Below are 56,406 nucleotides of genomic sequence, written 5' to 3'. Positions count from 1 at the left end.
GCGGGACAAACTCGGGTACGTGTTCGGCCCGCCGGGCTGGCAGCCCAAGGAGGCGCTAAGCGCTCCTGCGCAAGGCGGGTGAGTTCTCCGGGCGGATCTCCGGCGGAAGGCTCTCCAGCGGCGGCCGCTGCGTGAGGGCCACGTCGGTGAGCACGAGTTCCCGCTCGACGCCCTCCCCCGCTCCGCGCCGGAATTGGGCGAGCGACGTCGACGGCGGCGCCGCGGAGATCACCCGGCCCCCGCGCTCCAGCCGGTCCATCAGGGTCAGCATGATCTGCGCGGCCATCCGGCCGAGTGCCTGGGTGCCCTGGTGCCGGTGGGTCCGATGGCCGAGGTCGACCTGCGCGAGCGCGTCGAGCCCGTGCAGTTCGAGCAGGTCGATCAGGTGGCCGACCTCGACGCCGTAGTGCGTGACGAACGGGATGCCTTCGAGCACTTCGCGCCGTCCCGCGTACTCACCGGCGAGCGGCTGGACGAACCCGGCGAGTTCCGGCCAGTACATGTTGAGCAGCGGACGGGCGACGAGTTCGGTGACCCGGCCGCCGCCGTCGGGTTCGACGCCCGCCGTCCCGGCGAGCGGACGGTGGTAAAACCCTTTGACGTAGGCGATCCCCGGGTCGGTCAGCAGTGGCCCGAGCAGCCCGGTCACGTAGTCCGCGGTGAAATCGCGGAGATCGCCGTCGACGAAGACGACGAGGTCCCCGCTGGTCTCGGCGACCCCCTTCCAGAGCGCTTCTCCCTTGCCCGTCAGGCCTCCCAGCTCCGGGAACACCGCGTCCTGCGCGACGACGTCCGCCCCGGCCGCCCTGGCGACCTCGGCGGTCGCGTCCGTGGAATGGCTGTCCACCACCAGGATCTCGTCCACCAGGGGGAAACGTTCGACGAGTTCGCGCCGGATGGTGCCGACGATCGTGCCGACGGTCTCCTCCTCGTCGCGGGCCGGGATCACCACCGAAACCCGCGTCCCGCGTTTGGCGGCGACCAGCTCCGCCGCCCACCAGTCACCGGCCCGGCTGCTGCGCCGCGCGAGCCACGTGCCGACCTCCGCCGATACCCGCATGGCTTCCCCTTCCTTCGAAGATCACCTCAGCGGTGAGCTTCGAGGGAGGCTGTTTCCATCCGTCGTCGCCACGGAAACCGCCGCGTTACGCCTGCCCGCCGCAGGTTAACGACCGGGAGAGGACCTCACCGGTACGGCGCTTGGCGAGGTAGAAGGCGGCCTCGTGCGGCTTCGCCCCGTTGTCGACCGTGTAGCCGCTGTCCAAGACGCCGTCGGCGCCGGGGAACAGCCCGCTGAGATCCGGCCGGGCGGCGACGAGATCGTCCCGGTCGGCCAGGTTCACCCAGCTCGCGACGCCGGGCGGGACGGACGGCGGCTGCGGGCGCGTCCGTTCGTAGACGACCGTGCGCAGGCCCAGCGGTGAGCCGAGGGTGAGCAGCAGCGGCAGCGGACGGCCGTGCAGATGGGCGGCCTCATAGGCGACTACGGAACCGAGGGAATGCCCGATGATCGCCTCGGTCTCCGGTCCGATGTGCTCGGCGACCCGGTCTTGCACGCGTTGCCGGATCGTCTCGTCGGTGAGGTACAGCGTCACCTGCTTGAGTGCCTTGACCACCACGCGTTCGGCGAACGCCACCCCGAGCCTCGCGAACGGCTTCAGCCGCACGAGCGCGTTCAGCACCGGGCGGGCGGCCGCGCGCACGCCTTGGGTCTCCCCCGCCTGGCCGCCGAGCAGGTCCAATTCGGCCTTCGCCCGGTTCCGGTCCGTCTCGCGGGACGCCGAAGAGGCCGCGTTCCGGAGCCATTCCGCCGCCAGCGCCTCGGCGAGCCCCCACTCGTCCTCGGTGAGTTCGTCCGCGCCGCCTTGCTGGCCGTCCTTCCGGAAAAGGTCACCGTAGAAGGCCATCCGCGCGTCGCCGGGCCGGGCGTCGCGCCACAGGGTGTCGGCCAGCGCGGCGTCCCCGGCGAGCCGGACGCCGCCCGCCAGACTCGGCAGCCATTCCGCCTCGAGGGTGTCCGCGGACTTCTGCTCCTGGGCGATGCCGTGCACCAGAACGATCCGAGCCATGGCGCACAGTATCGCGGCCGCCCTTGCCGGTGACCGTCCGATGAGACAAAGTGATCTCCGTGGGAGAGCGGAGGTCGTTGGTGGTCGCGTCGCAATGCGACTCACTGAACCTTCTCTCGTTCCTCCCCGACGCGGGCCACCAGGTCTCGACGGCCCTGCTCGACCCCGAGATCGGCGGCTGCGTCCCCGCGCTCGAAGACGGTCGCGGCCTGCTCGTCGACCCGACGATGGTCGAGCTGGACGACGCGCTGGTGGAAGCCTTCGAGCGCGCGTCGGAAGACGAGGCGACGCTCTTCCTCTCGCTCGTCGGGCACGGCGAATACGCCGACGACGACTTCTACTTCCTCACCAAGGACACCGGTTTGCCGGTGGACAGCAGGCGCTCCTTCCTCTTCGCCCAGCGGATCAAGGAACTCCTCGGCCGCTACTCGATGCTGGACGGGCTGGTGATCCTGCTCGACACCTGCCACGCCGGGATCGGGGCGAGACAGGCGGGCCAACGCTGGCTGCGGATCGTCGGCGAGGCGGGCAAACGGTTCGACCTGCTCACCGCCTCGGACGACCGCGTCGCCGCGAACGGGTGTTTCAGCCGGTCACTGGTCTCGGTCCTGCGGTCGGGGCACGCGGAGTTCGGCGAGCGGGTCCGGTGCGCGGATCTCAAACGGGTGATCACCGGCCTGTGCCCGGCGCAGACCGCCGTCCACCTGGGTTTCGACGGCACGCGCGAGGTGGCCGAGGCCGATCAGGGGCTGTGGCTCGCGCTGAACTCCTCCCCCGCCTGGCGGCGTTCGCCGCTGGCCGGCAACCCGGCCGCGCCGCGGGTCGAACGGCTGACCGCGGACTACCGGCCGGATCCGAAACTCGGCGAAACCGTCGGGCATCTGCTGACCGGCACCCGGCTGGTGGTGCTCGAAGGCAGGGCCGGATCGGGGAAGTCGGCCATGCTCGCCGCGCTGGCCCGGCCTTCGGTGGCCGGATCCTATGTGCCGCCCGACTTCCTGCACGCCGTGCTGTTCGCCAGTCCTGGTGACACCGCGGAACAGATCGCCCGCGAGCTGGCCCGCCAGTTGCGGCGCACCGTCCCCGGATTCGCCGAGGCCGAGCGGGCGCACCGAGCCGGGCTCGACGACGCCGGTCTCAGCGGGGCGAGCGCGTTCGATCTGGCCCTGCTCGGTCCTCTCCGGGCCCTCGCTCCACAGTGGACGGGTGGCCCGGTACGGATCGCGATCGACGGGCTGGACGATCTCGACCCCGGACTCCGGCGACGGATGCGCCTGGTTCTCCGCGATCTGTCGCGGGAACCCGCGCTGGACTGGGTCAAAACCGTGGTGGCGACCCGAAAGCCGGATTTCCTGCCCTCCGCGTTCGTGATCCGGATCGACCGGTCGTCCGGCGTTCCGAATCTGAGCCGCGAACCGGAGGACGTCTACGCGGGCGACCCCGTTTCGGAACCTGACACCGGCTCGCCCACTTCGCCGAGGATCACTCCCGCAACGCTGATCATCGACGTGCCCGGTCAGCCGCCCGCGCACCACGAGCTGTCCTTCGGGCTCACGACGCTCGGCCGCAGCAGGAACGCCGCGATCCGCCTCGGCGACTCGCGGGTGTCCCGGCTCCACTGCAAGATCCGCTGGAACGGAACGAACGCGTGGCTGACGGACCTGGAGTCCGCCAACGGCACCTTCGTCAACGGGCAGCGGATGCCGAGCGTCGAGTTGACGCACGGCGACGTGCTCCGGCTCGGGGACTCGACTGTCACCTTCATCAGCGTCGCGCAGGTGGACGACGAAGCGGCCGAAGAGGCCGACATCGAGCAGGGCACCGGTGCGGTGGCCTCGCCGCGGCCGGGTCACGCGGTCCTGCTCGAGTTGCTGGGTCTCGCCGCCACCCGTGGGCCTGTCCCGATCTCGATCCTCACCGCGGCGAGCGCGGCGGCCGGCGGCCCGGACCGGCGGGTACGCGTCCGCGACTTCCTGGCCGGGCTCGGTGATTCGGTCAGCCGGACGCGGGCGGGCCTGGCCGACGAAACCGTCCTGTGGACCGGAGAACCACCCGCTCTCTCCCCCGACGCGGCGACCCGGCTGCGCGCCCGGCTGGCGGCGGCGACCTCGGAGGTGGCACTCGTGACCGGAGACGACGAGCCGACGCTGGAACAGAGCTACGCGGCGGCCAACGAGGCCGAGCACTTCTGGCTCGCCGGTCTCCGCGAGGACGCCCTCGCCGCGTTGGAGCGGCGGGCGTCCCATATCCCGGTCGAAAACCGGGAACGCTGGGCCGCCTGGGCGAATCGCGCGGCACGGGAACTCGGCGACACCGACCGGATCACGTTGCGCTGCAAGGCTCGGCACGCGACCTGGACCGGCAAGGCGGGCGACGCGGCGGGAGCGCTCGCCCGGTTCGAAGAGCTGTTGCCGATCGCCACGGCCGCTCTCTCCGATGGCGACGAAGACGTCTTGAGCATCCGCAACAACATCGGGCACCTGCTCGCCGAACTCGGCCGTTTCGAAGAATCCCGGGCCGAGTTCGAAGCCCTCGTCCGCGACGCCACCCACGCTCTCGGAGCCGATCATCGCGAGACGCTGCACGCCCGGCACTTCCTCGCGGTGGCGACCGGCAAGACGGGGAACGGGGAGGAGGCCCTCCGCCTCTCCCGGGAACTGCTGCCGCAGGCGAAACAGGCCTTGGGCGACGACGAGATCGTCAGCCATGTCCGGCACAACATCGCGTTCTGGAGCGCCGAAATCGAGCACCCCCCCCCCGTCGTTTCGGAGTATCGACGGCTCCTCGACGAAGCGACGGGACGGCTGAATGAACGGCATCCCGACGTCCTCGACCTCCGGTTCGGCCTCGCGCTCGCTCTCGCCAAGGCGGGCCGGGTCACCGAAGCGCTCTCGACCTGGACCCTGCTGCTCGACGATTCGATCGAGGTCCGCGGCGAACGGCACGGCGAAACCCGGAAGATCCGCGAGCAGCTCGATCACTGGGGTACGCGGGAGTGAGCGGTGAGCGCACTGCGGATCGCGCTCCTGACCTACCGCGGGAACCCGCGCAGTGGCGGTCAGGGCGTCTACGTCCGGCATCTGAGCCGCGAACTCGCCGGGCTAGGGCATCGCGTCGAGGTGCTGTCCGGGCCTCCCTATCCGGAGGTCGATGACGGCGTGCGGTTGACGAAGATCCCGGGCCTCGACCTGTTCGCGGAGCCGAATCCCTTCCGGACGCCGCGGCCGAGGGAGCTGCGCGATCTGCCGTCGTGGGTGGAGTTCCTCGGCATGCGCCGCGGCGGTTTCCCCGAACCCCTCGCGTTCTCCCTGCGTGCCGCGCGCCATCTCGCGAAACGCCGGGGCGAATTCGACATCGTCCACGACAACCAGGGACTCGGCTACGGCATGCTCCACTGTGGACTGCCGACGGTCGCCACGATCCACCATCCCATCGCGGTGGACCGGGCGCTGAAGCTCGCCACCGTCACCGGACGGGAAGCGGCGCGGGTCGAGCGGTGGTACGGATTCGTCGACATGCAGCACCGCGTCGCACGGCGGTTGCCCGCGCTGACGGTGTCGCGGGCTTCCCGGGCGGCCATCGGCCGGGAAATGGGCGTGCCGGAGGACCGGATCCACGTCGTCCCGCTCGCCGCGGACACCAGGTTCTTCCTGCCCCGGCCCGAAATCCCGCGGGTCCCCGGGCGCGTCGTGGCGACCGCCAGCGCGGACGAACCGTTGAAGGGGCTCGAACATCTCCTGGCGGCGTGGGAACGGATCGAGGGTGAACTGGTGATCGTCGGCAAACCGAAACCGGACGGCCCGGCGGCGCGAGCGCTCGCCCGGCTCGGCCCCGGCGCCGGCGTCCGCTTCGTCAGCGGGCTGACCGACGACGAACTCGCGCGGCTACTCTGCTCGGCCGAAATCGCTTGCATACCTTCACTGTTCGAAGGCTTCTCGCTGCCGGCGGCCGAGGCCATGGCCTGCGGGACGCCGATCGTGGCGACGACCGGCGGGGCGCTGCCCGAAGTCGTGGGTGACGCGGGGATCCTGGTGCCGCCGGGCGATGTCCCGGCGCTCGCGGAAGCGCTCACCAAGGTCCTCGGCGACGAACACCTGCGCGCCGACCTCGCGGCCCGCGGTCTGGCGACGGCGGAGACGCTGAGCTGGCGGCGCACCGCCGAGGAGACCGCCGCGCACTACCGGCGCGTCCTCGGCCGGGAGCGTGCCGGGTGCTGACCGTCGATTTCGACCGGTTCCCCGTCGGCCCCGGGGACCGGGTGCTCGATCTCGGCTGCGGGGACGGGCGTCATGCCTATGAGGCGTACAAACGCGGCGCGGACGTGGTCGCCGCCGACCTCGACGACACCGCGCTCAAACACGTGCGGGACATGTTCGCCAACCTGGCGGAGGCGGGCGAGGCTCCCGCCACGGCTTCGGCGCTGGCCGTCCGCGCGGACGCCCTCCGGCTGCCGTTCCCGAGCGGTTCCTTCACCCGGGTGATCGTCGCCGAGACACTGGAACACATCCACGCCGACCGGACGGTGCTCGCGGAGGCGAGCCGTGTGCTGGCACCGGGTGGACGGCTGGTGGCGACCGTGCCGCGTTGGTGGCCGGAGCGGATCTGCTGGCTGCTCTCGGACGCCTACCACGAGGTCGAAGGCGGGCACATCCGGATCTACCGGCGCCGCGAACTGCTCGGCAAGCTCACCGAAGCCGGGCTGCGGCCGGCAGGCGGCCATCACGCGCACGCCCTGCACTCGCCCTACTGGTGGCTGAAATGCGCGGTCGGTCCCGACGAGGAGCACCGGCTCTGCGCGCTGTACCACCGGTTCCTGGTCTGGGACATCATGCGGAGTCCCCGGCCGGTGCGGTTCGCCGAGTGGGCGCTGAATCCGGTGCTCGGCAAAAGCCTCGTCGTCTACGCGAGCAAACCGTGAAGGCCACCGCCGCCACCATCGCGGCAGTGCAGCGGCCGGACGGCGGGATCCCCTGGGAGCCCGGCGGCCATCTCGATCCGTGGAACCACCTCGAAGCCGCCATGGGACTGGACGTGGCCGGGTTCGGAGCCGAGGCCGAAGGCGCGTACGACTGGCTGGCGCGGAACCAGCGCCCCGACGGGTCCTGGGCGGCCCGGTACCGCGACGGCGAAGCCGAACTGTCCACTATGGACACGAACTTCACCGCCTACGTCGCGGTCGGGACGCGGCACCATTTCCTGCTGACCGGCGACGACGCCTGGCTGGACCGGATGTGGCCGGTCGTGGACGGTGCCGTCGACGCCGTCCTGCGGCGGCAGCAGCCGTCGGGCGCCGTCTCCTGGCGGGACGACCCGGAGGTCCGGCTCGTCGCCGGCTGCAGCAGCATCCACCACGCGCTGACCCAGGCGCTGGCGCTCGCGTCCGTGAAGGGGCTGGACCGTCCACAATGGCAGGACGCGGCGCGGCGACTCCGTGTGGCGCTGCTCGACCAGCCTCGGCTGTTCGGCGCGAAACCGCATGCGATGGACTGGTATTACCCGGTTCTGGGCTCCGTCGTGACCGGCGCCGACGCCACGGCACGGCTGGCGGCGGACTGGGACCGGTTCGTCGAGCCCGGGCTGGGGGTGCGCTGCGTGCACGACGAACCCTGGGTCACCGGCGGGGAAACCGCCGAACTGGCGCTGACCCTCGCCGCCCGCGGCGATCGTGCCCGCGCGGGTGAACTCCTCGCCTGCCTGACCCGGCTCCGGCTCGACGACGGCTCGTACTGGACCGGATATCAGTACGAGGACGAGGAGTTCTGGCCGGACGAGCGCACCACGTGGACCTCGGGCGCGGTCCTCCTCGCCACCGCCGCGCTCGACGGCGACCCGGCGACCTGCGCGGTCTTCGGCGAACACCGCGTTTAGTCCTCTGGATGCGGTCCTTGCGTGTGCAAGTACCGCATCCAGAGGACTAAACGCGGGCTCGTCAGGCCTCGTCTTCTTCGAGCATGTCCGGCGTGACCGCGGATTCGGTGTCCGGAATGCCTTGTTCCTTCGCCTTCTTGTCGGCCATCGCCAGCAGACGGCGGATCCGGCCGGCGACGGCGTCCTTGGTCATCTGCGGATCCGACAGCTGGCCCAGTTCCTCGAGTGAGGCCTGCCGGTTCGACAGCCGCAGCTTGCCCGCGGCCAGCAGGTGCTCCGGAGCGGACTCGCCGAGGATGTCCAGCGCGCGTTCCACCCTGGCCGCCGCCGCGACGGCCGCGCGGGCCGAACGCCGCAGGTTGGCGTCGTCGAAGTTCGCGAGCCGGTTCGCGGTGGCGCGCACCTCGCGGCGCATCCGCCGCTCTTCCCACGCGAGCACGCTGGTGTGCGCGCCGAGCCGGGTCAGCAGGGCACCGATGGCGTCACCGTCACGCACGACGACACGGTCCGCGCCGCGGACCTCGCGCGACTTGGCCTGGATGCCCATCCGCCGGGCGGCGCCGACGAGCGCCAGCGCGGCCTCAGGGCCGGGGCAGGTGACTTCGAGCGACGACGAGCGGCCGGGTTCGGTGAGCGAACCGTGCGCCAGGAACGCCCCGCGCCAGGCGGCTTCCGCGTCGGCGACGCCACCGGACACGACCGCGGCGGGCAGCCCGCGCACCGGGCGGCCGCGCTGGTCGATCAGGCCGGTCTGCCGGGCGAGACCCTCGCCGTCCTTGACCACCCGGACGACGTACCGCGTGCCCTTGCGCAATCCGCTGGAGGAAATGACGTGCACGTCGGACTGGTGTCCGTACAGTTCGTGGATCTCCTTGCGCAGCCGCCTCGCCACCGAACCGGTGTCGAGTTCGGCCTCCACCACGACGCGGCCGGCCACGATGTGCAGCCCTCCCGCGAATCGCAGCATCGACGCGACCTCCGCGCGGCGCGGGCCGATCTTGGTGATCTCCAGCCGGCTCAGCTCGTCCTTCACGGCGGCGGTCATCGCCATCGCTGCCCCTCCATACCTTCAGCTCCTCCCCCGGTGAGACTCCAGAGCGTCTCGCATACAGCCCGCGAGCGCATCAGGATCATGCCGCCCCGTCACGACCGGGTCAGCCACCGCCCCCAGCAACGCCCGCGCGCCCAGTCTCCCGGCCGCGTCCCGCAACCGGGCTGGTGAGGGCACCGAGTCCCGATCCGCGATGACCGCGTCCACCCGCAATTCCGGGGCGTGTTCGAAGAGTACGTCCAAATGCTTCTCCGGCGAGAACCCCGCTGTCTCCCCCGGTTGGGGGATCAGGTTGAGGATCACGACCTTCGTGGCGTCCGTTCGGAGCAACGCGTCGTGCAGATCCGGCACCAGCAGATGGGGCAGCACACTCGTGAACCACGATCCCGGACCGAGGAACACCACGTCCGCGTTGAGCACCGCCTCGATCGCCTCGGGACATCCGCGCGGCGGCCGGTCGGCCTGCCCGGTCGGGTGCAGGCTGATCCGGTGCACCTGCCCCGGCGTCGTCGCCACCGCCACCTGACCGCGGATCCGGCGGAGCGCCTCGGGATTCTCGGCGTCCAGCCCCGAAACCTCACCCTGGATCTCCAGCGGTTCGGGTGACATCGGCAGGACACGGCCGGAGATGCCCATCAGCCTGCTCGCCTCGTCGAGCGCGGCGACCGGGTCGCCGAGCACCTCGAACAACCCGGCCAGCAACAGGTTCCCGACCGCGTGCCCGGCGAGCGCGCCGTCGCCGCCGAAGCGGTGCTGGAACACCTCCGCCCACAAGGTTCCGCCGTCTTCGGCGGCGAACGCGGCGAAGGCCTGCCGCAGGTCGCCCGGCGGCAGCAGCCCGAGCTCCCGGCGCAGCCTGCCGGACGAGCCCCCGTCGTCCGCGACGGTGACCACGGCGGTGACCTGCGAGGTCACCCGGCGCAACGCGGTGAGGGTGGCGTGCAGGCCGTGCCCGCCCCCCAGTGCGACCGCGCGCGGATCACTCGCGGCCAAGGTCGCGGTGCACCACCTTCACGGCCATACCGTCCTCATTGGACAGACGCTGGGCGAGCTCCTCGGAAATGGCGACACTGCGGTGCTTTCCACCGGTGCAGCCGACGGCCAGCGTCAGGTACCGCTTGCCCTCGCGTTTGTAGCCCGCGCCGATGAGGCGCAGCAGCTGGTGGTAGCGGTCGAGGAACTCGTCCGCGCCTTCCTGGCTGAGCACGTAGTTGCGGACCTCGCCCTCGAGACCGGTGTGGTCGCGCAGTTCCGGGATCCAGAACGGGTTCGGCAGGAACCGGACGTCCATCACCAGGTCGGCGTCCATCGGCAGGCCGTACTTGTAGCCGAACGACAGCACGGTGACCCTGGTCTGAGTGCTCGCCTCGGAGCCGAAGGCGTCCTCGATCTTGGCGCGCAGGTCGTGCACCGAAAGCGACGACGTGTCGAGCACGAGGTCGGCCTCTTCCCGCAGCGGCTCCAGCAGCGTGCGCTCGGCGGTGATGCCGTCGGCGAGCCTGCCGTCGCCCTGCATCGGGTGGCCGCGGCGGACGGCCTCGAACCGGCGCACCAGCACCGCGTCGGTGGCCTCCAGGAACAGGACGCGCGGCTTGTACCCGCGGGCGTCGAGGTCCTTGATGACCGAGGCCAGGTCGTCGGTGAACGCGCGCGAGCGCACGTCCATCACCACGGCGACCTTGGTGATCGCGCCCCGCGCCTGCGCGCCGAGCTCGACCATGGTGGCGATCAGCTCGGGCGGCAGGTTGTCCACCACGAACCAGCCCAGGTCCTCCAGGCATTTCGCGGCGGTGCTGCGGCCCGCGCCGGACAGACCGGAAACGACCGCGACCTCCATCCCGGAACCGCGGCCTTCTTCTTGCGCACTCACAATGGTCCCTTCACCGATCACGTACTGGACTCCCCCGCCGCCTGCGACGTCTCCCCTGCGAGTGCCGCGACGACCGCTTCGGCGGTGCGCCTGCCGAAGCCGGGCACCGCCTCGATCTCCTCTATCCGCGCTTCGCGGAGTTTCTTCACCGAGCCGAAGTGCTTGATCAGCGCGGTACGACGAGCCTGCCCCAGCCCCGGCACACCGTCCAATGCGGACACCTGCATCCGCTTGGACCGCTTCTCCCGGTGGTATCGGATGGCGAAGCGGTGCGCCTCGTCACGCAGCCGCTGCAACAGATACAACGCGTCGGAGGTGCGCGGCAGGATCACCGGATCGGGATCGCCCGGCAGCCACACCTCCTCCAGCCGCTTCGCCAGGCCGACCACGGCGACGTCGGTGACGCCCAGCTCGGAGAGCACGTCCGCGGCGGCGGTGGCCTGCGGGCCCGCGCCGTCGACGACGAGCAGGTTCGGCGCGTACGCGAACTTGCGCGGTTTGCCGGTCTCCGGGTCGATGCCCGGACGATCCGGGTCGACCCCTTCGGCGTTTTCCTTGAGATACCGGGAAAACCGGCGGCGGACGACCTCCGCGATCGACGCGACGTCGCCTTCCTCCGCGGCCTCACGCAAGGCGAAGCGCCGGTACTCGGACTTGCGCGGGATCCCGTCCTCGAACACGACGAGCGAGGCGACCACGTCGCTGCCCTGGATATGGCTGATGTCCACACATTCGATGCGCAGCGGCGCGGTTTCCAGCGCCAGGTAGTCCTGGAGTTCCGCCAGCGCCGCCGACCGGGCGGTGAGGTCGCCCGCGCGGCGCAGTTTGTGCTGGGTGAACGCCTCTCCGGCGTTCCGTGTGACGGTCTCCGCGAGCGCGCGTTTGTCGCCGCGCTGCGGCACCCGCAGGCTCACCCTCGACCCGCGCAGCCCGGACAGCCATTCGCCGAGCGCTTCCGCGTCGGCCGGCAGCTCGGGAACGAGCACCTCACGCGGCACCGGCGGGCCGCCGTCGGGGTCGTCCGCGCGTTCGGCCTGTTCGCCGTAGAACTGCGTGATGAAGTGGTCGACGAGGTCTTTGACGTCCATCTCTTCGGCCTTGTCGATCACCCAGCCGCGCTGCCCGCGGACCCGGCCACCGCGCACGTGGAAGACCTGGACGGCGGCTTCGAGATCGTCGTGGGCGAAGGCGACCACGTCCGCGTCGGTACCGTCGCCGAGCACGACCGCCTGCTTCTCCATCGCGCGCCGCAGGGCGCCGAGGTCGTCGCGCAATCGCGCCGCGCGCTCGAACTCCAGCTCTTCGGACGCTGCCGCCATTTCCTGTTCCAGACGGCGGATCAGCGCGTCGGTGCGGCCGGCGAGGAAGTCGCAGAAGTCCTCGACGATCTCTCGATGCTCGTCGGCGGAGACCTTGCCGACGCACGGCGCGGAGCATTTGCCGATGTAGCCGAGCAGGCACGGCCTGCCGATCTGGCCGTGCCGTTTGAAGACGCCCGCCGAGCAGGTGCGCGCCGGGAAGACCCGGAGCAGCAGGTCGAGCGTTTCGCGGATGGCCCAGGCGTGCGCGTACGGCCCGAAGTACCGCACGCCCTTCTTGCGCGCGCCGCGATAGACGTGCAGGCGCGGGTACTCCTCGTTCATCGTGACGGCGAGGACCGGGTAGCTCTTGTCGTCGCGGTACCGGACGTTGAACCGCGGATCGAACTCCTTGATCCAGTTGTACTCGAGCTGGAGCGCCTCGACTTCGGTGCCCACGACGGTCCACTCGACGCTCGCCGCCGTGGTCACCATCTGGCGCGTGCGCGGATGCAGGCCCGTGATGTCGGCGAAGTACGAGTTCAGCCTGCTTCGGAGGCTTTTCGCCTTGCCGACATAGATGACCCTCTTCGTGGCGTCACGAAATTTGTACACGCCAGGGGCGTCCGGGATGCTCCCCGGCGAGGGACGGTAGGTGGTCGGGTCAGCCACGCCACCAAGCCTATGGGGCACCACCGACAGTCTTACGAGGCCCCGTCCTTACGCGCGGCGCCGTCAACCCTTCGGGTGGCCGTTCCCACCATCCGGTCCGTATTTCACTACGTATACCGACCTAAGTCGGGTCTTCGGCCGGAACCGACGTTCGTTGGTTCCTGGCGGGTGAATCGGTTGATTACTTTCCGTCCCAGTTCCACTTCATTCGGTTCTTCGTCAGATGACGCTCGAAAGGACTCCTGCACCGTGAGCCGTCTTCGCACGCTGGGCGCCGCCACCCTCGCCGCCGCAGCCCTCACCATGACCGCGGGCGCGGTCGCCTCCGCGGGCACCCCCACCGGTGTCCAGCCCAACATCGTGGGCGGCGGCACCGCCCCCACCGTGAGCTGGGGCGCCCAGGTCTACGTCAACACCCCGGGCCGTCAGTGGGACGGGTTCAACTGCTCCGGCAGCGTCATCGCCCAGCGCTGGGTCCTGACCGCCAAGCACTGCCTCGACTCCGACGGCACCGGCATGCGCGTCCGCGTGGGCAGCAACCAGCTGCAGGGCGGCCGTGAGATCGCCGTCGACCGCAAGGTGTCCTCGCCCGCCGGCTCCGACATCTCGCTGCTGCACCTGGCCTCCGACGCGGGCGTCACGCCGATCACCCTGGCGAGCTCGAACCCGTCGGTCGGCAGCACCAACCAGCTCTACGGCTGGGGCCGCGAGACCCCGACCGGCCCACCCGCCTCGGCGCTGAAGGTCGCCAACGTCCGCGTCAGCGGCAGCTCGAGCGACGCCTACGGCGGCCCGGCCATCCAGAGCGTCGGCATCAACGGTTCGGCGTGGAAGGGCGACTCGGGCGGCCCCCAGGTCTCCAACGGCGTCCAGGTCGGGGTCGCTTCGACCGTGCAGAACCAGAGCGGCTCGAACATCCGCGGCACCAACAACTACGGCAGCGTCGCTTCGGCCCGCTCCTGGATCCGTTCGACCACCGGGGTCTGACCTCCACCCCGGTGAAAGGGCCCTCCGAGACGCGACCCGTCTCGGAGGGCCCTTTCGCGTCGGCCTGTCGGTGGGGTGTGGGACGCTCGCGGGCATGCGGATCGCGACCTGGAACGTGAACTCGATCGGGCCCCGGCTGCCGAGGGTGCTGGACTGGCTCGGCACGGTACAGCCGGATGTGCTGTGCCTGCAGGAACTCAAATGCGGCACCGATGCCTTCCCCTTCGACGCCGTGAAGGAACTGGGCTACGAGACGGCCGCGTACGGCATCGGGCGCTGGAACGGCGTCGCGATCGTGTCCCGTGTCGGGCTGGAAGACGTGACACGCGGCCTGACCGGCGAGCCCACCTTCGAGGACAAGGCCGACGCGCGGGCCATCGGCGCCACCTGCGGCGGGCTTCGGCTGTGGTCGGTGTACGTGCCCAACGGGCGCGACCTGGAGAACCCGCACTACGGCTACAAACTCGCCTGGCTCTCGGCGCTGGAGGCGACCGTGCGGGAGGAGCAGGCGCGCGGACTGCCGTTCGCGGTGCTCGGCGACTTCAACATCGCGCCGACCGACGCGGACGTGTGGGACATCGGCGTGTTCGCCGAATCGACGCACGTGACCGAGCCGGAGCGGAAGGCGCTCGCGGCGCTACGCGATCTCGGGCTGTCGGACGTGTTCCCGCGGCCGCTGAAGTACGACCACCCGTTCACGTACTGGGACTACCGGGCCGGGAACTTCCCGAACAACAAGGGAATGCGGATCGACCTCGTGTACGCCGACGCGACGGTGGCCGGCGCGGTGACGGATTCCTATGTGGACCGTGAGGCGCGGAAGGGGAAGGGTCCCTCGGACCACGCGCCGATCGTGGTGGATCTTTCGCTCTGAGCGCGCGTTTCGTCCTCTGAATGCGGTCCTTGCGTGTGCAAGTACCGCATTCAGAGGACGAAACGCGGTCGGCCGGAGCGGGACGTCAGCCTTCCCAGGCCGCCTTATGCAGCCGCCGCAGCGCCCACACCGCCGCCACCGCGCGTTCCCGGTCCACCGCCTGCACGGCCATGACCGAGTAGTACTCGTCCTCCGGCAGCTCCAGCCGGGCCCACGAGGCCCCGTCCGGGAAGCTCACCGAGAGGACCTCGCTCCACGCGAACTTCTTGGTCATCAGCACGTTCCGGACCTCGATACCGTCCGCGTCGGCCTTCACGCGCGCCATCGCGAACAGCATGGTGCCCGCGGCGAGCAGGACCCCGATGCCGATCATCGCCGCCTGGTCGGACGGCTGGAAGATCACGCCGGTGTCCGAGCCGCGCAGCAGCACCGCGACGACCACGAACGTCGCCAGCAGGATCACCGCCAGCACGGAACACATCACCAGCGCGCGGCGGGGCCGCACCACCACGACCTCGGACTCCGTCATCACATCCGCCTCGACGCTCACACGAATCCCCGCTCGGTCCACGGCTGGCGCAGGTTGCGCAGCGCGTGCGCGGCGTCCAGCGCGGCGACCGTCGCTTCGTAGCCCTTGTCCTCGACGGAGCCGGGCAGGCCCGACCGGTCGAGGGCCTGCTGCTCGGTGTCGCAGGTGAGGACGCCGTTGCCGACCGGGGTGCTCTCGTCGAGCGCGACCCTGGTCAGGCCCGCGGTGACCGCGTCGCAGACGTACTCGAAATGCGGTGTCCCGCCCCGGATGACCACGCCCAGCGCGACGACCGCGTCGTGTGTGCGGGCCAGGGCCTGCGCGGCGACGGGCAGCTCGACGGCGCCCGCGACGCGCACGACCGTCGGCTCCTCCTCCAGGTCGGCCGCCTTGGCCGCCTCGAGGGCGCGGTCCAGCAGGGCGCTCGTGATCTTCGTGTGCCAGCGCGTGGCCACGATCCCGAGCCGGATGTTCTTACAGTCGGACAGGTCGAGTTCGACGTCCGGACGGCCTTCGCCGCTCACCGCGTGCCACCTCCGTTGCCCTGGTCGACCTCGGCGCCGACCTGGTCGAAATGCTCCAGCTGGGACAGGTCGTGCCCCATCCGGTCCCGTTTGGTCTTGAGGTAGCGCAGGTTCTCCGGGTTCGGCGAGATGGGCAGCGACACCCGCCCGCTGACCCGCAGGCCGTAGCCCTCCAGCCCGACGCGCTTGGCCGGGTTGTTCGTCAGCAGCCGCATCGAGCGGACACCGAGGTCGCACAGGATCTGCGCGCCGGTGCCGTAGTCCCGCGCGTCGGCGGGGACGCCGAGCTGCAGGTTCGCGTCGACGGTGTCCGCGCCGGCGTCCTGCAGCTGGTAGGCCTGCAGTTTGTGCAGCAGCCCGATGCCGCGGCCTTCGTGGCCGCGGATGTAGAGCACGACGCCCCGGCCTTCCTTGGCCACCGCTTCCAGGGCGGCCTCCAGCTGCGGGCCGCAGTCGCAGCGCAGCGAGCCGAAGACGTCACCGGTCAGGCACTCGGAGTGCACGCGGACCAGGATGTCCTCGCCGTCGCCGATCTCGCCGTAGACGAACGCGATGTGCTCGATGCCGTCGAGCAGGCTGTCGTAGCCGACCGCCCGGAACGTGCCCGCGTTCAGCGGGATCCGCGCCTCGGCGACCCGCTCGACCTGCTTCTCGGTGCGCCGCCGGTACGCGATCAGGTCGGCGATGGTGATCATCTTGAGGTCGTGGTCCGCGGCGAAGACCTCGAGTTCGTCGCGGCGGGCCATGTCGCCCTCGTCCTTCTGCGACACGATCTCGCAGAGCACCCCGGACGGCGAAAGGCCGGCCAGCCGGGCCAGGTCGACGGACGCTTCGGTGTGCCCCGGGCGCCGCAGGACACCGCCCTGCTTGGCGCGCAGCGGGACCACGTGGCCGGGCCGCCGGAAGTCCGACGCCTTGGACGCCGGGTCGGCGAGCAGCCGGACGGTGTGCGACCGGTCGGCCGCGGAGATACCGGTGGTGATGCCCTCGGCGGCGTCGACCGTGACGCTGTACGCGGTGCCGCGCTGGTCCTGGTTCGTGTGGTACATCGGCGGCAGGTCGAGCCTGTCCGCCTCGGCCTCGGTCAGCGCCACGCAGACGTAACCCGAGGTGTAGCGCACCATGAAGGCCATCAGTTCCGGCGTGGCCTTCTCCGCCGCGAAGATCAGGTCACCCTCGTTCTCGCGGTCCTCGTCGTCCACCACGACGACCGGACGGCCGGCCTTGATGTCGGCGATGGCCGCCTCGATGGCATCGGCGTTCACGGCCACCCCGCCTCCACAGGGGGTCAGACCGGCCGACCCCGGAATCGCACTCGTCTCGCTCACGCCCGCTCCTCCGTGCCGCCATTGTCCCCCTGCGCGCGCAGGTGCGGCATGGCCAGCTTTTCGACGTACTTGGCGACCACGTCCACCTCGAGATTCACCAGGTCACCCGGGGTGTTCCGGCCGAGCGTGGTCAATTCGAGGGTGGTCGGGATCAAGGCGACGGAGAACTCCTCGTCGGTCACCGAAGCGACCGTGAGAGAGACGCCGTCGACCGCGATCGACCCCTTCTCGACGACGTACCGGGACAGCTTCTTCGGCAGCGCGAACGTGGTGAGTCCCTGCTCGTCGCGTTTGAGGAAGACGCCGGTGCCGTCGACATGGCCCTGCATGATGTGCCCGCCGAGCCTGCCGCCCGCCGGCGTCGCGCGTTCGAGGTTGACGACGTCGCCGACCTGCACCTTCGCGAGGCTGGAGCGCTGCAGGGTTTCGTGCACGACATCGACGGTAAACTCACCGCCCGCCACCGCGACCACGGTGAGGCACACGCCACTCACCGCGATGGAGTCGCCGTGCCCGGCGTCGCCGGTCACCAGCGGCCCCCGCACGGTCAGTCTCGCGGCGTTCGGGACCTGCTCGACCGCGGTGACCTCGCCGAGTTCCTCGACAATGCCGGTGAACACTCCTGCTGCCCTCCTCCTGGGTACACCGTCGCCGGGGACGGTGCTTCCCTCATCCAACACCCATCCGGGCCGATTCCTTCTCCTGACCCGACGGCGGATCAAGTGGCGGGATCAGCCGCGGGCGCGGGCCGCCTGTTCGCGAAGCGCCGCGACGGCCTTACCAGGGTCTTCGGCGCCGTAGACGGCGGAACCGGCGACGAAGCAGTCCACACCGGCTTCGGCGGCCTGCTCGATGGTGTCGGCGTTGATCCCGCCGTCGATCTCGACGACGAGCTTGAGGTGGCCGGTGTCGACCAGGCGCCGAGCGGTACGCACCTTGTCGAGGACACCCTCGATGAACGACTGGCCGCCGAAACCGGGCTCGACCGACATCACCAGGAGCGTGTCGTAGTGCTTGAGGGTCTCGAGGTGGTCCTCGATCGGCGTGTTCGGTTTGATCGACAGACCGGCCTTCGCCCCGGCGGCGCGCAGGTTCTTCGCCAGCGCGATCGGGTCGTGCGCGGCCTCGACGTGCACGGTGACGTTGTAGGCGCCGGCCTCGGCGTACCCGATGGCCCACTTGTCGGGGTTCTCGATCATCAGGTGGCAGTCGATCGGGACGTCGGTGGCCTTGAGCAGCGACCGCACCACCGGCAGGCCCAGGGTCAGGTTCGGCACGAAGTGCGCGTCCATGACGTCGACGTGGACCCAGTCCGCGCGGACTGAAGTATTGCCCCCACCCTTCCCCTCCCCCGCGACGGCGCGGATCTCGTCGCCGAGCCGGGCGAAGTCCGCGGAGAGGATGCTGGGTGCGATCAAAGGTCGGTGAGCCACGCGCCCGAGTGTAAGAGGGCGTCGCTAACGCCCGCTAACCGGCTGTGACCGCCCGGCCGGTCTTGAGGATGACGCGAAATGGCACCGCAGTGGGAGGTGCGCGCACGTCCGGGGCGAATAGCGTTCCGGCCATGGTCAACCCACTCAAGCCCCTGGTCCGGATCGGTAGTTACCGGAGCGTGCCGTTCGGGCTCCTCGGCATGGTGATGACGGCGATCCCGTTCCCGATCGCGCTCGTCACCGCCATCCTCGTCCCGGGCGATGTGCGGGTGAAGATGGCCTACGGCGTGCTCGCCGTAGGCGTGCTGGTCGCGCTGGCCGGGCTGCCGGGCCCGATGCGCCGGGTGAGTGTGTGGTTCGCGAACCAGATGCTGGGCACCCGGATCGCCCAGCCCCCGCCGCGGACGAAGATCGCGTGGGCGGAGCGCTGGCGCTCGGCGGCCTGGTTGCTCGTGCACACCACGCTCGGCTGGGTGCTGTTCGGCCTCGGCTGTTTCCTGATGCTCGGCTTCGTGTTCGCCTTGGTGTGGGTGGGAGGCGGCGGCAGCCCCATCGAGTTCTTCGGGGAACGGGTGACGGTCGAACCCGGCACCGGCGGGCTGTGGACGCTGCCGCTCGCGCTGGTCACGTTCGTCGTCATCGCCTACGTCCTCGTCGGTTTCACCAGGCTGTTCCAGTACTGCGCGGTCGCCCTGCTGGGCCCGTCCGCCGCCGAACGCGTCGCCGCCGCCGAAGTCCGGGCGAACCACTTCGAGCAGCGCAACCGGCTGGCCCGCGAGCTGCACGACTCCATCGGGCACACGCTGACGACGTCCACCATCCAGGCCGCCGCGGCCGCCGAACTGGTCGATTCCGAACCGCAGCTGGTGCGCCGGGCGCTGGGCACCATCGAGGAGTCTTCGAGGGCGGCGCTCGAAGACCTCGACCACGTGCTCGGCCTGCTGCGGGAGGACCGGTCGTCCCGCGAACCCGAGCGGCGGCTCATCGAGGCCGGGACGCTGGCCGAACGGGCCCGCGCGGGCGGCGCGGTGATCGACTACGAGCTGACCGGCCCCGCCGCCGAACTGCCCGCGACCCTTTCGCGGGAGGCGTACCGGATCGTCCAAGAAGGACTGACGAACGCGTTGCGGCACGCCCATCCCGGCCCGGTGTCCGTGCGGGTCGCGGTGCTCGCCGACGCGTTGCGGATCGAGATCGTGAACCCGCTCGTGGCGCACGCGGCCGTCTCCGGCGGTGGCGGCAACGGGCTGCCGGGCCTCACCGAACGCGTCGAAGCCTTGCGCGGGGAACTCGTCGCGGGGCCGGCCATCGACGGGGAACCGCTGTGGCGGCTGGTGACCACGATCCCGCTACGGTCGCGCTCATGACACTGCGCGTCCTGATCGTCGACGACGAACCCTTGCTGCGCGCCGGATTGCGCTCGCTGCTGGACAACCAGCCGGATCTGACGGTGGTCGGTGAGGCAGGCGACGGCGGCGAGGTGGTCGGCCTGGTGCGGCGGACGCGGCCCGACGTGGTCCTGATGGACGTGCGCATGCCCGGCATGGACGGGATCGAGGCGACCCGGCGGGTACTGGCCGAGATCCCCGAGCCGCCGAAGGTCCTCGTGATCACGACGTTCGACAACGACGACTACGTCTACGACGCGCTGCTGGCGGGCGCCAACGGATTCCTGCTGAAGCGGGCGCGCAAGGAGGAGTTCGCGCACGCCATCCGGACGATCGCCGCCGGGGAGACACTGCTGTTCCCCGACGCGATCCGCCGGATGGTCACCGCGCGCCCGGCGCCGTCCGGCCTCGCTCCCCGGCCGTCGTCGCTGACGAAACGGGAGACCGAGGTGCTGCGGCTCATCGCCACCGGGATGTCCAATGTGGACATAGCGGCCGAGCTGGTCATCAGTCTCGAAACCGTGAAGACCCATGTGGGCAACATCTTCGGGAAACTGGGCGCGGCCAACCGCAGCCAGGCGGTGGTGTTCGCCTACGAGACCGGCGTCGTCGCGCCCGGGCACAGCCTGCGCTGACCTCTCGGGTGCGGACACCCGCACCCCGGAAAGTGGGGTACACCCCACGTCCACTGTGGGGCTTACCCCATGGCCGCCGCAGCCGGGCACCCCTAGCTTGGGTTCATGCGAAAATCCTTGCCAGGCAAGAAGATCATCGCCGTCGGTTCCCTGGTCGCGCTGCTCGCCGCGACGACCGCCGCCCCCGCGCTCGCCGCGGGCAAACCACATGACGAGGTCGACAAGGCGCTGAAAACGCTGGTTCAGGACGGTGTTCCCGGCGCGCAGGCGACCGTGACGAACCCGTCCGGGCGGACGTGGTCGGAGCGCGAAGGCGTCGGGAACGTCAAGACCAAGGCACCATTCCCGCACGGCTCGAAGTTCCGGGCGGCGAGCGTCACCAAGACCTTCGTCGCCGTCGTGGTCCTGCAGCTCGTCGCCGAGGGGAAGGTGCGGCTGGACACGCCGATCGACCGGTATCTGCCGGGGCTCGTCCGCGGGAACGGCAACGACGGCACCAAGATCACCGTGCGGCAGCTGCTGCAGCACACCAGCGGGCTGTACAACTACGTCCGCGATCTCGACATCGACGAGTGGCGGCATCGCGGCGCCGAACCCGAAGAGCTGGTGGCGATCGGCCTGGCGCATCCGCCGGACTTCGAACCGGGCGCGAAGTGGGCGTACTCCAACACGAACTACGTCATCGCGGGCATGCTCATCGAGAAGCTCACCAGCCGCTCGGTCGCCACCGAGATCCGGAACAGGATCGCCAGGCCGCTCGGCCTGCGCGACACCTATCTGCCGCAGCGGGGTGACGAAAGCCTGCCGTCACCGCATCCGCGCGGATACGCACCGCACGAGACGGGGCTCGTCGACTTCACTGACCTCGACCCGTCGGCCGCCGGCGCCTCCGGCGGGCTCGTTTCGACCGGGGAAGACCTGAACCGCTTCTTCGGCACGCTCATCGACGGCCGTCTCCTGCCGAGGCCGCAGCTGGCGGAGATGCAGCGCACCGTTCCGGCGCCCGTCGGCCTTCCCGGCGCGGAGTACGGCCTCGGTATCGCGTCCGTCCCGCTGTCCTGTGGTGGCGAGTTCTGGGGGCACGGCGGCAACATCCGCGGCTTCGCGAACCTGTCGGGCGCGGTGCCGCACGGCAGGCGGGTGAACGTCGTGGTGAACCAGGATCCGTTGCCGGACAAGGCGTCGGACGACCTCGCCAAGGCGCTGGATACCGGGTTCTGTGCCCGCTAAACGACCGGGAGCAGGTCCAGTACGGAGGTCCACGAGGTCTCCGGGGTGAGTCTCGTGGTGGTGACACCGGCGGAGACGAGCGTGTCGAGATGGCGCTGCCAGGCCGGATGGTGCATCCGCGTGTCCTGGATCTGGTAGCCCAGCACGATCGTGATGCCCGGGGTGCCGAGGACGTCGCCGAGCACGGTCAGCGCCTGGTTGTCGGCGATGCCGAGCGCCAGCTTCGCCACGGAGTTCGCGGACGCGGGCGCGAACAGGAACACCTCGGGATCCGGATGCGGCCGGGGTTCGCCCGGCAGCCGGGAGGTACTGCGGACCGGCAGCCCGGTGCACTTCTCCAGGTCACCGAGCCCGCCGGTCTCCTCGAGCCAGCGGGCCGCGGTGGGGGTCAGCGTGATCGCGAGCTCCCAGCCGCGGTCCGCGGCCGGTTTCGCGAGCTGCGCGGCGAACCGGGTGTCCAGTCCGCCGCACGAGCTCGCGACCAGGCCGAGGACCCTGCTCACCCGGCGGAGTCCGGCTTCCGCAGGACGGCGCAGAACATCGCGTCCGTGCCGTGGCGGTGCGGCCACAGCTGGACGTACGGGCCGTTGCCGAGCTGCGGGACGTCCGGGAAGAACTCCCGCGCGTCGACGATCTGGGCACCGGCACGGCGCGCGGTCTCCCCCACGACGCCTTCGGTCTCGGCCAGATGCGGCGAGCAGACGACGTAGGTGACGACGCCGCCGGGCCGGACCAGGTCCAGCGCCGCGGTGATCAGCTGGCCCTGCAGTTTCGTCAGGTCCGAGATGTCGCTGGGCTGACGGCGCCAGCGCGCTTCGGGGCGGCGGCGCAGCGAGCCGAGACCGCTGCACGGCGCGTCGACGAGGACGCGGTCGTAGCCCGGTTCGAGACCGGTCTCGCGGCCGTCGGCGACGTGCACGGTCACCGGCAGGTCCTGGACTGCGTTCTCGATCAGCTTCGCACGGTGCGGAGCCTTCTCGACGGCGTCGACGGTGGCGCCGTAGGCCACCGCCAGCGCGCCGAGCAGCGCCGCCTTGCCACCCGGACCGGCGCACAGATCCAGCCAGCGCACGTCGGAGCCGGTGAGCGGGACCCTCGTGACGGCGACGGCGCACAGCTGGCTGCCTTCGTCCTGTACCGCGGCCAGCTTTTCCTTGATCGGCTCGATGTCGCCGGGGTCACCGGAGCCCGCGGGCATCCGGACGCCGTAGGGCGAGTACGGGGCGACGTCGCCACCGGTGATCGCGGCCAGTTCGTCGGCGCTGATCTCGCCGGGCCGGGCGACCAGGTGGACGTCGGGGCGGTCGTCGTCGGCCTCCAGGGCCGCCTTCAGCTCCGCTCCCTTGTCCCCCAAGGCTTCCGCGAACGACCTTGCGACCCAGCGCGGATGCGCCGTCCGCAGGGCGTAGGCGCCGATCGGGTCGACGGCCTCGTCCGGCGCCAGTTCGTTCAGCCAGGTCTCTTCGTCCTTTTCGGACACCGAGCGCAGTACCGCGTTCACGAAACCCGCGATCCAGGAACCGACTTCGGCGCGGACGAGGTCCACAGTGGACCCGACGGCGGCGTGCTGGGGGATGCGGGTGCGCAGCAGCTGGTACGCGCCGAGCCGCAGCCCGTCCAGCACGATGGCGTCCACCTTGGCCAGCGGCCGGTCGAGGCAGGCCTCGATGACGGCGTCCAGCATGCCGACCGCGCGGCAGGTGCCGTAGGTCAGTTCGGTGGCCAGTGCCGCGTCGCGGCCGGAGATCCGGCGGTTGCGCAGCAGTTGCGGCAGCACCAAGTTCGCGTACGCGTCGTCTTCCCGGACCGCGCGAAGGACGTCGAAAGCGACCTGCCGGGCCGGATCGATCTGCGGCGGGCGGCTGGGCCCCTCTTTACGCGGGCCCGGTCGGCCTCGCTCCGGCCTCGACGGCCGGCGTTCCCTACGCTCGTTCACTGCAGGCGCTCTCCTTGTTCGATCCTCGTACCGCGCGCCCAGTCGGTGGCCGCCATCCGCTTCTTCCCCTGCGCCTGCACCTCGCCCAGCCGCACCGGCTTCGACGCCGTGCCGACCAGGACCCGCTTGCGCTCCACGACCAGCTCGCCGGGCGGGGGACCCGGCTCGTCGACGATCGTCACCGGGCCGAGTTTCAGCCGCTCGCCCCGGAATTCCGCCCACGCGCCCGGTTCCGGCGTGACCGCGCGGATCTGCCGGTCGACCGCGGCGGCCGGGTCGGCGAACGACACACGCGCGTCGTCGACGGTCACCTTGGGCGCGTAGCTCACGCCGTCGCCGGTCTGCTCGACCGCGCGCAGCGAGCCGTCGGCGACTCCGTCCATCGTGGACACGAGCAGCTTCGCCCCGGACTCCGCCAGCCTGGCGAGCAGTTCCCCGGCGGTGTCGGTGCCGGCGATCTGCTCGGTGACCACGCCGTAGACCGGGCCCGCGTCGAGTTCCTTGACGATGCGGAACGTCGAGGCGCCGGTGATCTCGTCCCCGGCGCGGATCGCGGCCTGGACCGGCGCGGCGCCACGCCACGCGGGCAGCAGCGAGAAGTGCAGGTTGACCCAGCCGTGCAGCGGGATGTCCAGCGCGGCCTGGGGCAGCAACGCCCCGTACGCGACCACCGGGCACGCGTCGGGCGCGATCTCCGCGAGCCGGGCGAGGAACGCGGGGTCGCTCGCCTTCGGCGGGGTCAGCACCTCGATCCCGTGCTCGTCGGCCAGCGCGCCGATCGGCGACCGGACGACCCGGCGGCCACGGCCTGCCTGCGCGTCCGGACGGGTCACGACGGCGACGACCTCGTGCTGCTCGGACGCGAGAAGCGCGCGCAGCGACGGGACGGCGGGTTCGGGGGTGCCGGCGAAGACGAGGCGCATCAACGCACCTCCGCCGGGGGGACGGGTACCTCTGACAGGGCGAACATCGCTCTGCAGTCTAGAAGGACCTCACCACCCCGGCGCGCCCGCGCTCCCCTGGCACTCCGCTGAAGCGCGTGAAAGCCCCCTTCCCTCTGCTGAGCCGAGGGAAGGGGGCCTTCACGCGCAGTGGTCCTAGCGGGGCGGCCAGGGCAGGACGACGGCCGCCGAGCCGCCACCCCGGCGCGTGGGTTCGGCGGCGGCGAGCCACCGGCCGTCCCTCAGCCGTTCGACGCCGGTCGCGGCCCCGATCTCCGCGGGCGCCGTCGAGAAGCCCTGTCCCTTGGCCTTCAGCGCGGCGAGCACCTCGGTCTGGTCCAGGAAAGCCTGCTCCACCTGCGCGGCCGCCGAGTTCCGCTGTGAGGCGCGCGGTTCGGCGATGGCGTCGACCAGTTTCAGCCCGCGATCGATGCGGCCGGTGAGGATCTGCAGCACCGTGGTGATGATCGACGCGCCACCGGGCGAGCCGACGGCGAGGAACGGCTTGCCGTGGTCCAACACGATGGTCGGCGCCATCGACGAACGCGGGCGCTTGGCCGGCCCCGGCAGGTTCGGGTCGGGCACGCCCGGCGTCACCGGGGTGAAGGAGAAGTCGGTCAATTCGTTGTTGAGCAGGAACCCGCGGCCCGGCACGACGATGCCGCTCCCGCCCTCCTGCTCGATGGTCAGCGTGTAGGCGACGACGTTGCCCCATCGGTCGGCGACCGTGAGATGCGTGGTGTTCTCGCCCTCGTACGGCGTCGGCGCGGCGTTCGTCCCGGCCACGCACGGCGTGGGATCGCGCGGATCCGCCGGCGCGACCGGGCTCGTCCCGGCCTTCGCGGGGTCGATCAGGCACGCGCGGCTGTCGGCGAACTTCTGGCTGATCAGTTCCTTCGCCGGGACGTCGACGAAGGCCGGGTCGCCGATCCACCGGTTGCGGTCGGCGAATGCGTATCGGGTCGACTCCAGGAAGTAGTGCAGGTAGTCGGCCTTCTCCAGCTTCGAGAGCTTCGTGTTCTCGAGGATGTTCAGCGCCTCGCCGACGGTCAGCCCGCCGGACGACGGCGCGGGCATGCCGTAGACGTCGAGACCCCGGTACTGGGTCTTGGTCGGCTTCCGCTCGACGACGCGGTACTTCGCGAGGTCGGCCGCGGTCAGGTCACCGGGACGCACCTTCAGCGTCGAGGCGGGGTCGACCGGCGGCTTCCGCACGGTGTCGACGACGTCCGCGCCGATCGGGCCGCGGTACAGCACGTCGGTGCCCTTCGCGGCGAGCTGCGCGTACGTGCCCGCGAGGTCCGGGTTCTTGAACGTCGTGCCGACCGCGGGCGGCGCGCCGCCGGGCAGGTACAGCGACCGGGTGGACGGGAACGCCGAGAAGCGGGCGGCGTTGTTGGAGATCTGGGTGTTGAAGGTCTGGTCGACGGTGAAGCCCTTGCGGGCGAGTTCTTCGGCGGGTTCGACCGCCTTCGCCAGCGACTTGGTCCCCCACTTGCGCAGGGCTTCCTGCCAGGTGGCGGGCGTGCCGGGCACACCGACGCTCAATCCACTGGTGACGGCTTCGGAGAACGGGATCGCCTTGCCGTTCTCGACGAAGAGGTTCTCGTTCGCCGTCGACGGGGCGGTCTCGCGGCCGTCGAGGGTGTGCACCTTGCCGGTGCGCGCGTCGTAGTAGACGAAGAAGCCGCCACCGCCGACCCCGGCGGAGAACGGGTCGGTGACGCCGAGCGCGGCGGCCGTCGCGACGGCGGCATCGACGGCGTTGCCGCCCTCGCGCAGGATCTTCGTGCCGATCGCGGTCGCGTCCGCGTCGATACTCGACACCGCGCCCAGATAGCCGACGGCGGTCGGAGATTTGGGTGTCGGTGGCGCGGCCGCCGCCATCCCCGGCGCGGCGGTGCCGATCAGGGCGGCGATCGCGGTGACTGCGGTGATACGTACCGGAGTGCTTCTGTGCGCGGCCATGGCGCGAGTCTGCCCCGCCTGTCCACCCCGGACAAGACCCGGCCGGACCTGCGAACGTCGGTGGTGCCGCCCGGCCCGGATGAGAAGAATGCGCTCCATGAAGACTCCCGGCAGGCGATGGGGCGTGTTCCTTCCGCTGCTCATCGCCGTCCCCGTCCTCGCGGTCCCCGGCGTCGCGCGAGCCGAAGGCGCGCGTGCCTGCTTCGACGACTCCGCGGCGATCACCGTCGAGGAGAAGCGGCTCACCGCGACGATGCCTTCCGGCGGTCCCGCGGTCGGCCCGGAACTCGTCCGGCTCGCCGGATTCGACAAGCTCGTCTCCGACTTCACGACGCGCCTCTGCGCGGCGAAGACCGCTTTGCGTGCCGAAAAGCTCGCCGAGACCGCCGGTGACGGGCTCTGGCGGACCGCGGTCGACCGCGCGCAGGGCCGCCGTCCCGATCTCGGCAGCATCGACAAGGCCGACGACCGCCCGCTCTACTGGGCGCGTCTGCGAATGAGCAAGGCGTTGCGGCAGTGGACGCCGCGTTTCCCGCTGTCCGCGCCCGCCCGGGCTGAGCTGCTGAAGACGTTCGACTTCGGCGCGCGAGGACTCGACGACTCCCGCTTCCCGTCCGGCCCGAAGCTGCGGCGCGTACTGGTGAGCGGGTTCGACCCGTTCACCCTCAACGGCGCGGGCGTCCGCATCGCGAACCCGTCGGGCGCGGCCGCGCTGCATCTCGACGGCAAGGTGATCCAGACCCCGACGGGGCCCGCGCAGGTCCAGGCCGTGTCGTTCCCGGTGGTGTGGAGCTACTTCGACGCCGGCATCGTCGAGGCGGCCTACGGCCAGGCGTTCAAGGACCGTTTCCGGCGCCCGGAGCTGATCATGACGATCAGCCAGGGCCGTCCCGGCCGCTTCGACATCGAGCGCTGGGCGGGTGCCTGGCGCGGTGGTTCGCCGGACAACCTCGACGAGCCCGTCCGCGGCCCGGTCCCGCCCGCCGACGGCTGGCCGCAGCCGGCCGCCCAGTTCATCGAAACCACGCTGCCGTACGAAAAGATGCTCGCCGCGCCCGCCGGGGCGTACCAGGTGCTGTACAACCAGGCGTTCTGCGTCTGGCCGGACAGCGGTAACCCCGGAACCGGGACGGCGGTCTGCCGGACGGACGCGCCGAAGCCCGGCGAGATCGCCGCTTCCGGTGGCGGCGGCAACTATCTCAGCAATGAATCGATGTACCGAAGCAATCGGCTGCGGACGGGCCTCGGCCTGACCGGGATCGCGGGCGGGCATCTGCACACTCCCGTCCTCGGCACGCCCACCGATCCTTCGGCGCTGACCGACGCCGATTTCGAGGCGCGGCGGGCGGCGATCTCTTCGCAGATCGTCACTCTGCTCACCTCCGCTCTGGGCGGCTCCGCCACGAAGCCCGCTTCGCCTGCTCCGGACGCTTCGGCTCGCGCCGACGTCCTCGCGACCCCCGGCACGACCCTCTGACCCCACGCATTCAGTCCTCTGGATGCGGTAGTTCGAAGCCGAACTACCGCATCCAGAGGACGAAACGCGGAGGTTAGATGAGCTCCAGGGGGTCCAGCTGGATCCGGATGGGTTCGGACGCCTTGCGCGCGTCCCGGCGCGCGGCTGCGGCGTGGACGGCGGCGGCGAGCGCCTTCCCGTCCGGCCGCGCGACGCGCACCAGGGCGCGTTCGCGTTCGGCGTTGCCGTCCTCGTCGACGTCGCCGAGCGGCACCGGGCCTAGCACCTCGCCGGTCTCCGGGAGGGCCAGGTCGTCGAGCAGTCCGGCGACCGCGTCCGGCGTGCCTTCGATACTCGCCATCCGCATCGCGGGCGGGAAACCGAGTTCGCGCCGCTCGGCCAGTTCGAGGCTCGCGTGCCAGCCCGGGTCCCAGCGCACCAGAGCCTGCACCACCGCGAGTCCCGCTTCCGCGCCGACGAACACGCGCCCGCCTTCGGTTCCCGGCCGCACCAGGGCCGCGGCGGCCATCCAGCGGCGCAGGGTCTCCTCCCCCGCGCGCAGGTCCTGCCGCCCCAGCAGCGCCCAGCCGTCCAGCAGCAGCGCCGCGCCGTAGCCGCCTTCCGCGACCGGCTCGGCGCCCGGCGTGCACACCACCAGCGCCGGTTTCCCCGGCACTGAAGCCAAAACCTCCGACGCGCCCGAGGTCCGCACCGGGAATCCGGAGAACGCGCGGCCCAATTCCTCCGCGGTGCGCTTCGACCCGACGACGACCGCCCGCAATCGCACGGAACCGCAAGCGGCGCAATGGAAGTTCGTCTCGGGGACGCCGCACCACCGGCAGGCTGGCGGCCTCGGCGCGCCGTCGATCAGTCCGCCCGGCAAGGAGAGCGGGCCCGCGCACCGGCGGCAGTGCGCCGACGTCCGGCAGTTGCCGCAGGCGAGCCCCGGGACGTACCCACGGCGCGGAACCTGCACCAGCACAGGGAATCCACCGGCCAGCGACTGCCGGGCCGCCTCGAAGGCGACCGACGGGAGCCGCGCGGCCTTCGCCGCTTCGTCTCGGGCGACGTCGAAGTCCTCGCCGACCGGGGTGACCCGCGGCGCGGCCGCCCGCAGCTCGGGCCGGGCCGCCACGAGAGGCTGCGCCCAGCCCGATTCGACCAGGAACTGCGCCTCGGCGGTGCGTGCGAAACCGGCGACGAGCATGGAGCCCTTCGCGGCGTGCGCGCGGTCCATCAGCACGTCGCGGACGTGCGGGTACGGCGCGTGCTGGTCGAGGTGGACGTCGTCGCCGTCGTCCCACACCACGAACAGACCGGGATCGGCGACCGGCGCGAACATCGCCGCGCGCGTGCCGACGACCACGCGCACCGCGCCACGCAACACCGCGAGCCAGCGGCGGTAGCGTTCGGCGGGGCCGAGCCCGGCGATCAGCGCGACGACGGAATCGTTACCTAGCAAGGAAACGCACGCGTCGTGCAGCCGGGTCAGGTCACGGTGGTCGGGGACGACCATGACCACCCCGCGTCCGGCCGCGGCCGCGACGGCGGCCGCTTCCGCGAGCCGGTGCGGCCAGTCCTCCCCCGGCAACGCCTGCCAGACCGCGTTGGCCGGACGCCGTTCCGCGATGGCCTCCAAGAAGGCGGGACCGTTCTGGTACCTCTCCCAAGCCGTGGTTTCGGGCGGTTCCGGCGTCGGCGCGGGCTCGGCGGGCGGTTCGCCTTCGACCTTCGCGTGCCGTGACGGGATCGCGAGCCGCAGGACGTCGCTGAGCGTGCCGCCGTAGCGGTCCGCGACGGACCGGCAGAGCGTGAGCAGCGCCGGGGGCAGGACGGGCTCACTGGAGGTCACCCTGTCGATGTACGCGAGCTTTCCGGTGAACTCCGTGGTGTCGGCGCGCTCGACGAGGTACCCGTCGACGAGCTGCCCCGCGAACCGGACACGCACCCGGCAGCCGGGCACGGCGGCTTCGTGCAGCTTCTCGGGGATCCGGTAGTCGAAGGTGCGGTCGAGGTGCGTGAGCGGGATGTCCACGACGATCCGCGCGACCGGGTTCTCGGGCGCGGGGTTCTGCGCTCCGCGGCGGCTGGCGGGTTTCGCGCGGGACGGTTTGGCCTTCCGCGCCGGCTCGGCTTTCGGAGGCTCCGGAAGGTCCCACAACGGGGTCGGTTCGGGACTGCTGCTCACCCGGTGATCTCTACCAGACTCCCCCGCCACCGGCCGTACCGCGTGGCCGGCGTGACCGAACCCGGAACTCGCGTGATTGAAGCCGTAACTCGCGTGTTTGGAGGCCGCACACGTGAGTTACGGCCCTGAGCACGCGAGTTACGTCTCCAAGCACGCGAATCACGCCCTGCGGCACAGCCCGGATGTCGTGAAGGCCTCCTTCCCTACCCTCAAGGTAGGCAAGGAGGCCTTCACGGACAGACGGATCAGGCGCCCGCGGCCGACTTCAGGTCCGCGGCCCGCGCCGTGCTCTCCCACGGGAGGTTCAGCTCGGGACGGCCGAAGTGGCCATACGCGGCCGTCGGCGCGTAGATCGGGCGAAGCAGGTCGAGGTCGCGGATGATCGCGGCCGGACGCAGGTCGAAGACCTCCGTGATGGCGGCCTGGATCTTCGACGGGTCGACCGTCTCGGTGCCGAAGGTCTCGACGAAGAGGCCCACCGGGGCCGCCTTGCCGATCGCGTACGCGACCTGGACCTCGGCGCGGGCGGCGAGCCCGGCGGCGATGACGTTCTTCGCCACCCAGCGCATCGCGTACGCGGCCGAACGGTCCACCTTGGAGGGGTCCTTGCCGGAGAACGCGCCGCCACCGTGCCGGGCCATGCCGCCGTAGGTGTCGACGATGATCTTGCGGCCGGTCAGGCCCGCGTCACCCATCGGGCCGCCGATGACGAAGCGGCCGGTCGGGTTGACGAGCAGCCGGACGTTGGAGGTGTCGAGGCCGAGCTCGGCGATCTCCGGGGCGACCACGTGCTCGCGGACGTCGACGCCGAGCATCTGCTCCAGGTCGATGCCGTCCGCGTGCTGGGTGGACACGACCACCGTGTCGAGCCGCACCGGCTGGTCACCGGCGTACTCGATGGTGACCTGGGTCTTGCCGTCCGGGCGCAGGTACGGCAGCACGCCGTCCTTGCGGACCCGGGTCAGCCGCTGCGAGAGCCGGTGCGCCAGCGCGATCGGCAGCGGCATCAGCTCGGGGGTGTCCGAACAGGCGTAGCCGAACATCAGGCCCTGGTCGCCGGCGCCCTGGCGGTTGATCTCGTCCTCGTCCGACTCCACGCGGGACTCGTACGCGGTGTCGACACCCTGCGCGATGTCCGGCGACTGGGAGCCGATCGCCACGTTGACGCCGCACGAGTTGCCGTCGAAACCCTTGGCCGAAGAGTCGTAGCCGATCTTCAGGATCACGTCGCGGACGATGGTCGGGATGTCCGCGTAGGCCTCAGTGGTCACCTCACCGGCGACGTGCACCTGCCCGGTGGTGATGAGGGTTTCGACCGCCACCCGGCTACGCGGGTCCTTGGCCAGCAGACCGTCCAGGATCGAGTCGCTGATGGCATCGCAAATTTTGTCGGGATGACCTTCAGTCACCGATTCCGATGTGAACAGTCTGCTCGTGGACGCGGTCACGGTGCCCGTCACTCCCTCACCTAGACGTCTGATGCCTAGAAAGTTAGGCACCCCTCAGCTTGAACTCAAGCCTACTGACTATCGCTTTGGGGGCTCTCAACGCTTCATCAAGGTCACAACAGCATCCCACAATGTGGAAGCCAGTTCAGCCTTGGCGCCGAGGGGGATCGGGATTTCGGTGCCGTCGGCCCCGAGCAGCCAGCCCGAGTTGTCCTCGGTCCCGAAGGCCTTCCCTTCACCGACGGCGTTCACCACCAGCAGGTCCGCGCCCTTGCGCTTCAGCTTGACCCTGGCGTGGTCGAGGACGCCGCCCTTGTCGTCCCCGGTTTCGGCGGCGAAGCCGACGACCACCTGACCCTGCATCCGATTCCGCACCAGCTCGGCCAGGATGTCCGCGTTGCGGGCGAGCTCGACGACAGGATCCGGTGCGTCGTCGGATTTCTTGATCTTGTGGTCGGCCCGGTTCGAAGGCCGGAAATCGGCGACGGCGGCGGCCATCACGAGGACGTCGGCGGAGGCGGCCTCGGCGTGCATGGCCTGGCGCATCTCCTCGGCGGTCGACACGTGGACGACCTTCGCGCCCGCGGGCTCCGGCAGCGCGACGGTGTGCGCGGCGACCAGCGTGACCTCGGCGCCGCGCTGGGCGGCGACGCGGGCCAGCGCGTAACCCTGTTTGCCGGAAGAGCGGTTGCCCAGATACCGGACCGGGTCCAGCGGCTCACGGGTGCCACCGGCCGAAATCGCCACGCGCACGCCTTCGAGGTCACGCGGGAGGGCCTTCGGCACGGCCAGGAGGAGCCGGGCGAGGTCGACGATCTCGGCGGGGTCGGCGAGCCGTCCCTTGCCGGTGTCGGTGCCGGTGAGCCTGCCGGCGGCGGGTTCGGCGACGACCAGGCCGCGTGAGCGCAGCAGCGCCACGTTGTCGCGGGTGGCCGGGTGCTCCCACATCTCGGTGTGCATGGCCGGGAAGAACGCGACCGGGCACCGGGCGGTGAGCAGGGTGTTCGTCAGCAGATCGTCCGCGATGCCGTGCGCGGCCTTGGCGAGCAGGTTCGCCGTGGCGGGCACGACGATCACCAGATCGGCTTCCTTGCCGACACGGACGTGCTGGACCTCGGGCACTTCGGTGAACACGCCGGTGTGCACCGGGTTCCCGGAGAGTGCCTCGAAGGTGGCCGCGCCGACGAAGTTCAGCGCGGCTTCGGTGGGGACCACGCGGACGTCGTGACCGGATTCGGTCAGCCCGCGCAGGACCTCACAGGCCTTGTAAGCGGCGATCCCGCCGCCTACGCCCAGAACGACTTTGGGTTTATTCACCCTCGGTGTGCTCGAGCAGGCCACCGTGGATCTCGCGCAGGGCGATGGACAGCGGCTTCTCGCGCGGTCCCGGCTCGACCAGCGGGCCGACGTACTCCAGCAGACCCTCGCCCAGCTGGGCGTAGTAGTCGTTGATCTGGCGAGCGCGCTTGGCCGAGTAGATCACCAGCGCGTACTTCGAGCTGACCTTCTCGAGAAGGTCGTCGATGGGCGGGTTGGTGATGCCTTCGAGCTCTTCGTGCAGCGTGGCCTGAGTCGTCACTCGTGGTGCTCCGAATCTTCGGTAGAGATGTCGCCGGTTATCAAGTTTAGCAACTGCTCGGCGGCCTCTCGCACGTCGGCGTTGACGACGCGCTCGTCGAACTCGCCGGCGGCGGCGAGTTCGCGCTCTGCCTCGGCCAGCCTGGCCTTCACCGCGGCTTCGTTCTCGGTGCCGCGGCCGGTCAGCCTGCCGACCAGTTCTTCCCACGACGGCGGCATCAGCATCACCAGCCGGGCCTCCGGCATCGCCTTGCGGACCTGCCGCGCGCCCTGGAGTTCGATCTCCAGGATCGCGTTGCGCCCTTCGGCCAGCACCCGCTCCACGGGCCCGCGCGGGGTGCCGTAGCAGTTGCCCGCGAACTCGGCGTGCTCCAGCAGTTCGCCGTCGGCGACCATGCGGTCGAACTCGGGCCGGTCGATGAAGTGGTAGTGCTCGCCGTCCACCTCACCCGGCCTCGGCTTCCTGGTGGTCACCGAGACGCTGAAATAGATCTCCGGATCCAGCTTGCGCAGCTCCCCCGCCACGCTCGACTTCCCGACCCCCGAAGGCCCTGATACGACCGTGAGCCGGTGCCGGGATGCAACTCCCGCCACCGGCTCACCGCCGCGGTCAGCGCCCGGGTTCACCGGGTGGTCCTGACCGGTGCCGCTCACTCGCCGCTGAATTCGGCCAGCAGCGCCTTGCGCTGCCGGTCGCCGAGGCCGCGAAGACGACGGCTGGGTGCGATCTCCAGTCGTTCCATGGTCTGCTGGGCACGGACCTTGCCGACGCCCGGAAGAGCCTCGAGCAGAGCCGAGACCTTCATCTTGCCGAGGACTTCGTTCTCCTCAGCCTGCTTCAACACGTCGACCAGAGTGGTACCGCCCCGCTTCAGCCGCTCCTTCAGCTCAGCACGGATGCGGCGGGCGGCGGCGGCCTTCTCCAGCGCCGCAGCGCGCTGTTCCTCTGTCAGCTGGGGAAGTGCCACGTTTTCCTCCGGTAGTTCTCAAATCTGGGTGGGTGTGGCGACGGTACCCACCCGTTACCTCGGCCCACAATGCGGGGGTGGCTGGTCATGACGGATTCCCGGGCCTGCTATTGGCCTTTTTCCAGGGGACCGAGGGAATCCCGGGTCCGCCGAACGGCCGCACGCAACGCTTCGGGGTCCGGCCCGTGCTTGAGGACGTCGCGGGACGACGCGGGGAGCACACCCGGGAGTCCCGCCCCGAAAAGGGCCCGCAAATCGGCCGGAGTGGCCCCCTGTGCCCCGAAACCGGGGGCCAGGACGGGACCGTTCAGCTTGCTCAGATCGAGCTCTCCCGGCGCGATGGTGGCGCCGACGACGACACCGATGTCACCCAGAGGGCTTTGGTCGGCATTAAAGCCGGCCGCCGTGTCGACGATGTCCTGCGCGACGGTCTTTCCGTTGGGCAGCAAGGCATTCTGCAATCCCTGCGCCTCCGGGTTGGACGTGCGCGCGAGGACGAACAGCCCCTTGCCTTGCGCCTGCGCAACGTCGATCGCGGGGGCCAGCGAGCCGAACCCGAGGTACGGCGACACCGTGATCGCGTCGGCCTCGAGTTCCGCGCCGGCGGGCAGGAACGCCGCCGTGTACGCCGCCATCGTGGAGCCGATGTCGCCGCGTTTGACGTCCAGCAGGACGAGCGCGCCCGCCTCCCGGCACACCTTCATCGTCTTGGCCAGAACGGCGACCCCAGGAGGCCCGTAGGCCTCGAAAAAGGCCGACTGGGGCTTGATCACCGCGACCTCGGGCGCGATCGTCTCAGCGGCCGTGAGGGCGAACTTCTCCAAACCGCCCGCGTCCGCCGGGAGTCCCCACGCCTGGAGCAACCCGGGATGGGGGTCGATGCCGGCGCAGAGCGGTCCCTTTTCCGCGACCGCCCGCGCCAGCCTCGCCCCGAACCGCTCGCTCATGCCTTGGCCTTCAGCGCCGCCTGCAGGCTCTGCAGCGACCGCACGCCGATGTCGCCCTTGATGACGGCCTCTATCCCGTGCACGGCCGCCGCGGCGCCCTGCACCGTGGTGATGCAGGGGATGTCCCGCGACACCGCGGCGGTGCGGATCTCGTAGCCGTCGATACGGGGACCGCTGTTGCCGTACGGGGTGTTGATCACCATCTGCACCTCGCCGTTGAGGATGACGTCCACGACGTTCTGCTCCCCTTCGGCCGAACCCTCGTAGTGCTTGCGCACAACGGTGCAGGCGATTCCGTTGCGCCGCAACACTTCCGCGGTTCCCGACGTGGCGAGGATCTCGAAGCCGAGATCCGCCAGCCGCTTCACCGGGAACACCAGCGAACGCTTGTCGCGGTTGGCGACGGAGACGAACACCTTGCCCGAAGTCGGCAGCGAACCGTAGGCACCGGCCTGCGATTTGGCGAACGCCTTGCCGAAGGAGACGTCCACGCCCATGACCTCGCCCGTGGACTTCATCTCCGGGCCGAGCAGCGAGTCGACGCCGTGGCCCTCGGGGGTGCGGAAGCGGTGGAACGGCAGGACCGCCTCCTTGACCGCGACCGGCGAATCGGCGGGCATGTGGCCGCCGTCACCCTCGGCGGGAAGGACGCCGGACTCGCGCAGATCCTTGATCGACGAGCCGGTCATGATCAGCGCCGCGGCCTTCGCCAGCGGCACCGCGGTCGCCTTCGACACGAACGGCACCGTCCGCGACGCGCGCGGGTTGGCCTCCAGGACGTACAGGACGTCGTCCTTGAGCGCGTACTGGACGTTCAGGAGCCCGCGGACGCCGACGCCGCGCGCGATGGCCTCGGTCGAGCGGCGCACCGTCTCGATGTCGGTCCGGCCCAGCGTGATCGGCGGCAGCGCGCACGAGGAGTCGCCGGAGTGGATCCCGGCCTCCTCGATGTGCTCCATGACCCCGCCGAGGAAGAGTTCGTCGCCGTCGAACAGCGCGTCGACGTCGATCTCGATGGCGTCGTCGAGGAACCGGTCCACCAGCACCGGGTGCTCGGGGGTGACCTCGGTGGCGCGGTGGATGTAGCCGGCGAGGGATTCCTCGTCGTACACGATCTCCATGCCGCGCCCGCCGAGCACGTACGACGGCCGCACGAGGACCGGGTAGCCGATCTGGTCGGCGATCCGCTTCGCGCCCTCGAACGAGGTCGCCGTGCCGTACTTCGGCGCGGGCAGCCCGGCGTCGGTGAGGACCTCGCCGAACGCGCCGCGGTCCTCGGCGAGGTGGATCGCGTCCGGGGAGGTGCCGATCACCGGGACACCGGCGTCCGCGAGGCGCTTCGCGAGCGAGAGCGGGGTCTGGCCGCCCAGCTGCACGATGACCCCGGCGACGGTGCCCGACTCCTGCTCGGCGTTGACCACTTCGAGGACGTCCTCGAACGACAGCGGCTCGAAGTAGAGCCGGTCCGAGGTGTCGTAGTCGGTGGAGACGGTCTCGGGGTTGCAGTTGACCATGACGGCCTCGAAACCGGCCTCGCGCAACGCGATCGCGGCGTGCACGCACGAGTAGTCGAACTCGATGCCCTGCCCGATGCGGTTCGGCCCCGAGCCGAGGATCAGGACCTTCGGCTTCTCGGTCTGCGCGGTGATCTCAGACTGCGCCGCGGGATCGGTCTCGTAGGCCGAGTAGTGGTACGGCGTCTTGGCGGCGAACTCGGCCGCGCAGGTGTCGACGGTCTTGTACACCGGCCGCACGCCGAGACGGCGGCGCAGCGCGCGGACACCGTCCTCGCCTGCCAGTTCCGGCCGCAGCGAGGCGATCTGACGGTCGGAGAGGCCGGTGCGCTTGGCCCGCCGCAACAGCGGCTCGTCGAGCACCTGGGCGTCGCGAACCTCAGCGCCGACCTCGCCGATGAGGGCGATCTGGTCGATGAACCACGGGTCGATGCCCGAGGCCTCGTGCACCTGCTGGACCGTGGCGCCGAACCGCAGCGCCCGCTCGACCTCGTAGAGACGTCCGTCGTGCGGGGTGCGCAAAGCCTCCAGAACGGATTCCAGCGTCGCGCCCTCGGGGTCGGGCCGGGTCCAGAAGCCGGTGGCCTTGGTGTCGATGGACCGCAGTGCCTTGCCGAGCGCCTCGGGGAAGCTGCGGCCGAACGACATCGCCTCGCCGACGCTCTTCATCGTCGTGGTCAGCGTCGGGTCCGCGCCGGGGAACTTCTCGAAGGCGAACCGCGGCACCTTCACCACGACGTAGTCCAGCGTCGGCTCGAAGGCCGCCGGGGTCTCACCGGTGATGTCGTTGCGGATCTCGTCGAGGGTGTAGCCGATGGCGAGCTTCGCGGCGATCTTGGCGATCGGGAAGCCGGTCGCCTTCGACGCCAGCGCGCTCGACCGCGACACGCGCGGGTTCATCTCGATGACGACCATGCGGCCGTCCTCGGGGTTGATCGCGAACTGGATGTTGCAGCCGCCGGTGTCGACGCCGACCTCGCGCAGAACGGCGATGCCGACGTCGCGCATGTGCTGGTACTCGCGGTCGGTCAGGGTCATCGCGGGCGCGACGGTGACCGAGTCGCCGGTGTGCACGCCCATCGCGTCGATGTTCTCGATCGAGCAGACGACCACCACGTTGTCGTGCCGGTCGCGCATGAGCTCGAGTTCGAACTCCTTCCAGCCGAGGACGCTTTCCTCGATGAGCACCTCGGTGACCGGCGACTCGTCGAGTCCGGTGGAGGCGAGGCGGTTCAGCTCCTCGTCGGTGTGCGCCATGCCCGAACCGAGCCCGCCCATGGTGAACGACGGCCGGATGACCACCGGGAGGCCGACCTCGGCGACGGTCGCGCGGACCTCGTCCATGTCGTGGCAGACCCGCGACCGCGGCACCTCGGCGCCGATCGTGCGGACGATGTCCTTGAACTTCTGCCGGTCCTCGCCGCGCTGGATGGCTTCGACGTCGGCGCCGATCAGCTCGACGCCGTACTTCTCCAGGACACCGCGGTCGTGCAGGGCGACCGCGCAGTTCAGCGCCGTCTGCCCACCGAGGGTCGCGAGGATCGCGTCGGGGCGTTCCTCAGCGATGACCTTCTCGACGAATTCCGGGGTGACCGGCTCGATGTAGGTGGAGTCGGCGAACTCGGGGTCGGTCATGATGGTCGCCGGGTTCGAGTTCACCAGCGAGACGCGCAGTCCCTCTTCGCGGAGTACGCGGCAGGCCTGGGTGCCGGAGTAGTCGAACTCCGCCGCCTGGCCGATCACGATCGGCCCGGAGCCGATCACCAGCACGTGCTGGATGTCTGTCCTCTTCGGCATTACTTGGCCTTCTCCGTGTTGATCATGGCGCGCGGTCGACGAACGCGTAGCCGGGCCGTGAGTTCTTGAATTCCGTTGCAGTCCGCGCCGAAGGCGGCCCGCCTCCACGTTCGCGAGGCCTTCGGCCGATGCGCGCCGTCGTGGCCGGTCACCTGGTCAGCCATTTCCCCGCCCCGCGCTCTTGCTCATCAAACCCACGAACTCATCGAACAGGGGGGCCGCGTCGTGCGGGCCGGCGGCGGCCTCGGGGTGGTACTGCACCGAGAACGCGGGGACGTCGAACGCGCGGACACCTTCGACGGTGTCGTCGTTCGGGCAGTAGTGCGAGATCTGCGCGGCGCCGAACGGCGTCTCGAACCGCTGACCCGGCTCGCCTTCGAGGGCGAAACCGTGGTTCTGCGCGGTGATCGCGACGCGTTTGGTGGCCACGTCGATCACCGGGATGTTGATCCCGCGGTGGCCGTAGCGCATCTTGTAGGTGCCCAGTCCCAGCGCGCGGCCGAGGATCTGGTTGCCGAAGCAGATGCCGAACAGCGGGATCTCCCGCTGCAGCACCGATTTCGTCAGCTCGGTCGCGTGCGCGGTGGTCGCCGGGTCGCCGGGACCGTTGGACAGGAACACGCCGTCCGCCTCGACCGCGAGCAGTTCGTCCACAGTGGACGACGAGGGCAGCACGTGCACCTCGATACCGCGCGCGGCCATCAGGCGCGGGGTGTTGGACTTGATGCCCAGGTCCAGCGCGGCCACGCGGAACCGGGTCTCCCCTTGCGCCTTGACCACGTACGGCTGCTTCGTGGTGACCTCGCCGGCGAGGTCTGCGCCCTTCATCTGCGGGCTGGCCTTCACCTCGGCGAGCATCTCCTCGTCGGTGCCCAGCGCGTCACCGGAGAACACGCCGGATCGCATGGCGCCCTGCTCCCGCAGGTGCCGGGTCAGCGTGCGGGTGTCCACCTCGGAGATCCCGACGACACCCTGGCGCTCCAGTTCCTCGTCCAGCGTGCGCTTCGAGCGCCAGTTGGACGGGGTGCGCGCCGGGTCGCGGACGACGTAGCCCGAGACCCAGATGCGGGCGGACTCGTCGTCCTCGTCGTTCCAGCCGGTGTTGCCGATCTGCGGCGCGGTCTGGACCACGATCTGCCGGTGGTACGAGGGGTCGGTCAGCGTCTCCTGGTAGCCGGTCATACCGGTGCAGAACACCGCCTCGCCCAGGCTACGGCCACGGGCGCCGTACGCGGAGCCGCGGAAAACCCTGCCGTCTTCGAGGACCAACGCGGCGGGGGTCCTGGAACCGTTCGCGGTGCTCATCAGGCACCTCCCTTGATGTCGTTGCGGGTGTCTTGCAAAGCTTCGATCCACTGTGGATAGTCGTCGACGTCGTCGCCGCGGAATCCGGTGTCCAGTTCGACGTCACCGGCCAGCCAGGTGACGACGAGCAGCGCGTCGATGCCCATCACCTTCCCGGCCATCCCCTTGTCCTTGCGGACGCCGGTGACCGAGGCGCGCGGGATCCAGAAGTCCGGGGCGCCGCCGCGCTCGATGGCGATGCCGTCTTCGTGCAGGCGCCAGACCGCTCCGGTGCGCAGGCCGGCGCCGCGCGTGACGACGCGGTCCTGCCAGTGCCCGGCGGTCGTCGTGCTGACGTAGAGACCGGTCGACTCGATCAGCGCCTCGCCGGGTTCGGCGGGGATCTCGGCGAACGGCGGGACCTGGACGCTCTGCGCCCGTGACTTCCGCCGCCAGCCGCGCCACATCAGGAACACGCACAGGAGGAAGAAGGCGAAGACCGCCAGGGTCAGCAGAATCCGGTCGCTCATGGCGTGATCTTCCCTTCCCGCGCGGTGATCCGCCCGCGCAGCAACGTCGCCGTCACCACGCCGGGGAGCCGCATTCCTTCGTACGGGGTGTTCGCCGCGATGCTCGCGAACTCGGCGCCTCGCACGGTCCATTCGCTGTCCGGGTCCACCAGCGTCAGGTTGGCGGGTTCGCCGACCTCGATCGGACGGCCGTGGTCGGTCAGGTTGCCGATCTCGGCCGGCCGCTCGCTCATCACCCGCGCGACGCCCCGCCAGTCCAGCAGGCCGGTGCGGACCATGGTCTCGACCACGATCGACAGCGCGGTCTGCAGGCCGAGCATGCCCGGCCGGGCCGAGTTCCACTCGCAGTCCTTGTCCTGGACCGCGTGCGGCGCGTGGTCCGTGGCGACGCAGTCGATGACGCCCTCGGCGAGCGCGGCGCGCAGCTTCTCGGCGTCGGATTCGGTGCGCAGCGGCGGGTTGACCTTGTTGACCGGGTCGTAGGTCGCGAGCCGCTCGTCGGTCAGCAGCAGGTGGTGCGGGGTGACCTCGGCCGAGACCTTGGTGCCGCGGTCCTTGGCCCATTTGAGGATGTCCGCGGTGCCCGAGGTCGAAACATGGCAGACGTGCAGCCGCGCGTTCGCGTGCTCGGCCAGCAGGCAGTCACGGGCGACGATCGACTCCTCCGCCGAGGCGGGCCAGCCGGTGTAGCCCAAGCGTGCGGCCTGCTCGCCTTCGTGCGCCTGGGCGCCGACGGTCAGCCGCGGCTCTTCGGCGTGCTGGGCGATGACGACGCCGAGCGCCGTCGAGTACTCCAGCGCGCGGCGCATGAGCAGCGGGTCCGCGACGCAGAGGCCGTCGTCGGAGAAGACCTTCACCCGCGCTTCGGACTTCGCCATGGTGCCCAGTTCGGCGAGCTTCTCGCCCTTGAGGCCCACGGTGACCGCGCCGACCGGGTGCACGTCGACCAGCCCGGCCTCCTGGCCGCGGCGCCACACGTGGTCGACGATCACCGCGTTGTCGGCCACCGGGTCGGTGTTGGCCATGGCGAACACCGCGGTGTAGCCGCCGAGCGCGGCCGCGGCCGAACCGGTCGCGATCGTCTCGGTGTCCTCGCGGCCGGGTTCGCGCAGGTGGGTGTGCAGGTCGACGAAACCGGGGAGCAGCACCTGGCCGCCCGCGTCGATCACTTCGGCGTCGTCCGGCGTGTCGATCGAACCGATGTCGGTGATGACCCCGTCCTCGACGAGCACGTCGACCGGATCGCCCTCGCCGTAGGGTCGGGCGCCCTTGATCAGGACGATGGTCACGCGGTGGCTCCTTCGCTCGCGAGCAGGTGGTAGAGGACCGCCATGCGCACGTGGACGCCGTTGCGGACCTGTTCGGTGATGGCCGAGGCCGGGGAGTCGGCGACCGCCGAGGCGATCTCCATCCCGCGCAGCATCGGGCCGGGGTGCAGGACGACGGCGTGCTCGGGCAGGAGCTTCATCCGTCGTTCGTTGAGGCCGTACGCGATCGAGTACTCGCGCGCCGACGGGAAAAAGCTCCCGTGCATCCGCTCCGCCTGGACTCGCAACATCATGACCGCGTCGAGCGCGGGCAGCTCGGCGTCGAGTTCGTGCGACACCGTGACCGGCAGGCTCTCCACCCCGGCGGGCAGCAGCGTCGGCGGCGCGACGAGCACCACCTCGGCACCGAGCGCCGACAGCAGGTGGATGTTCGACCGCGCGACCCGGCTGTGCAGGACGTCGCCGACGATCCCGATGCGACGTCCCTCGAACGAACCGAGGCGCTCCCGCAGTGTCGCCGCGTCGAGCAGCGCCTGCGTCGGATGTTCGTGGGTACCGTCCCCGGCGTTGACGACCGCCGTCCCCGCTTCGGCGAGCCAGCCCGAAAGCCGCTGCGCCGCACCGGAGGCGGGGTGCCGGATGATCACACAGTCGGCGCCGGCCGCGGCCAGCGTCAGTGCGGTGTCCCGCAGCGATTCGCCCTTGTTCACCGAAGAGCTGGACGCGGAGACGTTGATCACGTCGGCGCTCATCCACTTCCCCGCGATCTCGAACGAGACGCGGGTGCGGGTGGAGTTCTCGTAGAACAGCGTGATGACGGTGCGGCCGCGCAACGTCGGCAGTTTGCGGACCTCGCGGCCCAGCAAGGTGTGCTTGAGCTCTTCGGCGGTGTCCAGCACGGCTGTCGCGAGCGCCGGGTCGAGCCCGTCGGTGGCGAGCAGGTGCTTCACGATCGATCTCCTTCTGGTGGAGCGCCCTCAGTCAACGACCTCAGCAGAACCGTGTCCCGTCCGTCCACTTCGGACAGCAGGACCTCGATCCCCTCGGCGCGCGAGGTGGGCACGTTCTTGCCCACGTAGTCGGCGCGGATCGGCAGTTCGCGGTGGCCGCGGTCGACCAGCACGGCCAGCTGGACCGCGCGCGGGCGGCCGTGGTCGCGCAGGGCGTCGAGGGCGGCGCGGATGGTGCGGCCGGAGAACAGCACGTCGTCGACCAGGATCACCACCGCGTCGTCGATACCGGTCGGCGGAAGCTGCGAATGTTCGAGCGCGCGGGGCGGGCGGCGGCGGAGATCATCACGGTAGAGCGTGATGTCCAAGGCGCCGGTCGGCGGACGGATGCCGGAGAACTCGGCGATCTTGTCCGCGAGCCGCAGGGCGAGCGGAGTACCCCGGGTGGGGATGCCCAGCAACACGGGCGGAGTCGAGCCACCGGCACCGAGAGCGGTCTTCTCGATGACCTGGTGGGCCATTCGGGCGATCGTGCGCGCGACATCGCCGGACGAGAGCAGCTCGCGCTCTCCCGCCGGTTCCGCCGCGCCACGCGGACGTGACGACAAGGCGGACCTCCTTCCCCGCCTCTCTGGACGGGTCCTTAAAGGACGTCGACTTCCTGCTTGGCGAGGAAATCGAATCGACACTAGCAGGAGCGGGAGCTCAGTCTTATGGGTGGCGCGCCCCAGGTGACGAACGCCTCTCGAAAGCACCCGCTTGACCTGGTGACAACTATGCGTAACCATTACTCTGAGTATTCGACTCTAGGAGTCCCCTGGATCGGTCACCCTCGACCGGTTGGGGGTGAGGAAACGGAGAACCACCAGATGGGCGATTACGCCAAGGCGCTCGGGGCCAAGCTCCGCGGGATCCGCCAGCAGCAGGGCCTGTCCCTGCACGGGGTCGAGCAGAAGTCCGGAGGCCGCTGGAAGGCCGTCGTCGTCGGTTCGTACGAGCGCGGAGACCGCGCCGTCACCGTGCAGAAGCTCGCCGAACTGGCCGATTTCTACGGCGTGCCGGTGGTCGAGCTGCTGCCGGAGGGCCGGGTGCCGTCGGGCGCCGAACCCGCCACGAAGATCGTCATCAACCTGGAGCGTCTCCAGCAGCTCCCGGCGGAGAAGGTCGGGCCGCTCGCCCGCTACGCCGCCACCATCCAGAGCCAGCGCGGCGACTACAACGGCAAGGTGCTCTCCATCCGCACCGAGGACCTGCGTTCGCTGGCGATCATCTACGACATGACCCCCGGCGAGCTCACCGAGCAGCTGATCGACTGGGGTGTGCTGCCGCCCGAGGCTCGACCGTCCAAAGAGGACTAGAGATGGCGACGTTTTCGGTCCGGGGGGACCGGAAACGCCAACCGGCACCACCGAGCACGAGAACGGGCCGTGCCCTCGGAAGAGGACACGGCCCGTCGCAGTACGTCTTCTAGAGAACCGCGCGCAGGCGGTCGGCGATGGTCCCGATCCGGCCGAGCACGCCGTTCACGAACCGCGGCGAATCGTCGGTCGACAGCTCCTTCGCCAGCCCGACGGCCTCGTCGATGGCGACCGGATCCGGCACGTCCTCGGCCCACAGCAGCTCATAGACGCCGACCCGCAGCACCGCCAGGTCCACCGGCGGCATCCGGTCCAGCGTCCAGCCCTGAGCGTGCTCCGAAAGCAGCTCGTCGATCTGGGTCTTGCGGCCGGTGACGCCCTCGACCAGCGAAATCGTGTAGTCCGCGATCGGGTCGACCTCGACCGAACCGACCCGGTCCGCCAGCAGCGTCACCGCGTCGGCACCGCGCTGGGCGGCTTCGTACATCATCTCGACGGCACGCTTGCGGGCCTGACGACGGCTGATCGGCCCGCCGCGGTTCGGCGACTTGCCGGATTTACCTGAGTCGGCCATCAGCTGGAGACGCGGCCCAGGTAGCGGCCGTCACGGGTGTCGACCTTGATCTTCTCGCCGGTGGTGAGGAACAGCGGCACCTGGATCTCGGCGCCGGTCTCCAGGGTGGCCGGCTTGGTGCCACCGGTGGAGCGGTCGCCCTGCAGGCCGGGGTCGGTGTGCTGGACGATCAGCTCGACCGAGGTCGGCAGCTCGATGTACAGCGGGACACCCTCGTGCACCGCGACCTGGACCTCGAAGTTCTCGAGCAGGTAGTTCGCGTTGTCGCCGACGGTCTCGGCCAGCACGGTGATCTGGTCGTAGGTCTCCGCGTCCATGAACACGAAGTCCGCGCCGTCCTTGTACAGGTAGGTCATGTTGCGGCGGTCGACGGTGGCCGTGTCGACCTTCGTCCCCGCGTTGAAGGTCTTGTCGACGACCTTGCCGGTCAGCACGTGCTTGAGCGTGGTGCGGACGAACGCGCCGCCCTTACCCGGCTTGACGTGCTGGAACGCGGTGACGGTCCAGAGCTGGCCGTCGAGGTTGAGGACGAGCCCGTTCTTCAGGTCGTTGGTGGTGGCCACGAGTGTGCAGTCTCCTGTGTCGATCTTCCGGGCCGCCGTCAGACGACCACGAGTTCCTTGGTGCTCAGCGTGAGGAGTTCGGGCGTACCTTCCCGCACGACCAGCGTGTCCTCGATGCGCACGCCTCCGCGTCCGGGCAGATACACACCAGGCTCGACGGTGACGGCCATACCGGCGGACAGTGTACCGACGCCGGTGGTGGCGAGGCTGGGCGCCTCGTGCACCTGCAGTCCGACGCCGTGGCCGAGGCCGTGGCCGAACTCCTCGCCGCGCCCCGCGCCGACGATCACGCCACGGGCCGCTTTGTCCACTTCGGACACTTCGGCACCGGGGAGGACGGCGTCGCAGCCCGCCGCCTGCGCGCGCTGGACCAGCTCGTAGATCTCCTCCTGCCACGCCGCCGGCTTGCCGAGGACGAACGTGCGGGTCATGTCGGAGTGGTAGCCGTCGACCGTGGCGCCGAAGTCGATCTTGACGAAGTCGCCGTTCGCGAGCAGGGCCGAGGTGGGCCGGTGGTGCGGGATCGCGGAGTTGGCGCCCGCCGCGACGATCGTGTCGAACGAAGGCCCGGTCGACCCGTGGCCGAGCATGCGATTCTCGAGGTCACGGGCGACGTCGAGCTCGGTGCGGCCCGGCCGGAGCCCACCGGCGGACACCAGATCCTCCAGCGCCCTGTCGGCCGCCGCGCACGCCTGGCGCAGCGCCTCGATCTCCTGCTCGTCCTTGACCAGCCGCAGCTGCTCGACGAGCCCAGGCGTCCGGACCAGCTCGACACGGTCGAAGCGGACCTTGAGGTCCTCGTGCTGCTCGACACTGACGTGCTGGCTCTCGAAGCCGGTCTTGCCGAGCTTCTTTTCGGCCGCCAGATCGGCCAGCTTCGCCGCGCTCGCGCGGTCCAGCACCCGTTCGAGATCGGGCACCTCCGTCGCCGACTGGACCTGGTAGCGGCCGTCGGTGCAGAAGATCGTCTTGTCGTCGCCGCTCCCGTGGACGAGGAGAGCGGCGTTGGACCCGGTGAAGCCGGTCAGGTACCTGATGTTGAGCAGGTCCGTGACCAGCAGCGCGTCCACCCCGGAGTCGGCCAGCAGGGAACGCAGCGCCGCGCGGCGGCGAGAGAAGTATTCACGCACTGTCGTATTATGTCGCGCGCTTACGGAAACGTCTCGCAGGGCGCTGGACCGATCGGAACCCACGTGGTCGTGAAGGGCGCCCTGCAATCCGTTTCCGTGGGCCTCCGGCCCGAAAGAGGGCGCGCGACGGTGAAGTCTTCTCGTCGCGCTGGCGCGCTTCCGAGAAGACAGTCCGCCGGTCCCTTCGTCGGCCCCGTTGGCAGGTGGCCAAAGCATCACCATCGGCGTGCGACGCGGCCGTCGCTACTGGCGAGTTAAGCTTCTCCAATGGCACCGTGGCTGACTCGTGGACTCGTGATGGCGCTGCTGCACGGCGCGGCCGTCACCGTGCTGGCCAAGTACGAGGTCTTCAACCCCACCGACAAGACGCTCGTCACCTCGCTCGCCCTCGCCGTCCTGGTCGGGGCGGCGGCGGGCTGGAGCGCCGTGGACGCCTGGCAGGGCAAACCCGAACGCGGCAAGAACTGGTTCATCGCGGCGCTGATCGCGGGCCCGGTCTCGGGCGTGCTGTACGTGATCGGCCGCGCGGTGTTCGTCGACCAGACCGGCGCTTCGGAGCTCGGCGGCGCGCTCACCGGCGGCGCCGCCTTCTCGGCACTGCTGGTGCTCATCCCGGCCGGGCTCGGCCTGTTCGTCGGTGGCCGCATCACCAAGACCGGCGACGACGAAGATCAGCCCGCGAGCGAGAAACCGGCAGGGAAGCCGTCCCAGGCCTGATCGCTGATCTCTTCGACGGTCGAGTCGTTCAGCGCCGCCGTCCCCGCGTCCGGCAGCGCGAACAGTTTGCCGTCGAGCACCACGCCGAAGCCGCGACCGGGCGCGTGCACCGTCTTCGCCCCGGCGCTCAGCCGCGCGGCCTGCGGGAACTTGTCCACGACCTGGAGCCGCCGATCCAGCACCTCGCCCGCGAGCGCCGCCGCCACCGAGCGCCGGTCGACCCGGACCAGCGTGCCGCCGGCCACCAGGTCGATGGTCCGCTGCGGCGACGGCATCGCGACACCTTCGAACGAGGTCCGGACGCGGGCGTCACCGTCACACGCCCTCGAACCGCGGACGTCCAGGCCGAAATGCTTCAGGTCGGTCGGCGCCCCCGCGCCGCCGACGACCGTGGCCCGCACGACGTCGAAGGGCACTCGATCGCAGACGTCGCCCGACGAGAGCGGCGCGTGCCCGTCGGGCCGCCGGACCAGGCCGGGGCCTTCCTTCCAGGCGCCGGGGATGATCGCCGGCCGGTACGGCTGCGCGGAGAAGTCCCTGGTCCAGAAGGTGAGTGTGGTGCCGGCGTCGGTCTCGTGCGCGATCACGAAGGCGTCGAGCGAACCGACCCACATGAGGTCGGTGCTGAACCCGTCGACCAGCGAGCGAGGGCGCGGCGAGATCGTGCTCGGCTTGGCGACGAAACCCTGCTCCTCCAGCACCTCCACGCCTTGGGTGAACGCCGCGTCCTTGGCGCGGAGCAGGAACTGCCCGGCGCCGTTCCACCCGGCGCCCTTCGCCGTCGTGTCGGTGAAGAGCACGTAGAACCAGCCGTCGAGGTACACCGCCGAGGGCTGGCCGGCGCCGTAGACGTTGGCACGGTGGACGTCGTGCGCCGGTCCGATGATCGGCTGCCCGCCCGCCGCACGGGTCCAGTTGAGCCCGTCGGGGCTGGTCGCGAGGCCGATCGAGTTGCCGAGCGCGTGGTCGCCCGCCGCGCCGGTGTAATACATGTAGTAGGTCGAGCCGACCTTGATCACCGACGGGTCGCAGGTGTGCATCCCGTCGAAGCCGCCGGGCGCGCCGGAGAACACCGCCGCCGGGCCGCCGCCGGACGGGCCGGTGAAGGGCCCGTCGAGCGAGGACGACTGCGCGTAGAGGACGTCGTCACCGGGCGGCTGGGCACTGCCGTACTGGCTGCACCACCACATCTTCAGTTTGCCGCCGTCCCGCATCACGGTCGGGCTGTAGTTGTAGACCGCGTCCTGATCGCCCGCGGCGACCACGCCGCCACTGGCCCGGGGATCGCTCGTCGCGAGCTCGACGTCCATCGGCCGCGGCTTTTCCTTGGGCGCCTGCTGGGCTCCGCCGATCCCGCCGCCCTTGCCGTCGGCCTGGGACTGCACGGTGGCGTCGCTGCACGCCGCGAGGACCGCGCCCGCCGCGACGACGGCCACCACGGCACGGGCGGGTCGTCGACCCCCACGAAAAAGGCGCATGATGGCCGAGTGTAGCGAGGCTTAACCCTGCCGGGTGACGTCAGTACCCGGCAGGGCTACCAGCTCCACTTCGAAGCCGTCGGCGTTTTCGAGGTAGGCGGCGTAGTGATCGTCACCGCCCGCATTCGGATACTTGTCCGCGAAGAGCGGCGACCAGCCGTGTTCGACGGCCTTCGAAGCCAGTTCGTCCACCCGATCGCGTGACTCGATGTGCAGGGCGAGATGGTTCAGGCCCGGGGCGGTGCGCTCGTGCTTCTCCCCGCTGAGCGCGGGAGACCGCTCGACGACGAGATAGGTCGCGCCGTGTTTCCAGCTGACCCCGGCGGGCCAGCGCTGGAACTCACGCCAGCCCAGTTCGCCGAGCAGCCAGCCCCAGCTCTCTTCTGCACGGGCGAGATCGGGCACCCACAGCTCGATGTGGTGTGCGCGGCCGTGGTCCGACGGCAGCGCGACGAACACGCGATGCGGTCCGCTGCCGTAGTGGTCGCCGCCGCCGACGTCGAGGAAACCCAAGCGCCGCACCAGGTTCTGACTGGACACATTGGACTCGCCGACCAGCGCCCACACCGAGGACAGGCCGAGACCGACGAGTCCGTGCGCCAGGAGCGCTTTCGCGGCCTCGGTCGCCAAGCCCTGCCCGCCGTGCGCCCGCGACAGGTAGTACCCGAGCTCCGGTACGTCGCCGGGAAGTTCCTGCGACGGCCGCAGATGCGCGAGGCCGATCACCTCGCCGTCGCGTTCGATCGACCAGTGCCCCATGCCCGCCGGGCCGTCGTAGGCCAGCCTGCGGCCGACCATTTCGCGGACCTGGTCCGGCTCGGTCAACGGAACCGCGAAATGCGCGCTCATCGCCGGATCGGCGAAGAGCTTGATGATCGCGTCGGTGTCGGCTTCCGTCAGCGCGCGCAGCCGCAGCCGCGCGGTCTCGATCTCGGGAGGGTTGTTCACGCCGAGTTCGCGGCCATCCAGCGCAGGGCCAGCGGGTAACCGTCGACCCCGAGCCCGGCGATGACCGCGGTCGCGATGTCCGACAGCACGCTGTGGTGCCGGAACTGCTCGCGTTTGTGCACGTTGGAGATGTGCAGCTCGATCAGCGGCGCCTTGAGCTGCGCGGCGGCGTCGCGGACGGCGATCGAGTAGTGCGTCCACGCGGCGGCGTTGAGCACCACCGGCCATCCCGCGTCGGCGGCCTCGTGCAGCCAGCCGACCATCTCGCCCTCGTGGTCGGTCTGCCGGACCTCGACGTCGATCCCCAGCTCCTTGCCGGTTTCGACGCAGGTGGAGACCAGGTCCGCGTGCGTGGCCGAACCGTAGATCCCGGGTTCGCGCAGGCCGAGCCTGCCGAGGTTGGGGCCGTTGAGGACGAGCACCTTCACAGCAGCACGCTCCCGCCGGGCTTGGGGGCGTCGCCCGCCACCACCGAGTACGCCGCGGCGAGCAGCGACGGGTCCGGGCCTTCCAGCCTGCCGGGTTTGGCGAGCCCGTCGAGGACGACGAAGCGCAGCACGCCCGAACGGGTCTTCTTGTCGCCCTTCATCGTCTCCAGCAGGTGCGGGAGCGCGTCCGGGTCGTATGTGGTCGGCAGGCCCAGCAGCTTGAGGACGGCGGCGTGGCGGTCGGCGGTGGCGTCGTCGAGACGGCCCGCCAGACGCGCGAGCTCGGCGGCGAAGACCAGTCCGACGCTGACCGCGGCACCATGGCGCCACCGGTACTTTTCGCGGCGTTCGATCGCGTGGCCGAGGGTGTGGCCGTAGTTGAGGATCTCGCGCAGGTTCGACTCGCGCAGATCCGCGGCGACGACGTCGGCCTTGACCTGGATCGAGCGGCGGACCAGTTCGCCGAGGACCTCGCCGGTGGTGTCCAGCGCCGCGGCGGGATCCTGCTCGACGAGTTCGAGAATACGCGGATCCGCGATGAACCCGGCCTTGACCACCTCGGCCATTCCGGCGACGAGTTCGTTGGGGGGCAACGTTTCCAGCGTCGCGAGGTCGACCAGGACCGCGCTCGGCTCGTGGAAGACACCGACCAGGTTCTTGCCGGCTTCGGTGTTGATGCCGGTCTTCCCGCCGACGGCGGCGTCGACCATGCCCAGCAGCGTGGTGGGCACGTTGACCAGCCGCACGCCGCGCATCCAGGTCGCGGCGACGAATCCGGCCAGGTCGGTCACGGCGCCACCGCCGAGCCCGACGACCACGCCCTGGCGGTCGAGGCCGATGCGGCCGAGGACCTCCCAGCAGAAGCTGGCGACGGTGAGCGCCTTGCCGTCCTCGGCGTCGGGGATCTCGACCCGGTGCGCGTCGATCCCGGCCTCGGCCAGCTCGTCGCGGATGGCCTCGGCGGTGGTCGTCAGCGTCGGCGGGTGGATCAGCGCGACCTTGGAGGCGTCGGCGAGCTGCTCGGTGAGCTCGCCCAGCAGGCCGCGGCCGATGACGACGTCGTACGGCTTGGCGGTGTTGACGGTGATGCGGACCGGCTCGGTCATCGTTCCCCTCACTTCGGCGGAAGCCGCTTGGCCCGCGCGACCTCGCAGGTGATCTTGCCCTTGACCGGGGTGTCCCCCGGGATCTCTTCGGTCACCTTCTGGCCGGGCGTCATCCGGTTCTTCGCGAACAGCGCCTCACCGGAGGCCTTGCCGTCGGCGTCCTTGATCGCGATGGTGACGGCGTAGCGCGCGTCCTCGCCGGTGCTGTTGGTGACCTCGATGGTGACCTTCGGGGTGTAGCTGGAGCTGTCGCATTTGGTGACCTTGACGTCGGCGGCGACGTCTTCCGCCGGAGCGGCCGACGCGGGTGCCTCGGTCGTGGCCGCGCCGGTCTGGATGACGTCCGCCCCTGCGGGCTGCTTCTCCTCACCGCACGCGGTCAGGGTCAAGGCGACGACGGCGAGGAGAACGCCGACGGTGGTGCGCTTCATACTCGGTCCTTGCTGATTTCGGTCAGTCCGATGACGGCGGCCTCGACGACCTCGTCGGCGGTCAGCTGGTCGGTCTCGATCTCGAACGTGGCCACCTCGCGGTACACCGGCAGGCGCGCGTCGAGGAGCGACTTGTAGGTGGCTCGGGGGTTCACCCCGGCCAGCAGCGGGCGCGCGGTCGAGAGCCCGGCGCGCTGGACGCCCGCGGCCATCCCGACGTTGAGGAAGATCACGGTGTGCCCGGCCAGCCGTTCCCGGGTGCCCGGCGTGATCGGCGCTCCCCCGCCCAGCGAGAGGACGCCGTCGTGTTCGGCCAGCGCCTTCGCGACCATCTCCTCCTCCAGCGCGCGGAAGGCGGGCTCGCCCTCCTCGGCGAAGATGTCGGTGATGGGCTTGCCGACGCTCGCGACGATGTCGTCGTCGCTGTCGCGAAAGGCGAGGCCGAGCCGGGCGGCGAGCGCCGGGCCGACCGTGCTCTTGCCCGAGCCCGGCGGCCCGATGATCACCGCGCGAGGGGTCACCAGCGCTCCTCGAGCGCTTTCAGGTAGGCCTCGGCGTTGCGCTTGCCCTCGGCCAGCGAGTCGCCGCCGAACTTCTCCAGCGCGGCGTCCGCGAGGATCAGCGCGACCACCGACTCCAGCACGACCCCGGCGCGGGGTACCGCGCAGACGTCGGAACGCTGGTGGATGGCCACCGCGGGTTCGCCGGTCGTGACATCCACAGTGGACAGTGCTTTGGGGACGGTCGAGATCGGCTTCATGGCGACGCGCACGCGCAACGGCTCGCCGTTGGTGATGCCGCCTTCGAGCCCGCCCGCGCGGTTGGACCGGCGGGTCACCCCGACGGGGCCGGTGCCGCGGTCGATCTCGTCGTGGGCCTGGCTGCCCCAGCGCTTGGCCGTGGTGAAGCCGTCGCCGACCTCCACACCCTTCATCGCCTGGACGCCCATGAGCGCTCCGGCGAGGCGGGCGTCCAGGCGCCGGTCCCAGTGGACGTGCGAGCCGAGGCCCGGCGGCAGGCCGTAGGCGATCACCTCGATCACGCCGCCGACGGTGTCACCCGCCTTCCGCACGGCGTCGACCTCGGCGACCATCGCGTCGGTCCCCTCCTGGCCGAAGGCGCGGACGGGGCTCTCGTCGATGGCCGGGAGGTCCGACGGCACCGGCAGCGGCCCCTCGGGCGCCGAGGCGCCGCCGATGGACACGACGTGACTGAGGATCTCGACCCCCAGCAGCTGCTTGAGGTACGCGCGGGCCACCGTGCCGAGCGCCGTGCGGGACGCCGTCTCGCGGGCGCTCGCGCGCTCCAGCACCGGGCGGGCCTCGGGGAAGCCGTACTTCTGCATACCGGGCAGGTCGGCGTGGCCGGGCCGGGGACGCGTCAGCGGCTCGTTGCGCGCGAGGCCTTCCAGCTCCTCGGCGGGCACGGGATCGGCCGACATGACCTTCTCCCACTTGGGCCACTCGGCGTTCTCGATCTGGACCGCGACGGGGCCACCCTGGGTGAGCCCGTGCCGGACACCGCCGGTGAACTCGATGTGGTCGGTCTCGAAGCCCATCCGGGGGCTGCGGCCGAAGCCGAGCCGCCGTCGCGCGAGCTGCTCGCCCACTTCGGCGGTGGTGACCTCGACCCCGGCGGGCATCCCTTCCAGGATGGCGGCGAGGGCGGGTCCGTGCGATTCCCCTGCGGTTATCCAGCGCAACACCTGACAGATCCTGTCACAACCTCCTCTCTGTCCCGGTACAGGCCGGGCTATCCAGGACCGGGTCCGGCGAAGACGGCGAGCGCCCACGCCGCGACCAGGAGACCGGGGCCGTGCGGCACCGTGGGATGCCGGGGTCCGCCCACCGCGAGCGCCACGCTCAGTAACGCGGCGGCGACGGCGCCGAGCACGATCGACGGCCAGCCCGTCGCGGCGAGGACCGCGCCGAGGCTGCCGGCGAGCTTCACGTCCCCGGCGCCGAGCGAGCGCGGCGACAACGCGTGGACGAGCGCGTGCGCCCCGCCGAAGACCAGCGCGCCGAACACGGCCCGCCACGCGATGGCCGCTCCTCCCCCGTGCGCGGCGATCGCCAGCGCGACGGCCAGCGCCGGATACGCGGGCAGGGTGAGGATGTCGGGCAGGCGGCGGTACTTCAGGTCGGCAAGCGCCAGCGGGACGGCGAAGACGGTGAGGACGGCCGGGACCGCGAGCCACCACCACGGCCAGGCTCCGGCGTGGTGGCGCAGCCAGACCGCGACGAGCGCCACCGCGGTGAGGGCGGCCGCCCACGCGGTGACCGGCGCTCCCGCCCGGCGCAGGCAGGAGCGCGTGGCGAGCGCCGATCCGGCGCCCGCCACCGCGAAGGCGATCGGGATGAACACAAGATCAAGAGTGCGCCGGTGGCGCTCGCTGCGGCAAGTTTTTCTTTTCGTGACAGGAACTTTCACGCACTTTCGGCAGGTGGAGCGGGGGTGCGGAAGTCGTGAACGGACCGTTCACGCACGGACCCGCGGCGGCGGGGGCGAGTGACCGGCCCAGGCGGTAGCGAAGGCCTCCTTCCCTACTCTGAAGGTAGGGAAGGAGGCCTTCACGGACACGCGTGAAATTTCCGCGCGAGCAGGCAATCCGCGGCGCGTCCGGTGCCGAAGGCCTGTCATGACAACGGGATCAGGGGTTCATCCGCAACAGCGGAAGACCCGAGGGCGTGCGGATCTCGAGCGCCTTGATGTCCCCGGTGCGCATCGCGGTGCCGACCACGATATGCGCGGTGTCCTTGGGCATCGCGCGCCAGGACGCGAGCTCGCTGGTGCCACCGTCGGCGCCGACTGCGACCAGGATGTAGTCCCCGGTGCGGTTGCCGCCGTAGCTGCACGTCATGTCGACCTTCGTGCCGGTGTCCGTGGTGGACATGGCGACTTCGGCGGTCACCGGGTAGTCGCCGAGCGGGGTCATCGGGTCGCCCGCCGCCGCCATCGGCCCGGTCAGGACGACCACGAGCGCGACGCCGGCGGCAACGGCCACCCCGGCCGCGGTAGTGGTGATCGCCCGTTGGATCCGCCTTCCCCGGCGGACCCGTTTGAGCACCGTCGGCAGCAGATCCGGCGAGGGCGCCGGTTCGTCCTCCAGCAGCGCGGGAGCGCCCGCCTGGGCGAGCAACCCGGGGATTCCGGCCAGGTCGCGCACGGATGCCGCGCACCGGTCACAGCCGCGAAGGTGCTTCTCGTAGGCGAACCGGTCTTCCGGGGACAACGCCCCGAGCACGTAGGCCGCGTCGTAGGTGGCGAAGGGGTCGGTCATTGAGTCACCCCTCTTTCCTCCAATATCAACCGCAGCGCCCGCAACGCGTAGTGCGTCCGCGACTTGATCGTCCCTTCGGCCACACCCAGCCGCTTCGCAGCGTCGGCGACGGAGTAACCCTGGAAATAGCACAGGACGAGAACGTCCCGGTGTCTCGGCGAGAGCTCACCGAGCGCTTCGGCGACCAGCCAGCCCTGGACCGCCCGTTCGGTGCCGTCGGTGATCGCCGTTTCGGGCGGTTGACCGGTCACCACCTCCGGATGCGCCTCGGAGGCACGCCAGTCGTCGATGGCGATCCGTCTCGCCACGGTGAACAGCCAGCCGCGCGCCGATCCCTCGGATTGGTCGAGCACCTTGGCGTTGCGCCAGGCCCGCAGCAGCGTCTCCTGGACGACGTCCTCCGCGCGGACCCGGTCGCCGCTGGTGAGGTGCAGTGCGTAGGACCAGAGCGCCGCCGCGTGCTCGTCGTGCAGAGCCCGCATCAGCCGGTCCTCCGCGAATTCCTTCACCGATCCGTGCTTTCCCGGCTGAGAAGCAGCGGGAGGGCGAAGACCACGCAAGCCACTTCGGTGATCAGGCCCCACAGCTCGGCCTGGGTGGTGAAGCGTTCCGAGACGCCGAAGAACCCTGTGGTCAGCGAAAGCACGTACGCGCCGAGCGTGGCCAGGCCGAAGCCGATCGCCGCGAGCGCGGGAAGCCAGTGGTGCCAGACCAGGACGGCGACCGCGATCACCACGCCCGCCACGACGTTCACCAAGAAGAGCGGGCCGACCACATCCGTTTCCGAGGCCCAGTCCTGCCATACGACGTAGTGCACCCACGCCGATCCGAGCAGGCTCGCCGCCACGACCGCCCGCAACAACCACCGGATCATGTCCGTATCTCTTTTCGCGTGTTCGGTTCCCCTATGCCTTTGAACACGGAAAAGAGGGCCTCCCGGTTCAATCCGGCACCCGATGGCCGCCGAAATTGAACCGGATGGCCGCTCGAACCGTGTGTAAGGGCATGACTGCCGAACTCCACTCCCGCCGCACCGTCCTGACCACCGGGGCCGCCGTCGCCGGCGTGGCCGTCGGGGCCGTGGCCCTCACGGCCTGCGGAAGCGACAGCCCGCCGTCCGGTTCGACCGCCGCACCGCCCGCCGCGGCGCCGGGCGAGACCTTGACCGCGCTCTCCGACATCGAGGTCGGCCAGGCCAAGGCCGCCAAGACCGCCGACGGCAAGGACGTCATCGTCACCAGGACCGCCGAAGGCACGGCGGCCGCGTTCAGCGCGATCTGCACCCACCAGGGCTGCGCGGTCGTCCCGGCGGGCGCCGAGCTCAAATGTCCCTGCCACAACTCGATCTTCGACGCGGCGACCGGAGCGGTCAAAAAGGGCCCGGCGGACCAGCCGCTGCCCTCGATCGCGGTCAAGGTCACCAACGGCCAGGTCGTCACGGCCTAAAACGTGTCCGGTAAGTATCGCCTGGCGTGCTGACCTGCGGAAAGGGGCAGGGACCCTGGTGTCGCGGGAGGGGTGTGTGGATTTTGGTGCGTTGGACCTGGATCCACACGGTCACCAGGAGGGGGAGAGCCCGTCCACAGCACATCGCCCGGCAGGCGGATCGTCCGTGCCGTCAGGGACCACCTGGGCGCGAACGTGGCTTTAGCGACACGCTTCACCTGCACGACCTCCTGCGAGAAGCCACCACCCCGCCCCCACTGTCCACAAAGGCCACCCCCCGAGAGGGACGTGCCCGATTAGCCCGATTTGAGCAGCTTCACGAAGGGGTCGTGAGTGGCAATGAGGGTTCTAACCCTCTGTGCTGTTTCAGGACCTCACGGACAGATGTGTTTCAGGACTTGTCGGACAGTTTGGTGTT

56 protein-coding genes (1 of these 56 only partly in view) are annotated in these 56,406 nt (G+C 70.5%); 14 read left to right on the top strand and 42 right to left on the bottom strand.

Translation table 11 applies throughout. From position 1 onward, the window contains the following. Positions 1 to 82, top strand: the 3' end of a protein-coding gene (locus tag ACIRGA_RS20705; RefSeq protein WP_400943145.1) for a sterol desaturase family protein. 797 nt of this gene lie to the left of the window's left edge; the window shows 82 of its 879 coding nt (coding positions 798-879); its start codon lies beyond the left edge, outside the window; the stop codon is at positions 80 to 82. Here the strand turns inward: ACIRGA_RS20705 and ACIRGA_RS20700 are convergent. Together ACIRGA_RS20700 and ACIRGA_RS20695 are read right to left on the bottom strand one after the other, a co-directional pair. After that, a complete protein-coding gene (locus ACIRGA_RS20700) occupies positions 56 to 1,060 on the bottom strand; it encodes a glucosyl-3-phosphoglycerate synthase (RefSeq protein ID WP_400943143.1) in 1,005 nt (334 codons plus the stop codon). The genes ACIRGA_RS20705 and ACIRGA_RS20700 overlap by 27 nt on opposite strands. An 85-nt stretch (positions 1,061 to 1,145) precedes the next feature. Beyond that, positions 1,146 to 2,069 carry a hypothetical protein gene (locus ACIRGA_RS20695; protein ID WP_400943141.1) on the bottom strand — a complete coding sequence of 308 codons (924 nt, stop codon included), beginning with the start codon at positions 2,067 to 2,069 and terminating at the stop codon, positions 1,146 to 1,148. An 80-nt stretch (positions 2,070 to 2,149) separates the two neighbouring features. Between ACIRGA_RS20695 and ACIRGA_RS20690 the strand changes: the two genes are divergently transcribed. The 4 genes from ACIRGA_RS20690 to ACIRGA_RS20675 are packed head-to-tail and all read left to right on the top strand — an operon-like array spanning position 2,150 to position 7,937. After that, positions 2,150 to 5,068 carry an FHA domain-containing protein gene (locus ACIRGA_RS20690; RefSeq protein ID WP_400943234.1) on the top strand — a complete coding sequence of 973 codons (2,919 nt, stop codon included), beginning with the start codon at positions 2,150 to 2,152 and terminating at the stop codon, positions 5,066 to 5,068. A 3-nt stretch (positions 5,069 to 5,071) separates the two neighbouring features. Next, complete coding sequence (locus ACIRGA_RS20685) at positions 5,072 to 6,286, top strand: glycosyltransferase family 4 protein (protein ID WP_400943139.1); 1,215 nt, start codon at positions 5,072 to 5,074, stop codon at positions 6,284 to 6,286. After that, complete coding sequence (locus ACIRGA_RS20680; protein ID WP_400943137.1) at positions 6,280 to 6,987, top strand: class I SAM-dependent methyltransferase; 708 nt, start codon at positions 6,280 to 6,282, stop codon at positions 6,985 to 6,987. Before ACIRGA_RS20685 ends, ACIRGA_RS20680 begins: the two co-directional genes overlap by 7 nt. Then, on the top strand, positions 6,984 to 7,937 hold the full coding sequence (locus tag ACIRGA_RS20675; RefSeq protein ID WP_400943136.1) for a prenyltransferase/squalene oxidase repeat-containing protein: 954 nt from the start codon (positions 6,984 to 6,986) through the stop codon (positions 7,935 to 7,937). Before ACIRGA_RS20680 ends, ACIRGA_RS20675 begins: the two co-directional genes overlap by 4 nt. Positions 7,938 to 7,998: 61 nt before the next feature. On the opposite strand, the gene whiA is transcribed toward ACIRGA_RS20675, so the two are convergent. From whiA to uvrC, 4 genes are read right to left on the bottom strand one after another with little or no spacing between them, the layout of a single operon-like run. Further along, a complete protein-coding gene (whiA, locus tag ACIRGA_RS20670; protein WP_005152315.1) occupies positions 7,999 to 8,988 on the bottom strand; it encodes a DNA-binding protein WhiA in 990 nt (329 codons plus the stop codon). 18 nt (positions 8,989 to 9,006) lie between these two features. Next, complete coding sequence (gene yvcK / locus ACIRGA_RS20665; protein WP_400943135.1) at positions 9,007 to 9,981, bottom strand: uridine diphosphate-N-acetylglucosamine-binding protein YvcK; 975 nt, start codon at positions 9,979 to 9,981, stop codon at positions 9,007 to 9,009. After that, positions 9,968 to 10,825, bottom strand: a complete 858-nt coding sequence (gene rapZ / locus ACIRGA_RS20660; protein WP_034311885.1) for an RNase adapter RapZ — start codon at positions 10,823 to 10,825, stop codon at positions 9,968 to 9,970. Before rapZ ends, yvcK begins: the two co-directional genes overlap by 14 nt. Before the next feature lie 50 nt (positions 10,826 to 10,875). Next, positions 10,876 to 12,828 (bottom strand): excinuclease ABC subunit UvrC, encoded by a 1,953-nt coding sequence (gene uvrC, locus ACIRGA_RS20655; RefSeq protein WP_400943133.1) that lies wholly within the window; start codon positions 12,826 to 12,828, stop codon positions 10,876 to 10,878. 249 nt (positions 12,829 to 13,077) lie between these two features. On the opposite strand from uvrC, the gene ACIRGA_RS20650 reads away from it, so the two are divergent. Both ACIRGA_RS20650 and ACIRGA_RS20645 read left to right on the top strand, forming a co-directional pair. Further along, entirely contained in the window at positions 13,078 to 13,815 is a 738-nt protein-coding gene (locus tag ACIRGA_RS20650; RefSeq protein ID WP_400943132.1) for a S1 family peptidase, read from the top strand. 94 nt (positions 13,816 to 13,909) lie between these two features. Continuing rightward, positions 13,910 to 14,689, top strand: a complete 780-nt coding sequence (locus ACIRGA_RS20645; RefSeq protein WP_400943131.1) for an exodeoxyribonuclease III — start codon at positions 13,910 to 13,912, stop codon at positions 14,687 to 14,689. Between the two features lie 85 nt (positions 14,690 to 14,774). Here ACIRGA_RS20645 and ACIRGA_RS20640 read toward each other — a convergent pair whose 3' ends face one another. The 5 genes from ACIRGA_RS20640 to rpe form a co-directional block, all read right to left on the bottom strand. Continuing rightward, entirely contained in the window at positions 14,775 to 15,218 is a 444-nt protein-coding gene (locus ACIRGA_RS20640) for a PH domain-containing protein (RefSeq protein ID WP_400943130.1), read from the bottom strand. Positions 15,219 to 15,235: 17 nt separating this feature from the next. Next, positions 15,236 to 15,742: a 6,7-dimethyl-8-ribityllumazine synthase gene (gene ribH, locus ACIRGA_RS20635; protein ID WP_037343973.1), complete on the bottom strand. Its 507-nt coding sequence runs from the start codon at positions 15,740 to 15,742 to the stop codon at positions 15,236 to 15,238. Further along, a complete protein-coding gene (locus ACIRGA_RS20630; RefSeq protein ID WP_395875815.1) occupies positions 15,739 to 17,013 on the bottom strand; it encodes a bifunctional 3,4-dihydroxy-2-butanone-4-phosphate synthase/GTP cyclohydrolase II in 1,275 nt (424 codons plus the stop codon). The genes ribH and ACIRGA_RS20630 overlap by 4 nt, the downstream gene beginning before the upstream one ends. Positions 17,014 to 17,066: 53 nt before the next feature. Beyond that, positions 17,067 to 17,690, bottom strand: coding sequence for a riboflavin synthase (locus ACIRGA_RS20625; protein WP_400943128.1), 624 nt, complete (start codon positions 17,688 to 17,690; stop codon positions 17,067 to 17,069). A gap of 111 nt (positions 17,691 to 17,801) precedes the next feature. Further along, the gene (rpe, locus tag ACIRGA_RS20620) at positions 17,802 to 18,488 is read right to left on the bottom strand and encodes a ribulose-phosphate 3-epimerase (RefSeq protein WP_400943231.1); all 687 of its coding nucleotides are present in this window, start codon (positions 18,486 to 18,488) and stop codon (positions 17,802 to 17,804) included. 146 nt (positions 18,489 to 18,634) lie between these two features. Between rpe and ACIRGA_RS20615 the strand changes: the two genes are divergently transcribed. The 3 genes from ACIRGA_RS20615 (at position 18,635) to ACIRGA_RS20605 (ending at position 21,756) form a co-directional block, all read left to right on the top strand. Continuing rightward, positions 18,635 to 19,870, top strand: coding sequence for a sensor histidine kinase (locus ACIRGA_RS20615; RefSeq protein WP_400943126.1), 1,236 nt, complete (start codon positions 18,635 to 18,637; stop codon positions 19,868 to 19,870). Then, positions 19,867 to 20,526 carry a response regulator gene (locus ACIRGA_RS20610; protein ID WP_400943125.1) on the top strand — a complete coding sequence of 220 codons (660 nt, stop codon included), beginning with the start codon at positions 19,867 to 19,869 and terminating at the stop codon, positions 20,524 to 20,526. The genes ACIRGA_RS20615 and ACIRGA_RS20610 overlap by 4 nt, the downstream gene beginning before the upstream one ends. Before the next feature lie 105 nt (positions 20,527 to 20,631). Beyond that, positions 20,632 to 21,756 carry a serine hydrolase domain-containing protein gene (locus ACIRGA_RS20605; protein ID WP_400943124.1) on the top strand — a complete coding sequence of 375 codons (1,125 nt, stop codon included), beginning with the start codon at positions 20,632 to 20,634 and terminating at the stop codon, positions 21,754 to 21,756. Here the strand turns inward: ACIRGA_RS20605 and ACIRGA_RS20600 are convergent. The 4 genes from ACIRGA_RS20600 to ggt all read right to left on the bottom strand — a co-directional run bounded on the left by ACIRGA_RS20600 (position 21,753) and on the right by ggt (position 26,601). After that, positions 21,753 to 22,259, bottom strand: coding sequence for a flavoprotein (locus ACIRGA_RS20600; protein ID WP_400943123.1), 507 nt, complete (start codon positions 22,257 to 22,259; stop codon positions 21,753 to 21,755). The two genes, ACIRGA_RS20605 and ACIRGA_RS20600, sit on opposite strands and share 4 nt — an antisense overlap. After that, positions 22,256 to 23,692 carry an RsmB/NOP family class I SAM-dependent RNA methyltransferase gene (locus ACIRGA_RS20595; RefSeq protein WP_400943121.1) on the bottom strand — a complete coding sequence of 479 codons (1,437 nt, stop codon included), beginning with the start codon at positions 23,690 to 23,692 and terminating at the stop codon, positions 22,256 to 22,258. The genes ACIRGA_RS20600 and ACIRGA_RS20595 overlap by 4 nt, the downstream gene beginning before the upstream one ends. Further along, positions 23,689 to 24,615, bottom strand: a complete 927-nt coding sequence (fmt, locus tag ACIRGA_RS20590; protein ID WP_400943120.1) for a methionyl-tRNA formyltransferase — start codon at positions 24,613 to 24,615, stop codon at positions 23,689 to 23,691. The genes ACIRGA_RS20595 and fmt overlap by 4 nt, the downstream gene beginning before the upstream one ends. Positions 24,616 to 24,789: 174 nt before the next feature. After that, positions 24,790 to 26,601 carry a gamma-glutamyltransferase gene (ggt, locus tag ACIRGA_RS20585; protein ID WP_400943118.1) on the bottom strand — a complete coding sequence of 604 codons (1,812 nt, stop codon included), beginning with the start codon at positions 26,599 to 26,601 and terminating at the stop codon, positions 24,790 to 24,792. 97 nt (positions 26,602 to 26,698) lie between these two features. On the opposite strand from ggt, the gene ACIRGA_RS20580 reads away from it, so the two are divergent. Then, a complete protein-coding gene (locus tag ACIRGA_RS20580) occupies positions 26,699 to 28,078 on the top strand; it encodes a hypothetical protein (protein ID WP_400943116.1) in 1,380 nt (459 codons plus the stop codon). 73 nt (positions 28,079 to 28,151) lie between these two features. Here ACIRGA_RS20580 and ACIRGA_RS20575 read toward each other — a convergent pair whose 3' ends face one another. From ACIRGA_RS20575 to pyrR, 13 genes are all read right to left on the bottom strand, one after another. Next, positions 28,152 to 30,245 (bottom strand): primosomal protein N', encoded by a 2,094-nt coding sequence (locus ACIRGA_RS20575; protein WP_400943115.1) that lies wholly within the window; start codon positions 30,243 to 30,245, stop codon positions 28,152 to 28,154. A 245-nt stretch (positions 30,246 to 30,490) separates the two neighbouring features. Then, positions 30,491 to 31,693 (bottom strand): methionine adenosyltransferase, encoded by a 1,203-nt coding sequence (gene metK, locus ACIRGA_RS20570; RefSeq protein WP_400943229.1) that lies wholly within the window; start codon positions 31,691 to 31,693, stop codon positions 30,491 to 30,493. Positions 31,694 to 31,789: 96 nt separating this feature from the next. Next, positions 31,790 to 33,010 (bottom strand): bifunctional phosphopantothenoylcysteine decarboxylase/phosphopantothenate--cysteine ligase CoaBC, encoded by a 1,221-nt coding sequence (coaBC, locus tag ACIRGA_RS20565; RefSeq protein WP_400943114.1) that lies wholly within the window; start codon positions 33,008 to 33,010, stop codon positions 31,790 to 31,792. Continuing rightward, positions 33,003 to 33,272, bottom strand: coding sequence for a DNA-directed RNA polymerase subunit omega (gene rpoZ, locus ACIRGA_RS20560; RefSeq protein ID WP_005152353.1), 270 nt, complete (start codon positions 33,270 to 33,272; stop codon positions 33,003 to 33,005). Before rpoZ ends, coaBC begins: the two co-directional genes overlap by 8 nt. Then, positions 33,269 to 33,925 (bottom strand): guanylate kinase, encoded by a 657-nt coding sequence (gene gmk, locus ACIRGA_RS20555; RefSeq protein WP_400943112.1) that lies wholly within the window; start codon positions 33,923 to 33,925, stop codon positions 33,269 to 33,271. The genes rpoZ and gmk overlap by 4 nt, the downstream gene beginning before the upstream one ends. After that, positions 33,922 to 34,239, bottom strand: a complete 318-nt coding sequence (gene mihF, locus ACIRGA_RS20550; RefSeq protein WP_003096398.1) for an integration host factor, actinobacterial type — start codon at positions 34,237 to 34,239, stop codon at positions 33,922 to 33,924. The genes gmk and mihF overlap by 4 nt, the downstream gene beginning before the upstream one ends. Positions 34,240 to 34,346: 107 nt before the next feature. Continuing rightward, the gene (gene pyrF / locus ACIRGA_RS20545; protein ID WP_400943111.1) at positions 34,347 to 35,186 is read right to left on the bottom strand and encodes an orotidine-5'-phosphate decarboxylase; all 840 of its coding nucleotides are present in this window, start codon (positions 35,184 to 35,186) and stop codon (positions 34,347 to 34,349) included. Beyond that, positions 35,183 to 38,497 carry a carbamoyl-phosphate synthase large subunit gene (gene carB, locus ACIRGA_RS20540; protein WP_400943109.1) on the bottom strand — a complete coding sequence of 1,105 codons (3,315 nt, stop codon included), beginning with the start codon at positions 38,495 to 38,497 and terminating at the stop codon, positions 35,183 to 35,185. Before carB ends, pyrF begins: the two co-directional genes overlap by 4 nt. A 156-nt stretch (positions 38,498 to 38,653) precedes the next feature. Further along, entirely contained in the window at positions 38,654 to 39,802 is a 1,149-nt protein-coding gene (gene carA / locus ACIRGA_RS20535; RefSeq protein ID WP_400943108.1) for a glutamine-hydrolyzing carbamoyl-phosphate synthase small subunit, read from the bottom strand. Next, on the bottom strand, positions 39,802 to 40,311 hold the full coding sequence (locus ACIRGA_RS20530) for a transporter (RefSeq protein WP_400943107.1): 510 nt from the start codon (positions 40,309 to 40,311) through the stop codon (positions 39,802 to 39,804). Before ACIRGA_RS20530 ends, carA begins: the two co-directional genes overlap by 1 nt. Further along, positions 40,308 to 41,600 (bottom strand): dihydroorotase, encoded by a 1,293-nt coding sequence (locus tag ACIRGA_RS20525; RefSeq protein ID WP_400943106.1) that lies wholly within the window; start codon positions 41,598 to 41,600, stop codon positions 40,308 to 40,310. Before ACIRGA_RS20525 ends, ACIRGA_RS20530 begins: the two co-directional genes overlap by 4 nt. Beyond that, entirely contained in the window at positions 41,597 to 42,529 is a 933-nt protein-coding gene (locus tag ACIRGA_RS20520; protein WP_400943105.1) for an aspartate carbamoyltransferase catalytic subunit, read from the bottom strand. Before ACIRGA_RS20520 ends, ACIRGA_RS20525 begins: the two co-directional genes overlap by 4 nt. Further along, positions 42,526 to 43,137: a bifunctional pyr operon transcriptional regulator/uracil phosphoribosyltransferase PyrR gene (gene pyrR, locus ACIRGA_RS20515; RefSeq protein ID WP_400943103.1), complete on the bottom strand. Its 612-nt coding sequence runs from the start codon at positions 43,135 to 43,137 to the stop codon at positions 42,526 to 42,528. Before pyrR ends, ACIRGA_RS20520 begins: the two co-directional genes overlap by 4 nt. Positions 43,138 to 43,398: 261 nt before the next feature. Here pyrR and ACIRGA_RS20510 point away from each other — a divergent pair, with 261 nt between their 5' ends. Then, positions 43,399 to 43,887, top strand: coding sequence for a transcriptional regulator (locus ACIRGA_RS20510; protein WP_003096372.1), 489 nt, complete (start codon positions 43,399 to 43,401; stop codon positions 43,885 to 43,887). A 109-nt stretch (positions 43,888 to 43,996) separates the two neighbouring features. On the opposite strand, the gene nusB is transcribed toward ACIRGA_RS20510, so the two are convergent. Genes nusB through ACIRGA_RS20495 form a run of 3 tightly spaced genes read right to left on the bottom strand, consistent with a single transcriptional unit; the run spans position 43,997 to position 46,154 of the window. Continuing rightward, on the bottom strand, positions 43,997 to 44,461 hold the full coding sequence (gene nusB / locus ACIRGA_RS20505) for a transcription antitermination factor NusB (protein ID WP_400943102.1): 465 nt from the start codon (positions 44,459 to 44,461) through the stop codon (positions 43,997 to 43,999). Beyond that, complete coding sequence (gene efp / locus ACIRGA_RS20500; protein WP_005152384.1) at positions 44,461 to 45,024, bottom strand: elongation factor P; 564 nt, start codon at positions 45,022 to 45,024, stop codon at positions 44,461 to 44,463. Before efp ends, nusB begins: the two co-directional genes overlap by 1 nt. Positions 45,025 to 45,062: 38 nt before the next feature. Continuing rightward, on the bottom strand, positions 45,063 to 46,154 hold the full coding sequence (locus tag ACIRGA_RS20495) for a M24 family metallopeptidase (protein WP_400943100.1): 1,092 nt from the start codon (positions 46,152 to 46,154) through the stop codon (positions 45,063 to 45,065). Between the two features lie 297 nt (positions 46,155 to 46,451). On the opposite strand from ACIRGA_RS20495, the gene ACIRGA_RS20490 reads away from it, so the two are divergent. Continuing rightward, the gene (locus tag ACIRGA_RS20490) at positions 46,452 to 46,871 is read left to right on the top strand and encodes a hypothetical protein (RefSeq protein ID WP_400943227.1); all 420 of its coding nucleotides are present in this window, start codon (positions 46,452 to 46,454) and stop codon (positions 46,869 to 46,871) included. On the opposite strand, the gene ACIRGA_RS20485 is transcribed toward ACIRGA_RS20490, so the two are convergent. From ACIRGA_RS20485 to ACIRGA_RS20435, 11 genes are all read right to left on the bottom strand, one after another. Continuing rightward, entirely contained in the window at positions 46,826 to 48,310 is a 1,485-nt protein-coding gene (locus tag ACIRGA_RS20485; protein ID WP_400943225.1) for a beta-xylosidase, read from the bottom strand. The genes ACIRGA_RS20490 and ACIRGA_RS20485 overlap by 46 nt on opposite strands. Positions 48,311 to 48,370: 60 nt before the next feature. Further along, the gene (locus tag ACIRGA_RS20480; RefSeq protein WP_400943098.1) at positions 48,371 to 49,297 is read right to left on the bottom strand and encodes a GNAT family N-acetyltransferase; all 927 of its coding nucleotides are present in this window, start codon (positions 49,295 to 49,297) and stop codon (positions 48,371 to 48,373) included. Further along, positions 49,294 to 49,725, bottom strand: coding sequence for a type II 3-dehydroquinate dehydratase (gene aroQ / locus ACIRGA_RS20475; RefSeq protein ID WP_400943096.1), 432 nt, complete (start codon positions 49,723 to 49,725; stop codon positions 49,294 to 49,296). The genes ACIRGA_RS20480 and aroQ overlap by 4 nt, the downstream gene beginning before the upstream one ends. Further along, positions 49,722 to 50,831 carry a 3-dehydroquinate synthase gene (aroB, locus tag ACIRGA_RS20470; protein ID WP_400943095.1) on the bottom strand — a complete coding sequence of 370 codons (1,110 nt, stop codon included), beginning with the start codon at positions 50,829 to 50,831 and terminating at the stop codon, positions 49,722 to 49,724. The genes aroQ and aroB overlap by 4 nt, the downstream gene beginning before the upstream one ends. An 8-nt stretch (positions 50,832 to 50,839) precedes the next feature. Further along, the gene (locus ACIRGA_RS20465) at positions 50,840 to 51,262 is read right to left on the bottom strand and encodes a hypothetical protein (protein WP_400943093.1); all 423 of its coding nucleotides are present in this window, start codon (positions 51,260 to 51,262) and stop codon (positions 50,840 to 50,842) included. Further along, entirely contained in the window at positions 51,259 to 51,783 is a 525-nt protein-coding gene (locus ACIRGA_RS20460) for a shikimate kinase (protein WP_400943091.1), read from the bottom strand. Before ACIRGA_RS20460 ends, ACIRGA_RS20465 begins: the two co-directional genes overlap by 4 nt. Continuing rightward, positions 51,780 to 52,967 (bottom strand): chorismate synthase, encoded by a 1,188-nt coding sequence (gene aroC / locus ACIRGA_RS20455; protein ID WP_400943089.1) that lies wholly within the window; start codon positions 52,965 to 52,967, stop codon positions 51,780 to 51,782. The genes ACIRGA_RS20460 and aroC overlap by 4 nt, the downstream gene beginning before the upstream one ends. A gap of 47 nt (positions 52,968 to 53,014) precedes the next feature. Next, entirely contained in the window at positions 53,015 to 53,626 is a 612-nt protein-coding gene (locus tag ACIRGA_RS20450; RefSeq protein ID WP_400943087.1) for a prepilin peptidase, read from the bottom strand. Between the two features lie 286 nt (positions 53,627 to 53,912). Continuing rightward, on the bottom strand, positions 53,913 to 54,542 hold the full coding sequence (locus tag ACIRGA_RS20445; RefSeq protein WP_400943086.1) for an anti-sigma factor family protein: 630 nt from the start codon (positions 54,540 to 54,542) through the stop codon (positions 53,913 to 53,915). Beyond that, the gene (locus ACIRGA_RS20440) at positions 54,539 to 55,051 is read right to left on the bottom strand and encodes a sigma-70 family RNA polymerase sigma factor (RefSeq protein ID WP_400943084.1); all 513 of its coding nucleotides are present in this window, start codon (positions 55,049 to 55,051) and stop codon (positions 54,539 to 54,541) included. Before ACIRGA_RS20440 ends, ACIRGA_RS20445 begins: the two co-directional genes overlap by 4 nt. Further along, the gene (locus ACIRGA_RS20435) at positions 55,048 to 55,416 is read right to left on the bottom strand and encodes a hypothetical protein (RefSeq protein ID WP_400943083.1); all 369 of its coding nucleotides are present in this window, start codon (positions 55,414 to 55,416) and stop codon (positions 55,048 to 55,050) included. Before ACIRGA_RS20435 ends, ACIRGA_RS20440 begins: the two co-directional genes overlap by 4 nt. A gap of 131 nt (positions 55,417 to 55,547) precedes the next feature. Between ACIRGA_RS20435 and ACIRGA_RS20430 the strand changes: the two genes are divergently transcribed. Continuing rightward, entirely contained in the window at positions 55,548 to 55,988 is a 441-nt protein-coding gene (locus ACIRGA_RS20430) for a ubiquinol-cytochrome c reductase iron-sulfur subunit (RefSeq protein WP_400943082.1), read from the top strand. Positions 55,989 to 56,406: the final 418 nt, after the last annotated feature.

The sequence above is a fragment of the Amycolatopsis sp. NPDC102389 genome (assembly GCF_044765885.1).
Taxonomy (GTDB): Bacteria; Actinomycetota; Actinomycetes; order Mycobacteriales; family Pseudonocardiaceae; genus Amycolatopsis.
This window is presented reverse-complemented; position numbering and strand designations above follow the sequence as displayed.

What these genes read in the sequence shown, in the direction of transcription:
- aroB (WP_400943095.1), bottom strand. Translation starts at nt 50,831, where the DNA reads ATGACCGAGCCGGTCCGCATCACCGTCAACACCGCCAAGCCGTACGAC.
- ACIRGA_RS20615 (WP_400943126.1), top strand. Translation starts at nt 18,635, where the DNA reads ATGGTCAACCCACTCAAGCCCCTGGTCCGGATCGGTAGTTACCGGAGC.
- nusB (WP_400943102.1), bottom strand. Translation starts at nt 44,461, where the DNA reads ATGGCCGACTCAGGTAAATCCGGCAAGTCGCCGAACCGCGGCGGGCCG.
- ggt (WP_400943118.1), bottom strand. Translation starts at nt 26,601, where the DNA reads ATGGCCGCGCACAGAAGCACTCCGGTACGTATCACCGCAGTCACCGCG.
- ACIRGA_RS20490 (WP_400943227.1), top strand. Translation starts at nt 46,452, where the DNA reads ATGGCGCTGCTGCACGGCGCGGCCGTCACCGTGCTGGCCAAGTACGAG.
- ACIRGA_RS20605 (WP_400943124.1), top strand. Translation starts at nt 20,632, where the DNA reads ATGCGAAAATCCTTGCCAGGCAAGAAGATCATCGCCGTCGGTTCCCTG.
- ACIRGA_RS20645 (WP_400943131.1), top strand. Translation starts at nt 13,910, where the DNA reads ATGCGGATCGCGACCTGGAACGTGAACTCGATCGGGCCCCGGCTGCCG.
- pyrF (WP_400943111.1), bottom strand. Translation starts at nt 35,186, where the DNA reads ATGAGCGAGCGGTTCGGGGCGAGGCTGGCGCGGGCGGTCGCGGAAAAG.
- whiA (WP_005152315.1), bottom strand. Translation starts at nt 8,988, where the DNA reads ATGGCGATGACCGCCGCCGTGAAGGACGAGCTGAGCCGGCTGGAGATC.
- ACIRGA_RS20510 (WP_003096372.1), top strand. Translation starts at nt 43,399, where the DNA reads ATGGGCGATTACGCCAAGGCGCTCGGGGCCAAGCTCCGCGGGATCCGC.
- ACIRGA_RS20465 (WP_400943093.1), bottom strand. Translation starts at nt 51,262, where the DNA reads ATGAAGCGCACCACCGTCGGCGTTCTCCTCGCCGTCGTCGCCTTGACC.
- carB (WP_400943109.1), bottom strand. Translation starts at nt 38,497, where the DNA reads ATGCCGAAGAGGACAGACATCCAGCACGTGCTGGTGATCGGCTCCGGG.
- ACIRGA_RS20610 (WP_400943125.1), top strand. Translation starts at nt 19,867, where the DNA reads ATGACACTGCGCGTCCTGATCGTCGACGACGAACCCTTGCTGCGCGCC.
- ACIRGA_RS20530 (WP_400943107.1), bottom strand. Translation starts at nt 40,311, where the DNA reads ATGAGCGACCGGATTCTGCTGACCCTGGCGGTCTTCGCCTTCTTCCTC.
- ACIRGA_RS20445 (WP_400943086.1), bottom strand. Translation starts at nt 54,542, where the DNA reads ATGACCGACCCCTTCGCCACCTACGACGCGGCCTACGTGCTCGGGGCG.
- ACIRGA_RS20580 (WP_400943116.1), top strand. Translation starts at nt 26,699, where the DNA reads ATGAAGACTCCCGGCAGGCGATGGGGCGTGTTCCTTCCGCTGCTCATC.
- ACIRGA_RS20695 (WP_400943141.1), bottom strand. Translation starts at nt 2,069, where the DNA reads ATGGCTCGGATCGTTCTGGTGCACGGCATCGCCCAGGAGCAGAAGTCC.
- carA (WP_400943108.1), bottom strand. Translation starts at nt 39,802, where the DNA reads ATGAGCACCGCGAACGGTTCCAGGACCCCCGCCGCGTTGGTCCTCGAA.
- ACIRGA_RS20640 (WP_400943130.1), bottom strand. Translation starts at nt 15,218, where the DNA reads ATGACGGAGTCCGAGGTCGTGGTGGTGCGGCCCCGCCGCGCGCTGGTG.
- fmt (WP_400943120.1), bottom strand. Translation starts at nt 24,615, where the DNA reads ATGCGCCTCGTCTTCGCCGGCACCCCCGAACCCGCCGTCCCGTCGCTG.
- ACIRGA_RS20700 (WP_400943143.1), bottom strand. Translation starts at nt 1,060, where the DNA reads ATGCGGGTATCGGCGGAGGTCGGCACGTGGCTCGCGCGGCGCAGCAGC.
- ACIRGA_RS20435 (WP_400943083.1), bottom strand. Translation starts at nt 55,416, where the DNA reads ATGATCCGGTGGTTGTTGCGGGCGGTCGTGGCGGCGAGCCTGCTCGGA.
- rapZ (WP_034311885.1), bottom strand. Translation starts at nt 10,825, where the DNA reads ATGGAGGTCGCGGTCGTTTCCGGTCTGTCCGGCGCGGGCCGCAGCACC.
- ACIRGA_RS20430 (WP_400943082.1), top strand. Translation starts at nt 55,548, where the DNA reads ATGACTGCCGAACTCCACTCCCGCCGCACCGTCCTGACCACCGGGGCC.